Origin of the sequence: Bacteroides sp. B1-V-101, from assembly GCF_023656585.1 — a bacterium.
Classification (GTDB): Bacteria; Bacteroidota; Bacteroidia; order Bacteroidales; family Bacteroidaceae; genus Bacteroides; species Bacteroides thetaiotaomicron.
In genome coordinates this window covers 57,672-108,888 of the sequence record NZ_JAMOKH010000019.1, presented here as the reverse complement: position 1 = coordinate 108,888, position 51,217 = coordinate 57,672, and the positions used below count along the sequence as shown (strand labels likewise).

Genomic DNA, 51,217 nt, shown 5'->3' with positions numbered 1-51,217 from the left:
GTAAACCGGAGGCAGGAATAATAAATAATAAAGTAAACAGCTGCCAGGGTTAGTAATATTTCTAGTCAACACATAGCAGCTATTAGAGATAAACAAGTCAACCATTATTAGGGAAGTACAGTTCCCATTGCTTGAAACTCTAGTTTCTATTACTTGAAACTTTGGTTTCATACGCTCGAAACTTTTAGTTTCAAGCCTTTGGAACTATGGTTTCTTACTGATGAAACTACAGTTTCAAGCAGTGGAAACTAATTAAGCTACAACGAGTGGCAGTAGCGTGACGGCAAATTCTGCCATCACACTGCTGTCACTCGTTGCTGTCACCACATTTATATCTCAAAATCAATCTGTTAACTCTAAGACAGTGACAGGTGACAGATAATATTTGTTTTTATTTATATAGGATGAAGAAAATATAGATGCTACTGATTCGCATTATTCAGTGTTATATTTCATTAAATAGCTTTCCAGAATGACTGGAAATCACGGTATTTACCATAGCATACCAGTTCATCTCCTTCTTCCACCTTCTCATCTCCGGGCAACTCATTCTTGACATGACGCTCCATCAAAGAAATGCCCAGGCAATTAGTGACTTTGTTCGCACGCTTCAGTGCGATCAGTTTCAGATGAAACTCTTCATCCATATTCAGCTCATTCACAAAGTATCCGACAAACTTCTTCGGAACGGTAAACTTCACGACATAATAATCCTGATCGATACGGAACGCTTCCATCGTCGCCCCAAAGTCGAGTAATTGCACCAGGCTACGGGCGGCATCTTCTTCCGGTGTCAGAATCTTCTCCAGGCTGAATGCTTCGAGTACTGCCTTGTGTACCGCATCAATGGCACGGGCAAAGATACGGGGCACCTTTTTCTGCTTCAACAATGCGACAACACGTATCGATGCTCCAAAATTCTCGCCAATCGCCACAATAACGATATCTACGCTATTCAAAGGCAGCACCGACAAGGATTGCTCGTCCGTAGCGTCAATGACAAAAGCGGTGGCAACCTTATCTTTGATTGAATCGACACGGCTTTCGCTGATGTCCGCTCCAATAATTTCATGCCCCAATGCTGATAATTCCTCGGCAAGTACATGCCCGTAATTTCCTAAACCAATAATAATATACTTCATGATGTTAGTTTATGATGATGTTATCACTCGGATAACGGTATTTTGTATTCTTTTTCTGCTTGACGATTCCCAGCATCAGCGTAATCAAACCGACACGTCCGATAAACATCAGCAACGATACCAGCAATTTACTTGCATCGCACAATTGAGGCGTCAGATTCAGGCTCGATCCTACCGTGCTAAGGGCGGAAACACATTCAAAGGTCAGCGCCAGCAAAGAGGCTTTCGGTTCGAGTATGCTCAATATGAAGATAAAGAGAAACAGTACACCCAGTGACATGACGACCGTCGCATTGGAACGCCGGATAGAGTCATGAGACAATTCCCTGCCGAAGACCTCCACCCGTTCACTTCCCCGCAATACGGCTACAAGGTTCAACACTACCACTGCAAAAGCATTCACTTTGACACCGCCTGCCGTAGACTGCGATCCACCGCCGACCCACATCAGGAAGAGATAAACCAACAATGTCTGCACGCTCAATGATGTCAGATCGACACTGCTGAAACCCGCCGTTCGCGGACAGGTCGCATTAAAGAATGCTTGCGTCCATTTATCGGCCACAGGCATTCCGGCAAAGGAGGCATTCCACTCAAAAGCAAGGATGGCCAGTGTACCGATCAGCAACAGCAGGAAAGTCATGATCAATACGATTTTCGTATTCAGATTGTAGAGGTGCTGCATCTTATGCCTTTCCAGTTTGCGGGTACGCACAAACGTCCAGAAATGACGCAAATGGTATAATACGATATCTTTGAAATTAACCAGAATCGGGAAACCGATACCGCCCAAGATAATCAGTAAAGAGACGGAGATGAACAGCCAGTTGTGGTTGGTCATCACCATCGAATTTCCTAAATTGCCTGAAAGTGTGGAGAAACCCGCATTACAGAAAGCCGAAATGGAATGGAAGGCGGCAAAAGCCAGTTCCTCTTCCAGATTCATCCCAAGCGTACCGTGAATGCTGAACCAGATGGACACCATGCCAATGCCTTCGATGACCAACGTAAATCCAAGGATATATAGTAGTGTGGACAGTAACGACCCCAACGAATTGGAACTGACCATATCACGGACAACGAGCTGATTGTAAATGGAAGTATTTCCCATAAAGAACATAGCGAAGAAACTGGTTAATGTCATCACTCCCAGTCCGCCGATCTGAATGAGCAGGATAATGACTACAAGTCCGCTGGTGGTGAAAGTGGTGGATACGTCTACCGGCACCAAGCCCGTCACACAGACGGCACTGGTGGCTGTAAACAGAGAATCGACCCAAGTGATGCCATTGACCGTACATCGCGGAAGCATCAGCAATCCCGTCCCTATCAGAATAATAGCCATAAAGCTGACAGCCAGTATCAAAGATGGATTCGTACGGCGTCCTAAAAGACGCACCAAGCCATTGGACAGGTTCAGCAGAGAAAGAATCAGCAGTAATATTAAATGGTAAAACTTACCGTGAAGGAATTCCCAGACTTGCAGAATCGCTCCTTCTTCTTCAGGACGATGGAAGATGACGGGAACCAAAGTCAGGTAAAGCAATACGCTCAATATCCATGCCAGCCTTCGATATTGCTTTTTCGTATTCCGGTATTCCAGCGAAATATGCAGGGTGACATCAATTAAAAAGATAATCCATACGGCTTTATACAAGATCTGTATCTGCTGTACTTCGACCGGGGACAATGGAAAACCATGTTCGTAAACCACTCCGACAATCAACAACAGAGATGCCAGATAAGTGAGCGCTTCTACCAACCCCAGCAGGATACGTACATAGGGCTTGAGAAGCTTATTCTGATATAACAGAAATTTATGATAAATCTTCATATCACATTTTTTTATTGTCGTATTTGCTATGCCGTGCAAACTTAACTAAAATAACAATCGAATTCGATTCTTTGTTGACAAAATTACACGAATATTAAAAATTTTGCCTACTTTTGGCAGCAGAAAACTAATAAACCACAATAACATGAGTGACAAAAGAAAACGGTATATCCTACCGGAAGAAGAAATTCCACATTACTGGTACAACATTCAGGCTGATATGGTGAACAAGCCAATGCCGCCGTTGCACCCGGGAACAAAACAGCCGCTGAAAGCGGAAGATCTGTATCCAATCTTTGCCAAAGAACTGTGTCATCAGGAGCTTAACCAGACTGACGCATGGATCGAAATACCGGAAGATGTACGCGAAATGTATAAATATTATCGTAGTACGCCGCTTGTACGCGCTTACGGACTGGAAAAAGCGCTCGGAACTCCGGCACATATCTATTTCAAGAACGAAAGTGTCAGCCCGATCGGTTCTCATAAACTGAACTCTGCGCTGGCTCAGGCATATTATTGCAAAGAAGAAGGCGTCACGAACGTTACTACCGAAACCGGTGCGGGCCAATGGGGAGCCGCCCTTTCTTATGCTGCCAAAGTTTTTGGTCTCGAAGCCGCAGTTTATCAGGTAAAGATCAGCTACGAACAAAAGCCTTACCGCCGCAGCATTATGCAGACTTTCGGCGCACAGGTCACTCCTTCTCCGTCTATGTCTACCCGTGCGGGAAAAGATATCCTGACGGCTCACCCCACCTATCAGGGTTCTCTGGGTACAGCCATCTCGGAAGCTATCGAACTTGCACAAATGACTCCCAACTGTAAATACACTCTTGGTTCGGTACTCAGCCACGTTACTCTCCACCAGACCATCATCGGTCTGGAAGCTGAAAAGCAAATGGAAATGGCGGGCGAATATCCGGACGTAGTAATCGGTTGTTTCGGAGGCGGTTCCAACTTCGGAGGTATCTCTTTCCCATTCATGCGTCACAACATCCTGGAAGGAAAGAAAACGCGTTTCGTTGCTGCCGAACCTGCTTCGTGCCCGAAGCTGACCCGCGGTAAATTCCAATATGACTTCGGTGATGAAGCCGGATATACTCCGCTGCTCCCGATGTTTACATTAGGACACAACTTCGCTCCTGCCCATATCCATGCAGGCGGTCTTCGCTATCACGGTGCAGGCGTCATCGTCTCCCAATTACTGAAAGACAATCTGATGGAAGCGGTAGATATCCAGCAACTGGAATCTTTCGAAGCCGGCTGTCTGTTCGCACAGGCGGAAGGTATTATTCCGGCACCGGAATCCAGCCACGCAATTGCTGCCGCTATACGCGAAGCAAAGGCGTGCAAGGAAACAGGAGAAGAGAAAGTGATTCTGTTCAACCTGTCCGGACACGGTCTGATCGATATGGCATCTTATGACAAATATCTGGCAGGCGATTTAGTGAACTACGCACTGACTGACGAAGATATTCAAAAGAATCTGGATGAAATAGGAGACTTATCCAAATAAGCCCCGGTTTCCGAACCGAATTCTGTAAGTATAAAAGCCCGGTATGATGCCGGGCTTATTTATTATCTCTACGAAACTATCCAAAAGAATACAGTCTTTTGTGTTTTATGCATGGGGTATTTAAAGGAAATTACTATCTTTGGTGCCATTATTAATCCCGTGAACTAATAATGAGCAAGCTTAAGAAGATAGTAATCTACTTGTTTTTCCTATGCTTAGGAATGCATTCCGCCTTTTCTGAAACTCCGGAACAAATCACATTTTCCTATATTTCCATCAATGAGGGACTATCACAAAGTACGGTGTTCTCCATCGATCAGGATAAAAGGGGCAATATGTGGTTTGCCACTTATGACGGAGTTAACAAATACGACGGATATGCATTTACGGTTTATCAGCATAATGAGGATGACCCGAACAGTATCGCCAACGACATCTCCCGTATTGTAAAAACAGACAGTCAGGGACGGGTATGGATTGGTACACGTGATGGTTTGTCCCGTTATGATGAGGAAAAAGACATATTCCAGAACTTCTTCTATGAAAAGAATGGGAAACATTTGCAAGTTAACGGTATCGAAGAGATTTCACCAGAACTGTTACTTATCAGTACTCCGGAAGGGCTGATCATGTTCGATATCAAAGAATCCAAATTTAGAGATGATTCTTTCAGCACAGCGATGCATAAGACAATCGCCTCCACTCTTTACAGACAGGACGACCAAATTTATATCGGAACTTCGACCGACGGACTCTATACATACTCTATTACTCAGAAAACTTTTGAAAAAGTGATCCCCATTTTAGGGACTAAACAGATTCAGGCTATTCTTCAGCAATCCCCTACCCGCATCTGGGTGGCAACCGAAGGAGCCGGACTGTTCCTGATTAATCCGAAAACGAAGGAAATAAAGAATTATCTGCATTCTCCTTCCAATCCGAAGAGTATCAGTTCCAATTACATCCGCTCACTGGCAATGGATTCACAAAACCGTTTATGGATCGGAACTTTCAACGACTTGAATATTTATCATGAGGGTACTGATTCTTTTGCCTCGTACAGCAGTAACCCCGTAGAAAACGGCAGTCTGTCACAACGTTCGGTGCGCAGTATCTTTATGGATTCTCAGGGCGGTATGTGGCTGGGAACTTATTTCGGTGGTCTGAACTATTACCACCCTATCCGGAACCGCTTCAAGAATATCCGCAATATTCCTTATAAAAACTCGTTAAGCGACAATGTAGTAAGCTGTATTGTCGAAGATAAAGACAAAAACCTGTGGATAGGAACGAATGACGGAGGATTGAATCTTTATAATCCGATTACACAGCGATTTACATCTTATACACTGCAAGAGGACGAAAGTGCAAGAGGCATCGGTTCCAACAATATCAAGGCGGTATATGTAGACGAAAAGAAATCTTTGGTATATATAGGTACTCATGCCGGCGGATTGAGTATCCTTCACCGCAACAGCGGTCAGGTAGAAAACTTTAACCAACGCAACAGCCAGCTAGTAAATGAGAATGTCTATGCCATACTTCCTGACGGAGAAGGGAATCTCTGGTTGGGGACACTCAGTGCACTGGTTCGTTTTAATCCGGAACAACGGAGTTTTACCACAATTGAAAAAGAGAAAGACGGTACTCCGGTCGTCTCCAAACAAATCACGACACTATTCCGCGACTCCCATAAACGCTTATGGATCGGTGGAGAAGAGGGACTATCAGTCTTTAAGCAAGAAGGTCTGGATATACAAAAAGCATCCATACTTCCGGTTTCCAACGTCACGAAGCTCTTTACGAACTGTATTTACGAGGCTTCCAACGGAGTCATCTGGGTAGGTACACGCGAAGGATTTTATTGTTTCAATGAGAAAGACAAGCAGATCAAACGGTATAACACGACCAACGGTCTGCCGAATAACGTAGTATACGGTATTTTGGAAGATTCCTTCGGAAGACTCTGGTTAAGTACCAACCGGGGGATTTCCTGCTTTAATCCGGAAACTGAAAAATTCCGTAACTTTACAGAGTCGGACGGGTTGCAAAGCAATCAGTTCAATACCGCTTCTTATTGTCGTACGTCTGTGGGACAGATGTATTTTGGCGGTATCAACGGAATCACGACTTTCCGTCCGGAATTATTGCTCGACAATCCTTATACGCCTCCGGTGGTTATCACCAAACTGCAACTGTTTAATAAGGTTGTCCGCCCGGATGATGAGACCGGTATTCTGACCAAGAACATCAGTGAAACGAAAAGTATCACACTGAAATCCTGGCAAACAGCTTTTTCCATTGAGTTCGTGGTATCCAACTATATCTCAGGACAACATAATACTTTCGCCTATAAGCTGGAAGGTTATGATAAGGAATGGTATTATCTGACGGACAGCCGCACCGTCTCCTACTCTAACCTGCCACAGGGAACCTATCAATTCCTTGTCAAAGCAGCCAACAGCGACGGCAAATGGAATCCTATCCCTACAGCATTGGAGATTATCGTTCTGCCGATCTGGTATAAGACTTGGTGGGCACTACTCATCTTCTTCGCAACCTTCGCAGGTTTCATCACTTTTGTTTTCCGCTTCTTCTGGATGCGCAAAAGTATGGAAGCCCAGCTTGAAATAGAACGCAGAGACAAAGAACATCAGGAAGAAATCAATCAGATGAAGATGCGTTTCTTCATCAACATCTCGCATGAACTTCGTACACCTTTGACGCTGATTCTGACTCCCCTGCAAGAGATCATTAACAAAATCAGCGACCGATGGACACGCAACCAACTGGAATATATCCAACGGAATGCAAACCGCCTGCTGCATCTGGTCAACCAATTGATGGACTACCGCCGTGCTGAACTCGGAGTGTTCGAACTAAAAGCGAAAAAAGGAAACGCTCATCAACTGATACAGGACAACTTCCTCTTCTACGATAAACTGGCACGCCACAAAAAGATTACTTATACTCTACACTCTGAACTGGAAGACAAAGAAGTTCTTTTTGATGCCAACTATCTGGAACTGATAGTAAACAACCTCCTTTCCAATGCCTTTAAATATACGGAAAGCGGGCAAAGCATTACCGTAACTCTGAAAGAGGAGAACGGCTGGCTATTGTTGCAAGTCAGCGATACAGGCATAGGTATCCCTATCAACAAACAGGGAAAGATATTCGAACGTTTCTATCAGATAGAAAGTGAGCACGTAGGAAGTGGTATCGGACTTTCGTTAGTACAACGTCTGATAGAACTTCATCATGGACGTATCGAACTGGACAGCGAAGAAAACAAAGGCAGTACATTCTCTGTCTATCTGCCACAGGATCTGTCTGTTTACAAACCTTCCGAGTTAGCTTCCAATGACGAACAGAATGAAGAAGAGCAAGTGTATTCTACCAATTCCAAAGCAATGTATTTCATCGACACGGAGAAAGTGGAAAACGAATCTGTGGAATCCGGTGATAAGAAGCGCGGAACAATTCTGATCGTAGAAGATAATAATGAAATCCGCCGTTACCTGAGTAACGGACTGGCGGATTTGTTCAACACACTGGAAGCCGGGAACGGTGAAGAAGCACTGGAAAAACTGAAAGACAACGAAGTGGATGTGATTGTCACCGACGTCATGATGCCGGTTATGGATGGTATCAAGCTATGCAAGAACGTGAAACAGAATATCCGGACTTGTCATATTCCGGTTATTATTCTCTCCGCAAAGACCGATATCAAAGATCAGATGGAAGGTCTGCAAATGGGTGCGGATGACTATATCCCCAAACCATTCTCTCTTGCCATCCTGACAACCAAGATACAGAACATGATGCGTACACGCAGACGGATGCTCGATAAGTACGCCAAATCATTGGAAGTAGAACCTGAGAAAATCACATTCAATGCAATGGATGAAGCCTTGCTGAAACGTGCCATGGCGATTGTGGAAAAGAATATGGATAACATCGAATTCTCTACCGACGAATTCGCCAGAGAAATGAACATGAGCCGTTCTAATCTGCATCTGAAACTAAAAGCAATTACCGGAGAATCAACCATTGACTTTATCCGTAAGATTCGTTTCAATGAAGCGGCCAAGCTACTGAAAGACGGACGATATACGGTAGCGGAAGTCAGTACTATGGTAGGATTCAATACACCGTCATATTTTGCCACCAGTTTCAAGAAATATTTCGGATGCTTACCTACGGAGTATATCAAGAAATCAAAAGGATAGTAGTTAGACATACAGTATAGAGTCTTTTATAGCAATCGTGTTTTTTGTCTTTTTCCGAAAGAAAAATGCACCTGCCTTGTACCATATACCACATTTGGTATCGCACTATTATACCTCAAAACACGTTTTTTTCTTCTTTTATTGAATGATGACGGACTTTAAAATCATCCATCCAAACAACCTAAATTGTACAGAACCTATTCCATATCATATTACAATCCATAACATTATGACACATAAAAAACTAGAATACAAGAGATAAACAGCTCTTTTAAACAAAAACAACATATGTCTCAACAAATTTGATATCAAAAAAATCATTTTTGAACAAAGTATGAACAACCTAAATTAAAGAATCTAATTAATGAGGCTACATTTGCAACAGTAAAATAACACTTTTAATAATTATAAAACCTAATAAAGTATGAAGAACATCTTCTTTATTTGCTTTTGTGCGCTATTCGCATTTAGTGGATGCGCAGACGATGATGATGATCTATTAACCGGAGGGAATGTAGATATAGATCTGCTTCCTGATGCCAAACCAAACGATGTTGTTGATCCTCAAGTATTCGAGGCTATTAACCTCAACTACCCCGGACTGGAAAAAGTTAAAGAATTCTACGAGGCAGGCGAACATTATTATGCAGCCAATGCTTTATTGGAATACTATAGAACGAGAACCAATGTTACTAATCCGAACTTATCTTTAATTAATGTGACGATCTCAGAAGCAGAGCAGGCAAAAGCTGATTATGCACTGGTAGATTATCGCTTTCATGTTAACAACTTCTATGAAGATAAGGAAACCCTGAAACCCTATTCAGTAAAACAAGACGGAGGTATAAACTGGGAGTATTCACCGAAAGATGCATCTGATGAATATCAGAAACAACTTCATCGCCATCAGTGGTTCATCCCCCAAGCCAAAGCTTACCGTGTAAGTGGAGATGAGAAATACATTCAATCATGGATTGAGGTATATAAGAATTGGATAGAAAACAATCCGAAGCCTACAACAGGACCTAATACTACCTCATGGTGGCAGTTACAGGTATCTACCCGTATCGGTGACCAAGTACAATTGCTTGAATACTTCAAGAACTCTGTTAATTTTACTCCGGAATGGCTTTCTACATTCTTGGTAGAATTTGCAGAACAAGCAGATTTTCTCGTAGGTTATCCGTATGAATCAGGAGGTAACATACTTATATCACAAGCGAATGCATTGGCTACTGCCGGAACGTTAATGCCGGAATTTAAGAATGCGGAGAAATGGATGAATACAGGATATCAGATACTTAGCGAAGAAGTACAAAATCAAATTATGAGTGACGGATGGCACAAGGAAATGTCGCTCCACTATCATATCGGTATCGTTGCGGATTTCTACGAGGCAATGAAATTAGCAGAGGCAAACCAACTCTCCAGTAAATTGCCGTCAGATTTTACAGAACCACTGCGTAAAGCAGCAGAAGTAGTGATGTACTTCACATATCCTAATTACTTTATCAAGGGTTCTGATAATGTGGTCCCAATGTTCAACGACTCATGGAGCCGGACACGTAATGTCCTTAAAAATACGAACTTTAAGCAATATGTGGAAATGTTCCCGGATAGTGAAGAATTGAAATATATGCAAACTGCCGGAAATGGTGGAACAGCACAGGGACGTACCCCCAATAATGATATGAAGCTATTCGACCAGGCAGGATATTATGTATTACGAAATGGTTGGACACCGGCTTCTACAGTCATGATTTTAAGCAATAACAAGAGTAATGATGCTTCTAATTCACTTAGTGCCTATAGTCATAACCAGCCAGATAATGGTACTTTCGAACTATACCATAACGGACGAAATTTTTTCCCTGATTCAGGTGTGTGTACTTATTATACCAGCGGTGGAGACAATGACTTACGTTACTGGTTCCGTGGTATCGATAAACACAATACTTTATCAATCGGAAAACAGAATATCAAAAAAGCAGCAGGCAAACTGTTGAAATCAGAGGAAGGAGCGACTGAATTAGTTGTATTTGAGAATCAAGGATATGATAACTTAAAGCACCGTCGTGCAGTCTTTTACGTAAACAAAAAATTCTTTGTATTAGTAGATGAAGGTATTGGAAATGCAGAAGGTACTATTAATCTAAGTTTCAATCTTTGCGAAGGCACTGCCAGCGAAGTTGTTATGGATACAGATAAAAATGGAGTCCATACAGCATTCAGCAATAATAATAACATTATAGTCCGCACTTTTGCCAATAAAGCAGTAACCTGTTCTCCATTCACGGGACGTATAGCCTATCTCGTAGACGGGGCTTACAACACACGTCAATCTTACACCATCGATATGAATAAGAGTGCTGATGAAACCGCACGTTACATTACAGTTATCCTTCCAGTCAATGGAAGTACTGATACATCCAGTATCTCAGCCAAATTCATAGATAGCGGATATTCCGAAAACAGCGCTTCTGTAGAAGTAAGTGTGAATGGAGAGACACATACATTATCTTATACCTTATAAACTAATAACTCTTAAAATATGAGATCTAAATTACTAAACATTACTTCAAGATTACTAGGAGTCCTCATAGTAATTGCAGTGACAATAGTCAATAGTTCCTGTTCGGATACAGAAACTACTGACTCTACGAAGTTTACCATTTATTATACAGGAATGACTGATATCGGTCCATCTATGACAGGAGTTATCAGTAGCCCGACTTACAAAGGCAGTGCTCCATACGATTTTGCCATTACCAGAATCACTCTTGATGGAGAACCGTTTTCCGATAGCATCTTCGCCATTGATTCGGAAACAGGAAAAATCACTTTAAATAGTACAAGCAATACTCCTGTCGGCCTATACAAACTATCTGTCGCATGTTATTCCAACAATAACAGATATGAATATACCGACATTGTGGAAATCAACATGATGAAACCTGTGCCTGATGGAATCAAAACTGATCCGGAAAAACTGCAGGTAGAATATGCAGATATTATCGACACAGAAAGCAGCAATGAACTGCCCACCTCTCAAATTAGAACTGAAGGAAATCATATTTCTATTTCAAACTACACCATTGCTTCTGCAATGTGGAATGGAGTTGCAGTAGAAAGTCCCGAAGACTACTTTGCCGTATCAGATAAAGGTAAAATTTCCATCATCAAAGGAAATCAAAACATTCAGCCTGGTAAGTACATCCTATCATTCAAACTGACAACTGCCGCAACTGGAGAGGATCCTGAAAAAGGAATTTTCGAGAATGCGCTGGAAATCAATGTAACTTCCCGCCCACTTTCATTAATATACACTCCTGATGAAGGAAAAATAGAGGAAGAAGGAGAGCGTAGTCCTGAGACCACTTTCCAAAGTAATATTCCCGCATTAAAAGGTTCTGCGGAAGGGCTTGTATACAGTATCAGTTCAGTTAGTCCGAATACGGATAAAATCACAATTGATCCGACAACGGGCGTATTGTCTGTAGCGGCTCATCATGAATTCAAGGATGGAGAAAAATATCAAATCAGTGTGAAGGCTATCAATGAATTTTCCCCAGAAGGCGTAGTATTCGAGAATGTATTCACACTAAATACAGTTGAATTTATAGAACCGATAGCTAACTTCGGATACGCTGATGTAAACAATGTACAAGCTGTAGAAATCGACATTAACAAAAATGAGAATTTCAAAGGTGATGAAGTGAAATATGAATTTGTAAATCTGCCAACTGACCTTCAAGGTGAATTAGCTCTTGATCTGAATGGAAACATCGCCATTAAGAAGGGAAACAAAATTCCTGTCGGGCAATATACAGTTCAGGTTATGGCTACCAATACCAAAGGTTCAGAGACTGCTACATTTACATTAACAATCACAGCAAATCCGAACTATTTTACTTATTTCCGCTACGGAAATAACCTCGGATTAACTCCTATTGAAAACTATGCCGATCAATTCAGAATTGAGGCAGGCGGTAAACTTAACTCTGTAAAACCGGTTCCAACAGCAACAGATGCCAAAGATGGTTTGTCTTCACTAAAGTGGGAAGTAGAATTGAAACATAATCCCAATAATACAAAAGCGACTATTAATGAATCTACCGGACAGATTACAATAACCGGATTAAAACAAGGACAATGTGGCATGGTAATGGTTACCGCAACAGCCGGAGAAGGAAAAACGGCAGTTTCTGTAAAACAACCTGTATTTTTCCATTTCTCAATGATTTCAGACAGTAATGTACAATTAGAGTATACTCCGTTTGTCTTCCAGGTAAATCCGGCAAGAGGTGGTGAGTCAATAGCTCCAAGTTTAGGAGCAGGTATAGATAAATCTACATTCAGATTAGACTATCGCCGTGACTTCTTCTACTATAATATAGCAGGTCCGGATTCACATATAAGCGGGGCATTGGCACAAAAAGTAGATAACTTCTTATCGGAAATGTGGAATTCTTATGATGCGACAGCCGGTACATCCAGAAAACCGATGTCTTACTTTGAAAACACTACTAATTTAAGCAAAGCGTTAGGTTACATTGACCAGACAGACTTCAAAGTACACATTAACCCAAATCTGTGGCGCAACAAAGACGGCTACGCTAACGGGGCCATGATTGGTCAGATAACCTATGACGTCACCGGAAAAGATCCACAAGCTGCAACAAGCGGGGCACGGGTTTCTCCGATATTTATTTGGTTTGATACTAAGTTCTAATAAATACATGCAAAAATACACGTTATGTACTATACAAATATAATAAAATCAATTAGCGCAAGAGGGTTGTTCACCCTCTTGGCACTGATCATATCGATCAGCTTACATGCCCAGAACGCTACTGTAAAAGGTGTTATTGTAGATGAAACAGATACTCCTCTCATTGGAGCAACTGTTCAGGTTAAGGGAACCGCAACGGGAAGTATAACCGACTTTGATGGAAATTACACAATCAAAGCTAATAAAGGTGCGGTTATTACATTCTCATATATTGGATATAAGACACAGGAAATTAAATTCACAGGTCAATCGCCGCTTAACGTAAAGATGATTCCTGACAATCAGACACTAGATGAAGTGGTTGTAGTAGGTTATGGTACTATGAAACGCAGTGACCTGACAGGTTCCGTAGCTTCTATCGCCGCCAAAGATGTAGAAGGCTTCAAGACAAGTTCTGTAGCAGGCGCATTAGGAGGTCAGATTGCCGGTGTGCAAATCACTTCAACTGACGGTACTCCAGGCGCTGGCTTCAGCATCAATATTCGTGGTGTCGGCACATTGACAGGAGATTCTTCTCCACTTTATATTGTCGATGGTTTTGAAGTAGACGATATCGACTATTTGTCAAACTCTGATATCGAATCTATTGAAGTTTTAAAAGATGCTTCTTCTTCCGCTATCTATGGTGCGCGTGCCGCTAATGGCGTGGTATTAATCACAACCAAATCCGGTAAAACTGGAAGACCGACAATTACCTACAATGGTTCAGCCAGTTATCGTAAAATATCTAAAAAGCTAGACGTTCTTTCCCCATACGAATTTGTTAAGTTACAAGGAGAAGTTAATTCAAAATATTCAGACTCCTACTTCAAGCCGGGAAATGACGATAATGATATTCCCTACCGTTATCAGTCACTTGATGACTATATGGGTGTTAAAGGTGTTAACTGGCAGGATGAAACATTCAATCCTACCTGGTCACAAGACCATAGTTTGTCAATCATGGGAGGTACAGATGATTCTAAATACAACGCATCATTCTCACGCTATATTGAAAACGGTATTTTCAAGAACAGTGGTTTCGATAAAACTACAGGAAAGTTTCGCCTTGACCAAAAGTTAAGTAAAAGTTTGTCTTTCAATATCACCGTCAATTATGCACTGACTAACCGTAAAGGTGTAGGTACATCCGCAGACTCCGGTCGTTTCAATATGTTAGCGCAGATTTTAAGTGCCCGTCCTACTGGGGGATTAAAGCTGACTGATGATGAGCTTCTTGATTCAGCTATTGACCCTGAAATGCTCGAATCTGGCGAAAGCTTGGCACAAGTGAATCCAGTGAAACAAACTGAATCAGTAACAAATACCAAACGCGCCGAAATGTGGTCTGGTAATGGTTCGATAAGCTGGCAGATTATTAAAGGATTGACATTTAAAACTGCCGGAACCTATAACACCACTAATAACCGTACAAATATTTTCTACAAAGATGGTTCCAAGGAGGCTTATCGTAACGGTCAGAAGCCTTATGGACGTACACAAATGGGACGCGACGTACGTTGGACGAACTTCAATAATCTGACTTGGAAACAGAAGGTTAAGAAACACAACTACGATGTTATGTTAGGGCATGAAGTTTCTTTCAGAAGCACTGAATATTTACTAGGCGAAGCAATGGATTTCCCATTCGATAACTTAGGAAATGATTACCTTGGTCTGGGTGCAACACCTAGTAAAGTAGAAAGCAGCTATAGCGAAAAAATGTTGCTATCATTCTTTGCACGTGGAAATTATAACTACGATAACCGTTATTTACTGACGGCAACAGTTCGTGCTGATGGCTCTACTGTTTTCTCTAACAAAAATAAATGGGGATTCTTCCCTTCATTTTCTGCCGCATGGCGTGTTTCCGAGGAAGCATTCATGAAAGATGTTGATTGGGTATCTAACTTCAAAGTTCGCTTGGGTTGGGGTATTGTAGGCAATGACCGTATCTCCAACTACCTTTCTATGGATCTTTACGAAGCTAGTAAATATGGCGTAGGCAACAATACGGTAACTGTATTGACTCCTAAACAACTGAAAAACGCTAATTTGAAGTGGGAAGGTTCAAGCACTATCAACTTGGGTGTTGACTTAGGTTTTCTTGACAACAGATTAAATGTTACTGCCGACTTCTTTGTCAAAAACACTAAAGACTTATTATTAGCACAGTCACTTGCCCATGTTACCGGATTTGATTCACAGATGCAAAACATCGGTAAGATTCAGAACAAGGGTATTGAACTAAGCTTAAATTCGACTAATATTCAGACACGTGATTTCAGTTGGCAAACCAACTTCAATATTTCATTTATCAAAAACACATTAAAAGGATTAGCTTCAGGCGTTGAATCGATGTACGCCCGCTCCGGATTCGACAGCAACTTTACTGCTTATGATTATATTGCTACTGTAGGCCAATCACTCGGCTTGATTTATGGATATGAATTCGACGGAGTTTATCAAAGTTCTGACTTCTATACTACGCCAGACAATCAACTGATATTGAAAGAAGGTGTTACAAACAATGCACGATATGGCACTGTGAAACCAGGAGTAGTTAAATATAAAGACCAAGATGGCGACGGCATAATCACGACCAATGACCGCACGGTAATTGGTAACGCTATGCCCAAATGGTTTGGTGGTATTACAAATACATTTGACTATAAAGGTATCGACTTCAGCTTCATGCTTCAGTTCAACTATGGCAATGACATATATAATGCAACTCGTCTATATTCTACACAATCCAGAAACGGACGTAGAAATATGCTGGCTGAAGTAGCTGACCGTTGGAGCCCAACAAATACTTCCAACCTGGTTCCTTCACAGGATGGATATATTGTAAATGATGTATATTCCCGCTTTATAGAAGACGGATCATTCTTACGTCTGAAGAATGTAACTTTAGGATACACTTTGCCGCACAAATGGACTCGTAAATTTCATGTATCCAGACTCCGTTTGTATGCAACCGGTCAGAATCTGTTCTGCGTAAGCGGATATAGCGGCTATGACCCGGAAGTAAACAGCGCAAGCAATACCCCGATGACTCCGGGACTGGACTGGGGTGCTTATCCAAAAAGTAGAGTATTTACATTTGGTATCGATCTTCAATTCTAATTCATAAAACATATCACATGAAAAAAATAATATACTATATAGCAATGTCGGTAATGTGTTTGCTTCCTTTTTCTTGTTCACTTGAGGAAGAAACCAGAACTGAAGTAGAAAAGAAAAACTACATGAACAATGCGGAGGAAGCAAAAGACGTATTGCTTGGAGTTTATCGTACAAACACTTTAGATGCCATGTATGGATATTACTTATCCATACTCTTTAACCTGGGAACGGATATTTCACAAGTGGAAGGTAGCGGTAATGAAAATTTCCGTATCATTCCGACAAACTCATTCCCAACCACTCAGTCTGAAGTACAGCAAACATGGGCAGCACTTTATACCGGTATTTACAGAGCAAATGATTTTCTAGAACGTATCTCAAATAAAATAGGATCATATACTACAACTGACAAAAAACTCGCCACCTTATACATTGCGGAAGCGAGAGCTTTAAGAGGTATGTTCTACTTTGAATTAGTACGCCGATTTGGAAATGTTGTCTTAATGACAAGTACTCAGATGTCAAATCAGAATCCGGCTACATATGTACAATCAGCTCCAGAAAAGGTATACGAATACATAGAAGACGACTTGTTGTACGCTTGTGACATTTTACCATACGCGACAGATGACCAATATCGCGAAAGCAACGACTATCGTTTCTCAAAAGGAGCAGCATTAGGCTTATTGACCAAAGTTTATGCTACCTGGGCTGGCTATCCGGTAAAGGATGAATCCAAATGGGAAGCTGCTGCAAAAACCGCACGCATTTTGGTAGAATCCGGCAAACACGGACTGTTGAAAGATTACGAACAACTATGGAAGAATACCTGTAATGGCACTTGGGACCCGACTGAAAGTTTGATTGAAATATCATTTTACTCACCGACAGTATCAGGCAACAGTGATCCGGTAGGACGTATCGGTAAGTGGAACGGAGTTAAAACAACCGCTATTGCAGGTGTACGCGGAAGTTGTGCAGCTAACGTAAAAGTAGTTCATACATTTGTGCTTGACTGGAGAGAAGATGTATCGGATATCCGTCGTGATTTATCTATAGCCAACTACCAATATACTGACACAAAAAAATCTCTTTGGGTAGCCGGCGCCAGTGATACAGATGAAAGTGCAGCAGAGAAAGATGCTGATCCTACTAAAGCTCAGAAAAATAAGCAAAACTATACTCCTGCAAAATGGGATATTCAGAAGTATGTAACAACAAATAGTTTCATCAACAATGATAAATCTAATGTGAACTGGTATTTCTTACGCTATGCAGACGTATTATTGCTTTATGCAGAAGCATTAAACGAATGGAAACATGGTCCCGATGCTGAGGCATATAATGCAATCAATGCCGTACGTCGCCGCGGTTATGGCAATCCAAGTAACACAAACGCATGCGATCTGCCACAAGGACTCGATGAAACAAGTTTTCGTGAAGCAGTCCGCAAAGAACGCAGTTATGAATTATCATTTGAAGGACACCGTCGTCAAGACCTAATCCGTTGGGGTATTTATTATAAAACAGTGCAAGCGACCGCTAAAGAATTAGGTTATTGGTGGGAAGGTACAGGATCACCAAATTATTCAGTAGCCACTTATACAGAAGAAGGCAAACATGAGCTGTTCCCTATTCCACAACGAGACATGGACTTGTGCATCCAATTTAATCAAAATCCCAAATGGTAACTGAATAAAACTCTCTCCAATATGCCCGTGACACGGCATATTGGAGAATATTAAAATCATTTTCGACAAATTCAAAACTAGAAAAGCAGGTATTGAATGCCTTTTAAACAATCCTATCACATAATTTAAACCCATTCATCTACTTTTGCATCAGTTACAAAACTTCTAAAAACAATCACTTAAAATGAATAACATGAAAAAGAAACTTGTTCTCTTTGCTTCGGTTGCCATTGCACTTGCATCGTGCCAGACAACTCCAAAGGAAGACTACAGTTGGATTAAGAAAGGGCTGGATGTAGCTTCTGCCCAGTTACAACTTACAGCAGAAGAAATTGACGGAACCGGTAAGCTTCCACGTTCAATCCGCACCGGATATGACATGGATTTCCTCTGCCGCCAATTAGAAAGAGATCCTTCCACTTTTCAGGATTCACTTCGTCCGCAACCTACTGCCGAACAAATGGGCAAACGTCGTTTATGTGTAGTATACGACTGGACAAGCGGTTTCTTCCCCGGATCACTGTGGTACGCATACGAACTGACCGGAAATGATACACTGAAAGCGGATGCCATTCAATATACAAACCTGCTGAATCCGGTACGCTATTATAAAGGTACACATGATTTGGGATTTATGATCAACTGCAGCTACGGAAACGCTGAGCGTCTGGCTCCTAACGATACCATCAAAGCTGTCATGAAAGAAACTGCCGATAACCTGAGCGGACGTTTCAACGATTCAATCGGAGCCATCCGTTCATGGGACTTTGGCAGCTGGAACTTCCCGGTAATCATCGATAACATGATGAATCTGGACCTTCTGTTCACTGTAAGCAAATGGACAGGCGACAACAAATACAAGGATGTCGCTATCAAGCATGCTATCACTACGATGAAAAATCATTTCCGTCCTGACTATACTTGCTGGCATGTAGTAAGCTATAACAACGACGGCACAGTAGAACGCAAACAGACTCACCAGGGTAAAAACGACGATTCTTCATGGTCGCGCGGACAGGCTTGGGCTGTATACGGATACACTTCCTGCTACCGCGAAACAAATGACACTACCTTCCTGAACTTTGCCGTAAACATAGCCGACATGATCATGGAGCGCGTGAAAACAGACGATGCAATTCCTTACTGGGACTACGATGCTCCTGTCACCGAAGAGACTCCACGCGATGCTTCGGCTGCTGCTGTAACAGCCGCAGGATTCATTGAACTTAGCACAATGGTACCCGACGGAAAGAAATATCTGGATTATGCAGAAAAAATTCTGAAAAGCCTTTCAAGCGACGCATACCTTGCCAAAGTCGGCGAAAACCAGGGATTCATCTTAATGCACTCTGTCGGATCATTGCCTAACGGTTCTGAAATCGATACTCCGCTGAATTATGCTGACTACTACTATTTGGAAGCATTGAAGAGATTCATGGACTTGAAGAAGTTGAGATTGGAGAATGGAGAGGTGAGAGTTATTAAGTAACATAGCTGAGAAAATTCAAATCTAAATTGTAAATTGCAGAATAATAAATGATATCATGAATAAAACCCTGAAATATATCGTCCTGCTGACATTTGCTTGTTTCGTAGGCAAAGGCTATGCCCAAGAGTTGAAAAGCGAGGTATTCTCGCTTCTCAACCTGGACTACCCCGGATTGGAAAAAGTAAAAGCCTTACATCAGGAAGGCAAAGATGAGGATGCCGCAAAAGCATTGCTCGACTACTACCGTGCACGTACGAATGTGAAGACTCCGGATATTAATCTGAAAAAGATCACTATCGGCAAAGAAGAACAGCAATGGGCGGACGACGGATTGAAACATACATTCTTTGTTCACAAAGGTTACCAGCCTTCTTACAACTACGGAGAAGATATCAACTGGCAATACTGGCCGGTGAAAGACAATGAACTCCGCTGGCAGTTGCACCGTCATAAATGGTTTACTCCGATGGGTAAGGCATACCGTGTATCGGGTGACGAGAAATATGCCAAAGAATGGGCATACCAATACATCGACTGGATCAAAAAGAATCCGTTGGTGAAGATGGACAAGAAAGAATACGAACTGGTAAGTGACGGTAAGATTAAAGGCGAAGTGGAAAATGTGCGTTTCGCATGGCGTCCGCTGGAAGTAAGTAATCGTCTGCAGGATCAGACTACACAGTTCCAGTTGTTCCTCCCCTCTCCTTCTTTCACTCCGGGCTTCCTGACTGAATTTCTGGTGAACTATCATAAACATGCCGTACATATTCTGGCTAATTACTCTGATCAGGGTAATCACTTGTTGTTCGAAGCTCAGCGTATGATTTATGCAGGTGCATTCTTCCCGGAATTTAAAGAAGCTCCGGCCTGGAGAAAAAGCGGTATCGACATTCTGAACCGTGAAGTAAACGTACAGGTCTACAACGATGGCGGCCAGTTTGAACTTGACCCGCATTACCACCTCGCTGCTATCAATATCTTCTGCAAGGCACTGGGTATTGCGGATGTTAACGGATTCCGTAATGAATTCCCACAGGAATATCTGGATACTATCGAAAAGATGATCATGTTCTATGCTAATATTTCTTTCCCTGATTACACAAATCCGTGTTTCAGTGATGCTAAAATCACAGAAAAGAAAGAAATGCTGAAGAACTATCGTGAATGGAGCAAACTGTTCCCGAAAAACGAAACTATCAAGTATTTGGCAACAGACGGCAAAGAAGGTGCGTTACCCGATTATATGTCGAAAGGTTTCCTGAAGTCAGGTTTCTTTGTGTTCCGCAATTCCTGGGGAATGGATGCTACACAAATGGTAGTAAAAGCCGGTCCGAAAGGTTTCTGGCACTGTCAGCCGGATAACGGTACTTTCGAAATGTGGTTTAACGGCAAGAACCTGTTCCCAGACTCCGGTTCGTATGTATATGCAGGTGAAGGCGAAGTGATGGAACAACGCAACTGGCATCGTCAGACTTCCGTACACAACACCGTGACTCTGAACAATAAGAATCTGGAAACAACCGAATCTGTTACTAAACTGTGGCAGCCAGAAGGCAATATCCAAACCTTGGTTACAGAAAACCCAAGCTACAAGAACTTCAAGCACCGCCGTTCGGTCTTCTTCGTAGACAACACCTACTTTGTCATTGTAGATGAAGTATCAGGCAGCGCCAAAGGTTTTGTCAACCTGCACTATCAGATGCCGAAGGGAGAGATCGCCAACAGCCGTGAAGACATGACATTCCTGACTCAATTCGAAGATGGAAGCAACATGAAACTTCAATGCTTCGGCCCTGAAGGCATGAGCATGAAAAAAGAGCCGGGATGGTGTTCTACTGCATATCGCAAGCGCTACAAACGTATGAATGTTTCATTCAACGTAAAGAAAGACAATGAGAATGCGGTACGTTACATCACAATTATTTACCCAGTCAAGAAGAGCGCAGATGCCCCTAAATTTGACGCTAAGTTCAAGAACAAAACGTTCGATGAAAACGGACTGGAAGTCGAAGTGAAAGTAAACGGCAAGAAACAGTCATTAAAATATAAATTATAATCCAGTGACCAGCGAGGCACTGAGGCCAGACTTCCATGCGGATATATGCCCGCTACGGAAAAGGCCTCGGCTCCTCACTGGTCATTTTTATCATCAGATGTTATTTCTATCATGAAAAGCAACCCCTCTACCCTATTGCTTCCATTGGCAGCACTAAGCCTTGCTTCCTGTGCCAACCCCAAAAAAGAAGAAACCAAACGTCCGAACATCATCTTCATGATGACCGACGACCATACCACCCAAGCCATGTCCTGCTATGGTGGCAACCTCATCCAGACTCCCAATATGGACCGCATAGCCAATGAGGGTATCCGTTTTGACAATTGTTATGCAGTCAATGCCCTTTCCGGTCCTTCACGTGCCTGCATCCTCACCGGAAAATTCAGCCATGAGAACGGCTTTACCGATAATGCAAGCACCTTCAACGGCGATCAGCAGACATTCCCGAAACTACTTCAACAAGCCGGTTATCAGACTGCCATGATCGGTAAATGGCACCTTATCAGCGAACCGCAGGGATTTGACCACTGGAGCATACTCAGCGGCCAGCATGAGCAGGGCGACTACTACGACCCTGACTTTTGGGAAGACGGAAAGCACATCGTAGAGAAAGGATATGCAACAGATATTATCACCGACAAGGCAATCGATTTCCTCGAAAACCGCGACAAGAACAAACCTTTCTGCATGATGTATCATCAGAAAGCCCCCCACCGTAACTGGATGCCCGCCCCCCGCCATCTGGGTATATTCAACCATACTATTTTCCCCGAACCCGCAAACCTATTCGATGACTACGAAGGACGCGGAAAAGCGGCACGTGAACAAGATATGTCGATCGAGCATACGTTGACGAATGACTGGGACTTGAAACTGCTCACTCGCGAAGAAATGCTGAAAGATACGACAAACCGCCTGTATAGCGTTTATAAGCGCATGCCTGTAGAAGTACAGGACAAATGGGATTCCGCCTATGCACAGCGCATTGCCGAATACCGCAAAGGCGACCTGAAAGGCAAGGCATTAATCAGCTGGAAATACCAGCAATATATGCGCGATTATCTGGCTACCGTTTTGGCTGTAGACGAGAATATCGGTCGTCTGCTGAATTATCTCGAAAAGATCGGCGAACTGGACAATACCATTATTGTCTATACTTCCGACCAAGGATTCTTTCTGGGTGAACACGGCTGGTTTGACAAACGATTCATGTACGAAGAATGTCAGCGTATGCCGCTTATCATCCGTTATCCGAAGGCCATTAAAGCCGGAAGCACCAGCAGCGCCATCAGCATGAACGTAGACTTCGCCCCTACCTTCCTTGACTTTGCCGGTGTAGAAGTGCCATCTGATATTCAGGGAGCATCACTGAAACCTGTATTGGAAAACGAAGGCAAAACTCCTGCCGACTGGCGTAAAGCAGCCTACTATCATTATTATGAATATCCGGCAGAACACTCCGTAAAACGTCATTATGGCATTCGCACGCAGGACTTCAAACTGATTCATTTCTACAACGACATTGACGAATGGGAAATGTATGACATGAAAGCCGACCCAAGAGAAATGAACAATATCTTCGGGAAAGCGGAATATGCTGAGAAACAAAAAGAGTTGATGCAACTACTTGAAGAGACTCAAAAACAATATAAAGACAATGATCCCGATGAAAAAGAGACAGTGCTTTTCAAAGGAGACAGAAGAATGATGGAAAATCGATAAATAACCCAAAACAATGATATCATGGACAGAAGAAATTTTATAAAGAACACAGGCTGGTCCTTTTTAGGACTGGCAGCCTCCGGCAGCCTGCTCGGCTCTTGTGCAGCAGGAAGTAAAGAAGCCAAAAAGAAAATGCCATCGGCAAGTGACCTCAAAATGTACTGGGGAGACCTGCACAACCATTGTAACATCACATACGGACACGGCGATATGCGTGACGCTTTTGAAGCTGCGAAAGGACAGTTGGACTTTGTCAGTGTAACTCCCCACGCTATGTGGCCGGATATCCCCGGAGCAGACGACCCGCGTCTGAAGTGGGTAATCGACTACCATACCGGTGCTTTCAAACGTTTGCGCGAAGGCGGCTATGAGAAGTACGTAGCCATGACAAACGAATATAATAAAGAAGGAGAATTCCTCACTTTCGTAGGATATGAAGCACACAGTATGGAACATGGCGATCATGTTGCCTTGAACTACGATCTCGATGCACCGCTTGTAGAATGCACTTCCATCGAAGACTGGAAACAGAAAGCCAAAGGACACAAAGTATTTATCACTCCTCACCATATGGGCTATCAGGGTGGTTATCGCGGCTATAACTGGAAATGCTTTACCGAAGGAGACCAGACCCCGTTCGTAGAAATGTATTCCCGTCACGGTCTGGCCGAAAGCGATCAGGGTGACTATCCATACTTGCACGATATGGGCCCCCGCCAATGGGAAGGAACCATTCAATATGGTCTAGAACTGGGTAATAAATTCGGTATTATGGCTTCTACCGACCAACATTCGGGTTATCCGGGCAGTTATGGTGACGGCCGTATCGGTGTACTGGCTCCGTCATTAACCCGCGACGCTATATGGGAAGCACTTCGGACCCGCCACGTATGCGCCGCAACCGGCGATAAGATTTTGATTGACTTCCGCCTCAACGATGCTTTCATGGGTGACGTAGTGCGTGGCAACAGCCGCCGCATTTATCTGAATGTTACCGGAGAAAGTTGCATCGACTATGTGGATATCGTCAAGAACGGTCAGATTCTGGCCCGCATGAATGGTCCGTTGACTCCGGTTGCCCCCGAAGGTGATACTGTCCGCTGCAAAGTGAAAGTAGATTTCGGATGGAACCGTGAAGAGCAGTATGTACACTGGCAAGGTAAATTGTCTGTAGACAAAGGACGCATTCTGAGCGTCACTCCATGTTTCCGCGGTGCGGCCTTCACTTCTCCGCAAGAAGGAGAAACAGAATTCCACACTCACGTAAACCGCATTGTATCCGCAAGCGAAAAAGAAACCGAACTGGATATGTACAGCAGCAAGAATCCGAATACGACTACCGCTGCCATGCAGGCTGTCATCCTCGAAGTAGAGATGCCAAAAGACGGAAAAGTGATTGCTGATTTCAACGGCAAGAAGTTTGAACACACATTGGGCGAATTGCTCGAAGGCTCACGTTCGCACTTCATGATCGGCTGGCTGAGCGAAGCGATTCTCTTCAATCGTGCTATGCCCGAAAGCTGTTTCACTGTGGAACACTATATGGAAGATAAAGAGCCTCAGCGTGATACAGATTACTACTACGTGCGTGTTCGCCAGCGTGACGGGCAATGGGCATGGAGTTCACCTATCTGGGCAGAAAGAGTATAAACTGGTATATGAAAGAAAACAGTTGCTTTGCTTGTGCCAAGCCGTTGGCACAGTTGTGTCAAGCTGTTGGCACTGCTATGCCAAGCCTTTGGCACAAGCGTGCCAATACGGTGGCACAAGCATGGCACAGTATAAACGAATTTAAAACATACCTAGTTATATGGAAAAAGAATACGCTATAGGAATTGATCTTGGCGGGACTTCTGTGAAATACGCTCTTATTGATAATAATGGCGTATTTCACTTTCAAGGGAAGCTACCGTCGAATGCCGACGTATCAGCCGAAGCTGTCATCGGGCAATTAGTCAAGGCAGTCAATGAAGTGAAAACCTTTGCCGAAGCAAAGGAATATACGATAGCCGGTATCGGGATAGGGACACCGGGAATTGTCGATTGTACGAATCGTATCGTATTGGGAGGTGCGGAGAATATTCAAGGCTGGGAAAATCTGAAACTGGCAGACCGGATGGAAAAAGAGACCGGACTTCCTACCCAACTGGGAAATGACGCTAATCTGATGGGACTCGGCGAAACGATGTACGGAGCCGGAAACGGAGCCACTCATGTGGTCTTTCTGACTGTAGGAACCGGTATCGGTGGCGCAGTCATAATTGACGGCAAACTGTTTAACGGATACGCCAATAGAGGTACTGAATTGGGACATGTCCCCTTGATAGCTAATGGTGAACCTTGCGCCTGCGGTTCAATAGGATGCCTTGAACATTATGCTTCCACTGCCGCACTGGTCCGTCGTTTCAGCAAACGGATAGCCGAAGCCGGCATCTCTTATCCGAATGAAGAAATAAACGGAGAATTGATCGTCCGTCTCTATAAACAAGGAGATAAGATTGCGGCTGAGTCGCTGAACGAACATTGTGATTTCCTCGGTCACGGCATTGCCGGATTTATTAATATCTTCAGCCCTCAAAGAGTCGTTATCGGCGGAGGACTGTCCGAAGCCGGAGACTTTTATATTCAGAAAGTAAGTGAGAAAGCCCTTCGCTATGCCATCCCCGACTGTGCCGTGAACACGGAAATCATGGCGGCCTCTTTAGGCAACAAAGCCGGAAGTATCGGTGCCGCCTCCCTCTTTTTAAATAGAAAACCGAATTAAATGAAGAGCAGAAAACCTTCTCAACTTATTTAAGATTATGAAGAAAAATCTAGGAATGCTGGCGCTGATTATGGCGTTCTGGTTCACTATCTCGTTTATTACCAATATTCTGGGACCGCTTATTCCGGACATTATCCACAATTTCAATCTGAGCGATCTTGCGATGGCGGGGTTTATCCCGACTTCCTTCTTTCTGGCTTACGCCATTATGTCCATCCCTGCCGGACTACTGATCGACCGTTTCGGTGAAAAGCCTGTCTTGTTCTGTGGATTCCTGATGCCGTTTATCGGAACCATCCTGTTCGCCTGTATGCATACTTATCCGATGTTGCTAGCTTCATCTTTCATCATCGGTCTGGGAATGGCAATGCTGCAAACCGTGCTGAATCCGCTCCAACGTACTGTAGGAGGAGAAGAAAACTATGCTTTCATCGCTGAACTGGCACAATTTATGTTCGGTATCGCCTCCTTCCTAAGCCCGTTGGCATATACTTATCTGATTCGGGAACTTGATCCTGCCACTTATACAGCAGGAAAAAGCCTTATCCTTGACTTGCTGGCGGATATGACGCCACAAGATATGCCTTGGGTATCTCTCTACTGGGTATTTACCTTATTGTTGCTGGTGATGCTGATTGCCGTCGGCGTTTCGCATTTCCCGAAGATTGAACTGAAAGAAGATGAGAAAAGCGGATCGAAAGATTCCTACCTCGCCCTGTTCAAGCAGAAATATGTATGGTTGTTCTTTCTGGGAATCTTCTGCTATGTCAGTACGGAACAAGGAACCTCTATCTTCATGAGTACCTTCCTCGAACAATATCACGGTGTAAACCCGCAGACGGAAGGTGCGCAGGCAGTCAGCTACTTCTGGGGACTGATGACGGCAGGCTGTCTGGTCGGAATGATTCTTCTGAAACTGATTGACAGCAAACGCCTGCTACAGGTTTCGGGGGTATTGACGATAGTGCTGTTACTAGCCGCTTTATTCGGAAGCAAGGATGTTTCGCTAATCGCCTTTCCTGCTATCGGATTCAGTATTTCCATGATGTACTCTATCGTCTTCTCATTGGCGCTGAACTCGGCTTCACAGCATCACGGCTCATTTGCCGGAATTTTATGTTCGGCTATCGTGGGTGGAGCAGGCGGGCCGATGATTGTGAGTACATTGGCAGATGCTACGTCCTTGCGTACAGGTATGCTGTCTATCCTGCTCTTTGTGGGATATATCACCTTCATCGGTTTCTGGGCACGTCCGCTGATCAACAACAAGACAATCAGTCTAAAAGAACTCTTAAAAAAATAAGATGATGAAACAACGATATTATATTTTCCTGTTATTTGTAGCTATGCTTTCCTATAGTGGATATGCGCAGAAAAGCATCCTGCGTCTGAGTCAGCAGACGCTGATGCATGAAGTCCGCGAAACACCTTCTCCACTAGACGGTCAGCACATAGCAGTCAATCCGCCGCGTTTCATGTGGCCGGATAAGTTCCCCCACCTCGGACCTGTGCTTGACGGAGTGGAAGAAGAAAATCACAAACCGGAAGTGACATACCGCATCCGTATCGCACGTGATCCTGAGTTTAAATCGGAAGTAATGACCGCCGAAAGAAACTGGGCTTTCTTCAATCCTTTCAAACTCTTTGAAAAAGGGAAATGGTATTGGCAGCACGCCTACCTTGATAAGGACGGCAAAGAAGAATGGTCGCCCGTCTATCATTTCTATGTGGACGAGCAGACACGTACGTTCAATCCTCCCTCCTTGCAAGAAGTGCTGGCGAAGTTCTCTCAAAGCCATCCCCGTATCCTGCTCGCTGCCAAAGACTGGGATCAGATCATCGAGCGGAACAAGAATAATCCGGAAGCGCAGCTCTATATTCAGAAAGCAAGGAAATGCCTCAATCATCCATTGAAACATCTGGAAGAGGAAATCGATACCACCCAAGTAGTCAAATTGACGAACATCGTACAATATCGCTCGGCATTGATTCGGGAAAGCCGCAAGATAGTAGACCGCGAAGAAGCGAACATAGAAGCTATGGTACGCGCTTATCTGCTGACGAAAGACGAAGTGTACTACAAAGAAGGTATCAAACGTCTTTCCGAAATTCTTTCGTGGAAAGACAGTAAGTACTTCGCAGGAGATTTCAACCGCTCCACGATTCTGTCCATGAGTACTTCCGCTTATGATGCATGGTACAATCTGTTAACGCCTGCCGAGAAACAGTTGCTTCTCGAAACGATCAGCGAAAACGCCCATAAGTTTTATCATGAATATGTGAATCATCTGGAAAACCGTATTGCCGACAATCATGTATGGCAGATGACTTTCCGTATTCTGAATATGGCAGCTTTTGCTACATACGGTGAATTGCCGATGGCTTCCACTTGGGTAGATTATTGCTATAACGAATGGGTATCCCGTCTGCCGGGACTCAACACCGACGGAGGATGGCACAACGGTGACTCTTATTTCCATGTCAACCTTCGTACATTGATCGAAGTTCCCGCTTTCTATTCACGTATCAGCGGTTTCGATTTCTTTGCCGATCCCTGGTATAACAACAATGCGCTCTATGTAATCTATCATCAGCCTCCGTTCTCCAAATCTGCGGGACACGGTAACTCCCATGAAACGAAAATGAAACCGAACGGGACACGGGTCGGCTATGCGGATGCTTTAGCACGTGAATGCAATAATCCGTGGGCAGCCGCCTACGCACGTACCATTCTAGAGAAAGAACCGGATATCATGAAAAAGTCTTTTCTTGGAAAAGCAGGTGATCTGACCTGGTATCGCTGCATTACTGACAAGGCACTCCCGAAAGAAGAACACTCATTGGCAGAGTTGCCGATGACGAAAGTATTTAATGAAACGGGAATTGCTACGATGCATACTTCGTTGGGGGATATAGAAAAGAACGCAATGTTGTCATTCCGTTCCAGTCCATACGGTTCAACTTCGCACGCATTGGCCAATCAGAATGCATTTAATACCTTCTATGGCGGCAAGGCGATCTTCTATAGCAGCGGACATCGTACCGGTTTTACCGATGACCATTGTATGTATTCCTATCGAAACACCCGTGCACACAACAGTATTCTGGTCAATGGAATGACTCAGACTATCGGGACGGAAGGTTACGGATGGATTCCCCGTTGGTATGAAGGAGAAAAGATTTCGTATATGGTGGGAGACGCTTCCAATGCTTACGGAAAGATCACAGCTCCTATCTGGTTGAAACGTGGTGAACTTTCCGGCACGCAGTACACTCCCGAAAAGGGATGGGATGAGAACAAACTGAAGATGTTCCGTCGGCACATCATTCAATTAGGCAATACGGGAGTGTATGTGATTTATGATGAACTGGAAGGAAAAGAAGCGGTCACATGGAGCTATCTGCTGCATACGGTAGAACTTCCGATGGAAATGCAGGAACTTCCTGATGAAGTGAAAGTTACGGGAAAGAATAAGGATGGAGGCATCTCTGTTGCTCATCTTTTCAGTTCGGCAAAGACGGAACAGGCCATCGTAGATACCTTCTTCTGCGCTCCAACCAACTGGAAGAATGTAACCAATGCCCTGGGAAAAGCTGTGAAGTATCCCAATCACTGGCATTTTTCGTCTACTACCATTCCATGTAAAACTGCCCGTTTCCTCACCGTTATGGATACACATGGAAATAACCGTGCGGATATGAAAGTGGTTCGCCAAGGCAATACCGTACAAGTAGGCGACTGGATTATTACCTGCAATCTGACGGAGAAAGGGAAAGCGGCAATCAGCGTCACCCATCAAGCGGAAAAGGTTTCTTTGAAATACGATGCCGGCAAGAAGGAAGGTGCGACTATCATCACAGATCAAGTACAAGGGAAACAGGTCAATAAGGTTCTGACTGACTATTTACCGGATTTTGAGATATAATTTCTCAATTCTGGCACACAATATGGAGCTATTCAATGGTTATTATAAACTTACGAATAGCTCCTTTCTTTTATTGTCTTTTATTGAAGGTGACAATGCTTATTATGCCACATTTCAAGCATTAATAATGTCCATGACAGGTATTAATATCTGACTTTTCAGGTATTAACAGTTGACATCTCAGATATTAACATCTGACAACTCAACCATTAATACCTGAGATGTGGGATATAAAAAGACAGTAGATCACTGTACCTTTATCATAATGAGCATTGAGTTTACTACTAAAAAATTGTATCTTTGCCTATGTTGGTACTCTACGCAAACATTGAAACCTGCATAAATGTTATATCAACAGATAAAATTTAAATAGAATAAAAGATGAAATACATTGGAGCACATGTAAGCGCATCCGGCGGCGTAGAATTCGCCCCTGTCAATGCACATGAGATTGGAGCAAATGCCTTTGCCCTGTTTACTAAAAATCAACGTCAATGGGTGAGTAAACCATTGACAGAAGAAAACATCCGTCTTTTCAAAGAAAATTGCACTAAGTACAATTTCCAAACAGACTATATTTTACCGCATGACAGTTACCTTATTAATTTGGGACACCCCGAAGAAGAAGGATTGGAGAAAAGTCGAGCTGCCTTTTTAGATGAGATGCAACGCTGCGAACAATTAGGACTGAAACTTCTCAATTTCCATCCCGGCAGCCATCTGAATAAAATCTCCATAGAGGATTGTCTCGCACTCATTGCAGAAAGTATCAACCTGACTTTGGAGAAGACTAAAGGAGTAACGGCCGTTATTGAAAATACTGCGGGGCAAGGCAGTAATTTAGGAAGTGAATTCTGGCAATTAAGATATATCATCGACCGGGTGAATGATAAAAGCCGTGTAGGTATTTGCCTGGATACTTGCCATACATATACAGCGGGATATGACATAGTGAATGATTACGATAAAGTCTTTGACGAATTTGAAAAAGAAGTAGGTTTCGAGTATCTGCGTGGTATGCACCTGAATGATTCTAAAAAAGAATTAGGCAGTCATGTTGACCGTCACGATAACATAGGCCAGGGACTGATCGGGAGTGCATTCTTTGAAAGATTAATGAAAGATTCAAGATTCGATAATATGCCACTTATTCTTGAAACACCCGATGAAAGCAAGTGGGCAGAAGAAATTGCATGGTTGAGAAGCGTTGAATAAACGCTTCACTTCTTTTTTAATAAATATTCGCCATACTGACTAACGGCTCATAGAGTTTCTCGATATCCTGCGAGTCCATTTCTATCTGCACCTGATCCCCCGGCATCAGTTTCTGCCCTTTGGGAGGCCAGTTTTTCCGGTCACGATGAACATTAATAATAATACAACGTTCCGGCAGGCGAAGTTCATCCACGATTTTACCATCCAGGTAAGAACCGCTCATGACCTCTACCGATAAAGTGTAGCGGGCCTCTTCTTTAAACGCAGGAGAATTAATCATATCATCATATAAAATCACATTGAAAGGTTTTATCTGAAGCATTTCCGTGAAATAGTAAGTCAGTCCTCCCACTACAATAGAAGGATAAAAGACTTCCAGATGTCCCGTAATCTCAGTAATCAGCACAATAGCGGTGAGAGGTGTACGTATGACCGCAACCAGAAAAGCAGACATACAGATCAACATGATATAACTGATATTTTCATAAGCAATCACTCCTTGCTGAACCAGAATCAATGCAACTATTTGCCCTAAAAGCCCTCCTGTCACTAATGTAGGAATGAAACTTCCTCCCGGCAGTCCTGACGAAAAAGAAAAGGTACTGAATACAAAATGCAACAACATCATACCGACAATCCAAAGAATATGGGTATCGGGATGCATGGCCTGTGCCAACAGAAACTGTTCCCCACCTCCTGTCAGATTGACTTCTGCCATAGAGATGAGATAAGCAATAAAGAGCAGATATAGCATTTTTACGTATTCCGGATGCTTGATGGCCGGATAGATACGTTTGACCTGAAGCGTAGTGACAGAAAAGAACTTTCCGAAAACAGAAACCACAGCCGCCAAAAGAAGAAACAACTTTACCTGTGACCAGAAAGTCATTCCCGGTACAATCGCATCAATCTGAAAATACGGATTGATAGGAAAAAGCCAACTGGCGACTCCTCCGGCAACGACTCCTGCCAGCAAGGTAGTAATCGCCGTCTTTGGCGCATCAAACCGTTCAATAGATTCTATAACCAGCAATGAGGAAGCCAACGGAGCAGCAAAAGCAGCCGCCAACCCGGCACCGGCACCCGCCGCCAACAATTGTTTCCGCTCGCCGGCAAGCACTCTCCCCCATTTAGAAACCAGACATCCTACATACGAACCGATCTGCACCGAAGGTCCTTCACGTCCCAAAGACAAACCGGTGCTTAGCGCAAGTATTCCTCCCACAAACTTGGCAATCACCTCAATGAAAGGATGTTTATACGCAACTCTTCCATTGATAACTCCACGTGTTTGTGGAATACCTCCTCCTGTGATCAACGGCATCTTTTTCACCAGCCAGGAGACAAATATAAGAATCCCCCACATTAACAGAAAAAGAGGAAGGTACCAATACCATTTAGGATGAGAATCAAAGAAGTCATGGCGAAGATTGAAGAAGAACTGAAGCAGGTAATGATAAGGCACAGCAATAAGCCCCGTCAGTAACCCGACGAAGATACTGACAAAGTAAAGCCGCGCATCAATCAATTTGAGTTTGAAGATACGCCAACGTCCTCTGTCCTTTAATTTTTTAATCAGTCGAAACTCCATTCAGCAAGGTTTTCATTGTTTTCGCATGGATACAACAATTAATACCCCGCAGAGGTTTCAGACTGATAAATATTTAATCAGCTTTATCCTTCCAGCAGATTCAGACGCAGAATACCATGTATCATGAGTCAGCATCAACTACACGTCCGGCAAAGCTCTCTTTGCCGGACTGTGCATAGGCTGCCAAAACTTATCAGTAACAAGACACAATGAATAATCAACGATACTGAAAAGAATAGATATATCTGCCTATGCCCAATTTGTGTTGACTTTAGTAAAATAAAACACTATAATAAATAATACCTAATCCATTATCTACTTTTGAGTTTGATGAGGGGTATGCTGTCTTTGTCTCTGGCGGTCTTGTCCGGGTTTGTGACCTTGTCCCGGTTTCTGTCCTTTTCTACGGTCAAACTCTTTTCTGAATTTATTCATATTGCTCTTTTCCTGCTGATAAATCTTCATGATCTGCTTTTGAGACAGAATCTTGCTGAACTCATTATAATACTTCTCACGGATGTCCAGCATCTTACGACTCTGCGCAAACTGATCTTTCAACATTTTAGCGATTTCCGCATCTGTCATAACCGGTTTTGGAGTTTCTTTGGCAGTATTGGCTTCCGTACCTTGAGCTGCATCTTTTCTCGCTCTGGGTTTGAAGTTCATCATACGACACTCACGAAGTTCTTTCAGATACTTCTCGTATATCGGAGTAAACTTGGCTGCCGTTGCATCATCCAGCATGAGCGCTCTCACCATCTGATTGGTCTGCATCTGCATCATCTGCTCCGGTGTAGGATGCTGTTTTCTTTCTTTGTTTTCTTTATTCTGTGCAGAAAGGGTCATCTGGCTTCCCAAAAATAAAGCCATCAACACTACATAAATAAACTTAGTCTTCATAATCTTCACGTTTTAATAATTAATTGAGTTATTCAGTTTAAAAATATATCGTTTTCAGAGAAGCTGACGAGCTCTTCCAACTCCTCATCTGACAATTCCTTAATCCATTTATCTACCGGATCTGTAGTTACATTATTTTTATCGACAGCCAATATATTTGAAGTAGATGGTGTGTCGGTATTCATATAGCGGAGAGACGGCGTAAACAAAATCCCGGCCAATACTGCTGCTACAGCAATCACAGTAGGAATAATCCTTTTCAGCCGACGCTTCTTGCGTTGCTCGTCAACCGTACGTTCCAATATCTTACGCTGTGTCTCCTCAAAAAAGTTATCGGGAGTGCGATAAGGTGTCCGCTTACCAATATTGTCAAAATCAAAATCCTTATCCATGATGTTACCTGTTTAATATATATTCCTTTATCTTATCTTTCGCATAGTGATAATTCACTTTCAGTGTCTCAACCTTACTATCCAGAACACGAGCGATATCTTCATATTCCAGTTCATCGTAATAGCGCAAGTTGAAAACGATCCGCTGCTTTTCCGGCAAAGTCAATATAGCTTCCTGAAACTTTACAGCCAGTTCATCTTCGTAGTCGACATAGTCAGAAGCTTTCAGTTTACTCATCAGTTCTTCCTGAACATCTTCCGCTGATATTACTTCTTCTTTACGGCTATTCAATAACCGAAGACACTCATTCGTTGCAATTCTGTAGATCCATGTACTCAGCGAACTTTCATTCCGGAACTGATCCAAATGGCGGAATACACGAATGAAGACTTCTTGCAGCACATCTTCCGCATCTTCGTGAGACACTACCATTCTCCGGATATAATTATATATCGGTTCCTGAAAACTGTCCACCAGCAACCTGAATCCCCGCTCGCGATCTGAGGAGCAAGCTTTTCGGATTTTATCTTCGTTTATCATCTATTATTTCTGAGCTTTGGTTATTAGAACGCCGAAAAGGAACGAAGTTAAATGCACAAGAGCCGATTTTACATTTATTAATAGAAAAGAGGAAATATGACATTGGCATACAAGGAATAAAAAAACGCCTCCATAATCTTTTTCAAGACCATGGAGGCGCTGTTAACTCTTTATATACAAGCCGAAGTTGACTGAAAATCACCAGAACTTATTATGTTCCGCACTATATTCAAAACCTGCAGCTTTCAACTGACTGACAATATCTTCTCTGCTTACATCCATATCTTCGCAAAGCTCATCTAGCGAAGAATAACAGTCACGCAACTTCATATTGATGACACTGAACAGCACCATCGGATCTTTAGGCAATTCCATATTCTACAATCTTTTAAACCGCCGCAAAGTTACAGCAATCCCGGTGAATGGCAAAACAAATCAAGGGCCGATTTCTTCTATTTTCAAAGAGATTCTTTCAATCAGCTTACCAAGCTCCTCTTCCAGAGGTATCACATTAAAATCCCTCCAGAAGTCTTCATCATATTTGAAATTCAGATCAGAGAAGATAGTACGCGTCGGTAATCTTTCTGCCCGCGGGAATGCAGTCACTTGTTCCGTATCCACTTTGCAAGTGATCATTTCAAACCAGATCTGCATCTGCGGACTAGCAGACAGCAACCGTCGCCGTTTCACCTTGAAAGAAAGGTCTCCACGGATATGATGAATATAATAGATACCTTGCCATGGTTTGTAGGAAATAGTATAAACCACCTTTTGCGGTATTATCTGAATGCCATGCGTGCGCCTTTCTACAAACATTTCCGACGCTTTCTTTACACGCTGGGGATCTACCTCAAAACGAGCTTGTAACAAGGCATTCGTCTCGGCATCAATATACAAATCTCCGCAATAGAGAGGCTCGATAATCTCCTTCTTTTGTGCAAAGTGTATGACATTCACACATCGGTCGTCTATGAATGTCACTCCCTGCAAAGTATACAGATAACCGTTATCACCTGCGTCAGGTATCAGGAATGAAGGCATATCCTTCATTATATCCATCTGAAAACACGCCTGAATGCCGGACTTCACCTTTACAAGCAGACTGTCTTTAGCTTCGACATTACTCAGCCGGCTCATCTTCAACAGCTTCGCCTGATCGGAAACGGGAGAATGCGAAGCGATCTTATAAACTTTGAAAACTGCTTCAGTAAGATTCTGAACCTTATTTTTCAATAAAACCCCTTCACGGTAAAATGTGGTCAGGTAGGCAGGAGAATGAGAATAGTTCTGCTCTCTTTGCCTTCCCATTTCTTTCAGCAGCTTATAAGGATCAACCCATTGAACCACTACTTCCTGCAAAGGAACAACCTTTGGTTCCAAGCTCAGAATATGATGGCCACCTGCCAAAACTGAAACTTCCAGAGTTTGTGATACATATCCTATATGAGAAAAAACAACCGAATCGTTTTGCAAAGAATCCGGTAAGGAAAGTCTGAACTCTCCTTCCTGATTAGTAACAATCCCCACAGATGTCCTCCGGACTCCAACGGATGCAGAAGCGACAGGCATTCCGGTTTCCTTATCCAGTAAAGTTCCGGTAAGCATGAGATTTACAGGGCGAACGGATGAAGTTTTCACCTGTTGCTGTTTGATTGGCGAAGAAGAAGTTATCAGAATATGAGTCCCTATTACTTTAAATTCCAGGCTGGTATCTCCTGTTATCTCATAAATAGCCTGACGAATGGTTCGCTCTCCTTTCCGTACCTTCACCGTTACATCATTGTCTACAACTTTACTGTCATAGATAAACAGATAACCTGACTGCTGAGAAATATTGCCTAACAATGAATAGACCGTTCCTTTCATCTTCGGCAGACTGATCATACGCTCCAGCACATCTTCTCCGTCAGCTCTCAACGTATCCGGTACGATAAAGAACAAACACAGAATCACCATATAGCGATAAACCAGCCTCATCTCACTCTTTTTTTATTTATTCTGTCAGCATGAATGTATCCCCCTGCCGTGTACACTTCAAATTAAGCGCATAGGCTATCAGTGTAGCCACAGTCTCTGGAGATTCATTGGAAAATTCAACTGTCAGCTTTCTTTTTTCCAGCGCAGGAGAAGCTACACGTATCTGTGAACTGCCTGCATTCATATTCATTACTTTCAGAATATGGCCCAAAGATTCATCTTTAAAACAGACATGCTTCAGATAGCGGTTCAACTCTCCTGCATTTTCAGTCGAACTGAGCAAAAGTTGCTGTGATTGCAATATCACTGTCTCACCGACTTTGACATAACATTCTTTATTCCCCTTTTTAAGGGTTACTCTGACGGTTCCCCGTTGCACCGAGAGACGAAACGGAGTATCTTCGACGCTCTTTACACTAAAAGCAGTACCCAATACTTCAATCTTTACTTCCTTTGTATCAATCCAAAAAGGTTGCTTCTGTTTCTTTGCCACATCAAAAAAGGCATCTCCCTGCAAACTGACTTCCCGTTTATCAGAAACAAAATGTTCCGGATATCGGATAGAAGTCTCCTTTGCCAAGAACACGACAGAACCATCTTCCAGAGTCGTGACCAATGTAGGAACATCCTGATTCTCCTGTGTTATAAAGTCAGGTACTTCCTCTTTTTGACCGAATCCCCAATACAAGGTACTAAAAACCAAACCGACCACCATCGCCGCTACAGTGCCATAGCGTACCCACATCGGGATTTTAGGCATCCGATGGTCTTCTACAAGCAGATGATCTTTATCCAATCGGTCGTACAACCGATTCCAAGCCTGCTCCGTCTTTATTTTATGAATATCCGTTTTCATCATTTCATTTGAATATAATTTTCTATTTCTTTTCGCAAAGTTCGTAAAGTCTTCGTCATTTCCGCTTCCACCGTTTTGACGGAGAGAGAAAGCTGGACTGCAATTTCCGCATATTTCTTTCCCTCCGTCCGGTGCATTTTAAATATTTGCATTCTGCGTTCCGGCAATTTCTCAAGGGTATTATTTATCAGCTTCTGAAGTTCTTCATATTCCATCTGCTGATGAGGATCTGTCGCCTGTTCCGAAGAGGATGCAGTCAGCACAGACTCTCTATACCGCTCCTTGACCTCTTCATGCTCACAGTATTGAATTGACTGATTACGTGTCGCCCTGTAGAGATAACTTTTTACAGACTGGAAAATCTGTAACTGTTCCCTATCCTTCCAAAGCACGTAAAACAGTTCTTCAACAATTTCCTCAGCTACCTCCATCCGCCCGGTAATGCTTGCCGCATACCAACACAGGGGAGAATAATAACAGCGAAATAGTTCCTCAAACGCTTTTATGTCACCTGCCTTTATTTTTGTCAGTATGAGCAGTTCATTCAGCATACTTCTATCATTTTACGATTGTTCCCAAATATAAGAAAACAATTCTGATTTTAATTAGATTGCTTTTTCAATTTATCGACAGCATGTTCCAGAGACTCTGTAGGTTCAATGATATTATAATTTCCCCAGAAGTCTTCACTCCAGTAATTTCCGACTTTATCATAGAAGATCTGATTGGAGATAAATACTTTATTCCGCGGAATCACCTCGGACGGGTTCTCCCTCCGGTCTGTCACCACCATTTCTGAGGTTACTGCATAACTCGTAGAGAAAAGCCTCCGTTTCCAGTCGCATTTGAAACGAATATCATTGCGGATATAATTCAGATAGGTCCTTCCATCTATCGTTTTATAGGTAATCAGAAAAGATAACTCTTGCGGTTTGAATCTCAGTCCAAATGGTTTCTGATGAAGAATAGCAGCAATTGCTTTCGATTTATTCTGCATATCCAAATTCATCTCGATACGTGTAAACGACAGGTTATCACAATCTACATACAATTTCCCATGAAACAGCGCATATGGTAAAAGAGCTCTCGGACGGAAATTAATAACGTATTGTATCCGGTTATCGATTAATGCCGATTCAGCCATCCAAAACTCATAGTTGTTCAATTCTTCCGGTTCCAACAGTGCTTCTTTATTCTTTACGATATCCAAAACTACAGATATATTAGGACCACCCATAACCTTTACTGCCAATGTATCACTAACTTTCTGACTTAGCAGACGGCGTCCTTTCAGAACTTGTAGTTTATCATAATCCGTAGTGCGATTGGTGTATGCTGTTTTCGACACATCAAGTACAGCTTCCGATACACTGATATAACGGCGCCCTTTCTGCACAGTCTCCCGATAGAAACTGGTAAGCATATTCCGGTTTGCACTATAATTTACCGGAATCTTTTCAATCGCCTTTTCTATAATTGTACGCGGATTATTGGCATAAACGACCACTTCATTCAACTGGTTAGTATGGGGTATCATCCAGACCGTCAATTTAGAAGAATTATCCTTATCTAAAGATACATGACTATTGATATAGCCTATGTGAGAGATTTCCAACTCTCGCGGCACTTCTTCTTTCCTGACTTTCAGAGCAAATTCTCCCTCCGCATTTGTCACCGTACCGATATTACTTCCTTGCACAGATACATTCACGTTTTCAAGTGTTCTCTTATTTTGCTTATCCTTCACCATTCCGACAATCGTGAAATAATCTCCTGCATCCTGCGCCCATATATCAGCATTCCCCATCCATAGAAAAGCTAATAACCATCCAACCAAAAGTATAACTGACTTTTTCATCTTAATAGAGTTTTAAAGTAAATAATTCCTGCTTCTACTAATAAGATCGTTCAATCTGCAAATACCCTATTGTCTGAAATAAAAAAAATCAGTATCTTGCCCGACAGACAAAATTATATTCTCAACAAATGATTAATTATGATACGCAAATTAGATAAAGCAGAATTGCAGCAGGCGACAACTTTAGCATTAGAAGTATACCTGCAATGTGGTCAGGATGATTTCGAAGACGAAGGTCTTGAGAGTTTCAAAAGTTTTATATTCAACGATAAATTGATGAATGAACTCTGCATTTATGGAGCTTTCGAAGAGAATAAACTAATAGGTATTATGGGAACCAAGAATGAAGGCAAACACATTTCTTTGTTTTTCATCAAAAAGGAATTCCATAGAAAAGGGATAGGCAAGCAACTGTTTGACTATTCCCAATGTGATTGTCCGGCAAATGAAATAACGGTAAACTCATCTACATACGCTATCAGGTTCTACGAATCTCTGGGATTTGAGAAAACAAACGACAGGCAACAAACCAACGGAATCTGTTACACTCCGATGAAATTCATATCGAACAAATAAAGAAGATATTACCATTAGATTCCAGTTCCCCGGAAGCCAAATCTAATTGTTAATTATACTTTCGAATATGTATTCCTTATAAAAATAGTTTCTACATTTGCGACTGTTATGGCGAAATACATTTTCTGTATATTATTTGGTATATTTCTGATATGGGGATGCAATTTAGTTCCCGATAAAGAATTACAGGAGTTCCGGACAGAGGCCGGTACTACCACTATACAATCCCATAACAAGTCACAGAGTTACCGATCCAAAGCTGTCGTCAAACAATCCGACAAAGAAAGCAACTCCTTCCAAGAAGGGAAATATGATGGAAAATATGATTGCAACATTACCGATGGTATTTTAGGAAACTCACTTTTATCCCGTACCACTTCTCTTTCCAAAATTCTAAGATTCAACGTTTCTGCCGTTACAATTCGGATACTAAGTTCATTAAAATATCAATTTCCGAAAGAAAAGTGGACCGGTCTCCCCTACTACACAAATCTCACCAAATTCTCCTATCGATATTACGTCTATACACTAGGACGAATACTTATTTAAATATCTCTTTTCCTTCTATGGGATGAGATGAGTGCATCCTCATGCCCATTTTATCTCTTTATATTCAAGGCAAGAAAGCAAGAAGAGTCTTTTTCATTGCCGGGAATATGCATACGATTTCTCTTTAACATATTAATAACTTGATATATAATGGAATTTATATTAGACTTTATTCTCCACATTGATCAATACATGATTAGTATAGTGCAGGATTACCATACTTGGGCATACGCTATCTTATTCATCATTATATTTTGCGAAACCGGGCTTGTAGTCACCCCTTTTCTTCCTGGTGATTCTTTACTTTTCGTTGCAGGAGCCATTTCCGCATTACCCGGTATGCCGATCGATATCCATATTCTTGTTTTAATCTTATTTGCAGCAGCCGTATTAGGTGACTCCTGCAACTACATGATCGGACATTTTTTCGGATGCAAACTTTTTCATAATCCCAACTCCAGGATATTCAAACAAAGTTATCTTGATAAAACGCATGAATTTTATAAAAAATATGGTGGGAAAACGATTATTCTCGCCCGCTTTGTGCCTATCGTCCGCACTTTTGCTCCATTTGTAGCCGGGATGGGAAAAATGCATTACTATTACTTTATGATCTACAATCTGATAGGTGGGGCCATATGGGTGGGGTTATTTTGCTATGCAGGCTACTTCTTTGGCGATCTGCCGTTCGTACAGGAAAATCTTAAACTATTGATTATCGCTATTATATTTATTTCAATATTGCCTGCAATAATAGAAATATTACGAGCGAAGTTAGGATCGAAGCAATAAAAAACTTTATTCATTTGTTTATTAATAACAACGGCCATCAAATTAAACATCTCAAAAACAATTTAATGTACTCGTATTTATGAAAAATTCTTTTTTTAGTAAATTCACGCCCAAAGAACCAAAGTTCTTTCCTCTGCTGAAGCAGTTATCAGATGTTTTATCTGCCTCATCCGTTCTACTTGTTGAAAGTATGGAACATGATCTGCCCACAGAAAGAGCAGATTACTACAAACAAATTAAAGACATGGAACGTGAAGGTGACAGATTGACTCATTTAATCTTTGACGAGTTAAGTACGACATTTATCACCCCCTTCGACCGTGAAGATATTCACGACTTGGCTTCCTGCATGGATGATGTTATCGACGGAATCAACAGTAGCGCCAAGCGTATTGTAATCTATAATCCTCGCCCTATTTCCGAAAGTGGCAAAGAACTGAGCCGTCTGATTCACGAGGAGGCTATCAATATAGGTAAAGCCATGGATGAACTGGAGACTTTCCGCAAAAATCCAAAGCAATTACGCGACTATTGCACCCAATTACACGATATAGAAAATCAGGCAGATGACGTATACGAGCTTTTTATCACCAAACTCTTTGAAGAAGAAAAAGACTGTATCGAACTGATTAAAATAAAAGAAATCATGCATGAACTGGAAAAGACAACCGATGCAGCAGAACATGTAGGGAAAATATTAAAAAACCTGATCGTAAAGTATTCATAAAAGCAGAGCAAGACACATGGAATTATTAGTGACTATCATTATACTAGCTCTGATATTCGATTATATCAATGGCTTTCATGACGCAGCAAACTCGATCGCTACCATCGTATCGACTAAAGTACTGACTCCTTTTCAAGCGGTATTGTGGGCAGCATTCTTTAACTTCGTTGCGTTCTTCATAGCCAAATACATTATAGGGGGCTTTGGCATAGCAAACACTGTGTCAAAGACAGTTGTTGAACAATACATCACGCTGCCTATTATCCTGGCGGGCATTATTGCCGCTATTTCCTGGAATCTGATTACCTGGTGGAAGGGTATCCCGTCTTCTTCCTCCCATACGCTTATAGGTGGTTTCGCAGGAGCTGCTATCATGGCAAACGGCTTTGAAGCTATTCAGCTCAATATCATTCTTAAGATTGCCGCTTTTATCTTCCTGGCTCCATTTATCGGTATGATTATCGCTTTCGGATTTACTCTACTTGTGCTCTATATCTGCCGACGTACAAATCCGCATACCGCTGAAATGTGGTTCAAGAGATTACAGTTGGTTTCTTCCGCCATGTTCAGTGTAGGACATGGTCTGAATGACTCGCAGAAGGTAATGGGTATTATCGCCGCCGCAATGATAGCTGCCCACTCTATGGGTCTGGGAATGGGAATAAACAGTATTTCTGATCTGCCGGACTGGGTAGCGTTCTCCTGTTTTACTGCTATCTCACTGGGAACGATGTCCGGAGGATGGAAAATCGTAAAAACGATGGGAACCAGAATCACTAAAGTTACTCCATTGGAAGGTATGGTTGCCGAAACCGCAGGTGCTTTTACTCTTTATATCACCGAAATGCTGAAAATACCTGTTAGTACGACTCATACAATTACCGGAGCAATCATTGGTGTCGGAGCAACCAAACGTTTATCCGCTGTTCGCTGGGGGGTGACTAAAAGCCTCATGACTGCGTGGGTACTTACTATCCCTGTCAGTGGACTCCTAGCTGCATGTATTTATTGTGTAGTTTCTCTGCTTTTAAATTAAATTCATTTAGTTATCAGCGCTGTATCAAAAACATACAATAAAGTTCCGATACAGCACTGAATATTAATCCGTCTAATTCGCTACCATGTACCAATAAATAGCATTCTCAGATGGTGCTTACTGATGAATTTTTATGGAATTGTTTTTAGTGTGAAAGAGAATTATCTTGCTTATTTTTGATACTCTTTGAAATAAGTTTAATACATTTGCGTCTAACATTGACTAATCAGCTCTATTTAAATGAGAGAAGCCAACCAAATGAAGCCTGTATTAGCAAAAAACCGCTACACAGAGAAAGGTTGATGAAAGAAAACCAGAAAGAAAAATTGTATGACAGCAAATATTAATTATTCTCAGGGACAACGTATAACAGTAAGGGGGGAAGACTTTCTCATCACCAATACTGTTCGCAATAAAGATGGACAGCACCTTCTTTATACCAAGGGTATTAGTGAACTGGTAAAGAACCATAATTTCATTTTCGATACTAGCATTGATAAGAATATTGAGATTGTTAATCCTATTCACACAAAATTGGTAGCCGACCAAGACCCGCGTTGGCGCAAAACTCGTCTTCTTATTGAGACCGCAATTCGCAACAACGCATATTTCTCACAAAAGATTACAGTAGCACAAGGTGGAGCCTTTGATGTGACGGACTACCAGATGGAACCGACACTTAAGGCGCTGGAATTACCCCGTCCCCGATTACTGATTGCTGATGGCGTGGGATTAGGTAAGACTATAGAAGTTGGTATTTTTTTGAGTGAAATGATTCGTCGCGGTCGTGGAAAACGAATATTAGTCTGTACACTGAGAAGTATTCTAGCTCAATTTCAGGAAGAGATATGGAATCGTTTTGCTATTCCTTTAGTTCGTCTCGATAGCATGGGCGTTGCCAAAATTCAGAGTGAGATACCACTCAACAAGAATCCATTTGATTATTACGATAAAACAATTATTTCTATTGATACGCTGAAGAACAATGGTCGTTTCCGGGCCTGGCTGGAAAAGACCCATTGGGATATTATCGTCATTGATGAATGCCACAAAGTAGCCAATGACAGTAGTCTACGTGGTGACTTGGCGCAATTTCTTTCGCAGAAATGTGATGCCATGATTCTGACTTCTGCTACCCCACACAATGGAAATGCCGAATCATTTGCCAATTTGATGCGTATGCTTGATCCAATTTCCATCCCGCGCAGCGGCAAGTATACACAAGAAGATATCCAGCCTTATTATGTACGTCGCTTTAAAAAAGATATAGAGGACGAACGCATTCGTGGACAGTTTCAAGATCGACGAGTTGTCAGTATCCCTGTTCCATTGAAAGCTGAAGAAGAAGCTTTCCTCAGTTTACAACACACTCGTTTTCAATCTATCAACAATGCGGATGAAACCGATCCGCTATTCGCCCTCACCTTGTTCAAAAGTTATCTTTCATCGCCTATGGCTGCCTTACGGTCATTAGAAGAACGTTCTACAAAAGATAATAGTGAAGAAGTGAACGAATTGACAAAACAAATAAAGTCAATCGTTTCCAATGATATAGACAGCCGTTATATGGCTCTCCGTGCTAAGTTACAAGAACTATGGCAAAAAAACAAGAAAGAGCGAGTCGTCATTTTTACAGAACGCATCGCTACTATGAAGTATCTACAACTGCGTATTTGTAAAGAGTTTAACCTTACCGAAGATCAAGTGAAACGATTTGACGGCTCGTTATCAGATACAGAACAAGAGGAAATGGTTAGTGATTTTGCAAAGGAAGACAGTAAAATTCGGGTGTTTATTTCCAGTGATTCGGGTTCGCAAGGTGTCAATCTGCACTATTTCTGCCACATAATGTTCAACTATGACATTCCGTGGAGCCTCATCACACTAGAACAACGCAATGGACGTATTGACCGTTATGGCCAAAAGCAAATTCCTGTCATCTATTATCTTGTGGCTCAAAGTGAACAACAAGACCTAAAGACTGATTTCGCTATTGTAGATAAACTGCGAGCAAAGGAGGAAGAGGTACACAACACATTGGGAGATGCCATGAGTGTAATGGAATTGTATAGTGCAAAAAAAGAAGAAGAAGAAGTTGCCAATGCCTTAAAAACTGGTGATACGGAATTTCTGCAGCCTACGCGTCGTCGCCAGCGTAATGGCTTCCGTCGGTCTGAAGTTGTAAATACCACTCCGGCTAAAGAACATCTTTCCGACCGAATATTTGAAAAGAAACTGTCACTTTATCCTGACGACCTGAGTTTCTATACAGACCTTTTCAATGAATTGAAAGCTATCGGTTCCATTCAGCATGATGAAGTTATAGTGAAAAATGGTACAGTGCCTTATGTAGAAATACGCAACAGTGAGGAGATGCGAGACGTGCTCTATGATATTCCCCGTGAAGCTATTCCAAGTGATAATATTTTCCGTTTATGCACAGACAAAAGCTGGTTGAATCGTTCTATTGCAGATTCTCGTAAGAGCCTGAATGGAGAATGGAGTCAGTTCCTTCCACTTTACGATATTCATCCTATCATGCAATATCTACTCACTAAATTCACTGCCTCCATTCCTAAAAATCAGGCAATGGTAGCTAAAAGTGACCAGCTTCCCAACGGATTCAGCTATTACCTCTTCTATGGAAGTCACGGTAATGGATTGGGGCAAAACCTTATCAGCAAGTTCTTTGTTGTTCCGCTCGATAAAGAGGGAGGGATGCGAAGTCATATTGTTTCCTTCTCCGATTTTTTGCAACAACACCCATTGACTGATTCTTTCCTTCAAGGGTCAAGTGACAATGCTATCCAATTGCTACAAGATAATCTACAGAGTGCTATCGACTATGGAATAGAAAATTATATGAGACCAAAGCAGAGCGAAGTGAGCGCTCGCATGGATAAACAACTAGATATCTATACACAGAAGCTAAAAAAATGGGCTGAAGATGCCAAAGGGCAGTTGTCTCTTGATTTGGACTCCAATATTATCCTTACTCGTATGACCTACAATAAGGACAATAAAAAGGAACTGGCAGAAATACAGAAAATCAGTGACGAATCCAGCCAATTCATCCAAGACCTTTTCTCTCTCGATCATACAGAACCCTATATGCGGTTATTAGCCGTATTCTATAATTTTGATTAAATATGGCAGACAATATCAAATATCGTTTTATTCAAAACGTGGGAGATTACTTCCCATCAGGTTATTTTGGAGAAGACTTTCTTGAAAAAGTACGAAAGTGCGCAGATGTTTCAACCGACGAAATGAAAGCTCTATGCAGTCCCTATGCACAGCTGCAACGTGACTATAATGAGTTCAAGAACTTCATTATCAACCAAAATCCTCGTGTGAAGGATGCGATCAAAAAGACACACGATTTCCATACTCGTTTACTTCGAATTCTAGGATATGAAACAGACAACGCTTATACCGAACCATTTGTAGTCAATGCCGAGGCAGAACCAATCGAGATGATCCCCGTGCGCCATATTCTAAGACGAGGTTCACAAGTTAAGATGCTCATCATGGAGATGCAGCACTTGATACCCGTGGGAGAACAGGAACCTGCCGGACTCTTTGAACAGCAATATGAGTCGGAGCCGGATCGAAATACCGGAGTACAGCGTTATAACGCCGGTCAATGGGAATTTGTATTTAAACTTGACCGCAATCAGTATAAGATTTCTCCTGCTATTATCAATAAAGCTATTACGCAACTGTTTTTGATGCCGGATGAACACCGCCCGCATTTCATACTAATGCTGGCTGGTAACACAGTGTTCCTTTTCGATCAGGACAAGTGGTCACATGGTAGCTATTTGCAGTTCTCACTCGACGAACTGTTTACACAAGCTCGCGTTCCGGCTTTTCGCCTTTATTTTGCTTTGTTCCATCTGCTATTATCCAAACAGACCTTGGCAGCCGATAGCGAGCAATTACTCATGGACACCATCATTGAGGAAAGTTACAAGAATGCCTATGAGGTAACAAAAGACCTGAAGGAAGGCGTCATCTTAGCGGTGGAAACTCTTGCCAACGAAGCACTCTATTATATGAAGAACGTAGCGCATAAGCCTTTTGGGAAATTAAATCCCCGGACAGGTGAATACGATGAGACGGATGATTCATTTGAATCGGAGGTAAAAGATGACTGTCTTACCATTGTTTATCGATTACTTTTCGTTTTCTATGCAGAAAGCCGTACCGAACTGGGAATCTTACCGGTCAATGATGAAGTATATAATCGGGGATATTCACTTGAGAGCCTGCGCGACTTAGAGCAGGTACGTCTGATTTCACAAGAAAGTCGAGATGGTTACTTCTTTGACGATAGTATCCGCCACATGTTTCGCCTCTTGTCGTCAGGTCATAAGAAGAACCAAGATATGACGGGAGACAAGAGTTTTTCCGTTCGCCCCATCGACTCACCACTCTTCAATGATAACCGCTTGAAGCAATTAAAGGACGTACGTATCCGCAACGTGAAGTGGCAAGAAATCATCAAAGCACTTTCCTTATCTCGAAAGAAACGTTTCTGCGGTCGCATCTCTTATGCCAACCTGGGTGTGAATCAGTTGGGATCAGTCTATGAATCCTTGTTGGCCTTCCGAGGGTTCTATGCCGAAGAAGACTATATAGAAGTACACAAAGCGGGTGATCCATCCGATGGTACTTTCCTTGTTCCCTATAGTCGTATGGGAAGTTTCGATATAAAAGAGGTACTCTGTGATGCGGAAACAGGTGAACCTAAGCGACTGCCAAAAGGAACATTTGTTTACCGCTTAAATGGTCGAGACCGGCAAAAGTCAGCATCTTATTATACTCCCGAAGTACTTACACGTAGTACAGTAAAATATACGTTGAAGGCATTTATTGATGAGGTAGCTGAGGGTAAGCGAAAACCACAAGAATTGCTCGACTTGAAAATACTAGAACCCGCTATGGGTGCTGCTGCTTTCCAGAATGAGGTCATCAATCAGTTAGCCAAAGCTTACATGACCTATGTGGAAAAGAAGCCCGCACCGGATAAATACCGTGACGAGTTGCAAAAGGTGAAAGCCTATATCGCTACACACAATGTCTATGGCGTCGACTTAAATCCTACAGCTATCGAATTAGGAAAACTTTCTTTGTGGCTGAATGTCATCCACAGAGATATGGAGCCACCATTCTTTGCCAATCGTCTGGCGGCAGGCAACGCAGTTATCGGTGCCTGGTTGAAAGTCTACAGTAAGAGTGATGTAGTAGCAAAACCATCGGGACGCAGACTTATCCCTACTGAATGGTGGACACGAGCTCCACATAAAATTAAGTTCTATCAAGCACGTGTCAATCGCTCAGTCAACGATATATACCATTTCCTTTTACCCGATAAAGCCATGTTGGCAGTATTGGGTATTAAAGAAATGAAGCAGAAGTATCAGGCTGAAGCTACGTTGATGTCCGCTCGATTGAAAGATTGGACAGCAGCTATTGGTGAAGCAGATTTTCAGAAACTGCAACGCATCTCCGCCAAGATAGACCTGCTATTGCATGATTGCTTTGAAACACAGGTCAATATTGAACGGCTTACCGACAATAAACGTAATATCTGGGGAGTACCGGGTGAAAATACACTAAACCTGGAACTTTATGCCGAAAAAGAACGTATCTTCGATACACGCTATCGCCGCGATAATGCTTATTACAAGCTGAAAATGGTGATGGACTATTGGTGTTCTCTATGGTTCTGGGAATACAATGATGCCTACAGTCTGCCTACTCGTTCGGAATACTGGGATGAAATAGAGCAGTTACTTGATGTGAGCGATGACAAATTAGATAAAAACACACTACGAGCCCTCGCACGCAACACTGAAGATGAACCATCAATGATTGACCTCGGCAACGAACGAATGACCGAGGAACAGGCTCAGATTGTTATGAAGAGCAAAGATGAAATTTTGCAAAGCACACGTGCTACCCAGCAATCTCTCTTTGCTGATGAAGAACCTACTCGCTTCCTGATTGTAAAACGTATGGCGGAACGCTATCGTTTCTTCCATCCGATGCTGGAGTTCATCGAGGTGTTCTGGCTCAAAGGAGGATTTGATATTATTTGCGGTAATCCGCCATGGCTGAAACTAGAGTTCGACGAGGTGGGTATTATGAGCGAGAAATTCCCGGAGGTAGTTATTCGTAAAACGATAGCTCCGGACGTGCGGGCAAAGAAGGAACAATTCTTGAGCAATGATTTGTTACGGGAGATTTATGTATCGGAACAGAATGAGCAGGCTTGTTCTACTGCTTTTTTAAATGCGTATTGCAATTATCCTTTATTAGTTGGACAGCAAACTAATCTTTATAAATGTGTTCTTACCAATGGTTTTGAATTGGTTAATGAGCAAGGTTATATAGGATTACTACATCCCGAAACTGTATATGATGATCCTAATGGTCAACCTCTACGAAAAGAAATGTATCATCGCCTACATTATCATTTCCAATATCAAAATGAATTATTATTATTCTCAGAAGTTGGTGATCGGCGCCAATATGGCTCTCATATTTATTCATCTAAAAACATTGTTGATTTTCTTTCTATTCACAACCTCTTCCATCCCAATACGGTGGATGCATGCTTCGCCCACGATGGACACGGCATTTGTGGTGGAATAAAAAAGGATGGTAAGTGGAACATAGAAGGACATCATGATAGAATTGTACACTTCAGCGAAATCGAACTTAGAGTGTTATCAGAAACTTTTGAAGGAGATGCTGAGAAATGGGAAAACTGTAAGCTAGTAAGCATTCACAATAAAGATATTATTGATGTATTACGTAAACTTTCTCTATTTTCCAAACATGTAGAAGATTATAATCAAATAATTACAGTAGCATTGGATGAAACGAATGCAGTGAATGCAGGTATCATAAGGCGTAATACTACTTATCCAGATATGGATAAATACGAAATGATTTACAATGGACCTCAATTTTTTGTAGGGAATCCTTATTATAAAACACCATGCATTGGCTGTAAAAGCAAAGCGGATTATGATAATATAAACTTATTATCTATGCCTGAAAACTATATTGCTCGTACTAATTATACTCCATCATTATCACTTACTGATTATAAAGCACAAATAAAAGGATTCCTTGCTGGACAAAATACAGAAGGAAATAATGTATATGAAAGCTGGATGGACTATTATAAAGTAGGGTTTCGTAAAATGTTGAATCAAGCAGGCGAACGAACGTTGATATGCGCGCTCTTGCGCGGCAAGAGCGCGCATATCAACGGAGTGATCTCGACCGCGGAACGCGGTCGAGATCACTCCGTGGATATGGCTGCGCTTTGCTCTTCCTTAGTGTTAGACTTTTACGTAAAAACAATCGGAACGCAAAATCTTACACCAAGTAGAATGACCTCCTTTCCTCTTGGCGTAGCCAAAAAATATGAATTTCCTCTCCGGGTTCGCACATTAATACTCAATTGCCTTTCAATCTATTATAAAGACCTTTGGGAAGAGTGCTATCATCCAGAATATTCACAAGAGCAATGGAGTCAAGTAGACAATCGGCTTAAACCATTCAATATACTCACCTCCGAATGGACTTGGAACACTCCACTACGTAATTACTACGAACGCCGTATGGCGCTAGTAGAAATAGATGTTATCTCCGCGATGGCACTCGGACTCACACTTGAAGAACTAATTATGATGTACGAAATACAGTTTCCTGTTCTCCAACAAAACGAGAATGACACCTGGTATGACCAAAAAGGAAACATCGTATTCACCTGTTCCGTAGGTTTAAAGGGTGTAGGCGTAGAACGTTCTATATGGAACAGCATTAAAGACTTAGCTCCCGGTGCAACCTACGAGCATACCATCGATCCACAGAAGAGCGAACTCTATGGAGGCCAGCAAACCACCTACTACG

Annotated in this window: 32 protein-coding genes (1 of these 32 running past the window's edge); 21 read left to right on the top strand and 11 right to left on the bottom strand. The window is 42.3% G+C overall.

Annotation, left to right across the window (positions count from 1 at the left end):
• Nucleotides 1-455: 455 nt before the first annotated feature.
• Nucleotides 456-1,142 (bottom strand): potassium channel family protein, encoded by a 687-nt coding sequence (locus tag NBH01_RS15385; protein ID WP_250700174.1) that lies wholly within the window; start codon nt 1,140-1,142, stop codon nt 456-458.
• Nucleotides 1,143-1,146: 4 nt separating this feature from the next.
• Nucleotides 1,147-2,976, bottom strand: a complete 1,830-nt coding sequence (locus tag NBH01_RS15380; RefSeq protein ID WP_225679138.1) for a TrkH family potassium uptake protein — start codon at nt 2,974-2,976, stop codon at nt 1,147-1,149.
• A 145-nt stretch (nt 2,977-3,121) separates the two neighbouring features.
• Here NBH01_RS15380 and NBH01_RS15375 point away from each other — a divergent pair, with 145 nt between their 5' ends.
• The 14 genes from NBH01_RS15375 to nfo all read left to right on the top strand — a co-directional run bounded on the left by NBH01_RS15375 (nt 3,122) and on the right by nfo (nt 31,487).
• A complete protein-coding gene (locus tag NBH01_RS15375; RefSeq protein WP_008760379.1) occupies nt 3,122-4,492 on the top strand; it encodes a TrpB-like pyridoxal phosphate-dependent enzyme in 1,371 nt (456 codons plus the stop codon).
• A gap of 170 nt (nt 4,493-4,662) precedes the next feature.
• Nucleotides 4,663-8,724: a hybrid sensor histidine kinase/response regulator transcription factor gene (locus NBH01_RS15370; protein WP_225679140.1), complete on the top strand. Its 4,062-nt coding sequence runs from the start codon at nt 4,663-4,665 to the stop codon at nt 8,722-8,724.
• Between the two features lie 424 nt (nt 8,725-9,148).
• Nucleotides 9,149-11,257: a heparin-sulfate lyase HepC gene (gene hepC / locus NBH01_RS15365; RefSeq protein WP_250700173.1), complete on the top strand. Its 2,109-nt coding sequence runs from the start codon at nt 9,149-9,151 to the stop codon at nt 11,255-11,257.
• 18 nt (nt 11,258-11,275) lie between these two features.
• A complete protein-coding gene (locus tag NBH01_RS15360; protein WP_250700172.1) occupies nt 11,276-13,456 on the top strand; it encodes a surface glycan-binding family protein in 2,181 nt (726 codons plus the stop codon).
• Between the two features lie 24 nt (nt 13,457-13,480).
• The gene (locus tag NBH01_RS15355; protein ID WP_055229009.1) at nt 13,481-16,624 is read left to right on the top strand and encodes a SusC/RagA family TonB-linked outer membrane protein; all 3,144 of its coding nucleotides are present in this window, start codon (nt 13,481-13,483) and stop codon (nt 16,622-16,624) included.
• Between the two features lie 17 nt (nt 16,625-16,641).
• A complete protein-coding gene (locus tag NBH01_RS15350; RefSeq protein WP_250700171.1) occupies nt 16,642-18,315 on the top strand; it encodes a RagB/SusD family nutrient uptake outer membrane protein in 1,674 nt (557 codons plus the stop codon).
• 184 nt (nt 18,316-18,499) lie between these two features.
• Nucleotides 18,500-19,804 carry a DUF4995 domain-containing protein gene (locus NBH01_RS15345; RefSeq protein WP_250700170.1) on the top strand — a complete coding sequence of 435 codons (1,305 nt, stop codon included), beginning with the start codon at nt 18,500-18,502 and terminating at the stop codon, nt 19,802-19,804.
• A gap of 55 nt (nt 19,805-19,859) precedes the next feature.
• Complete coding sequence (hepC, locus tag NBH01_RS15340; protein WP_118337309.1) at nt 19,860-21,860, top strand: heparin-sulfate lyase HepC; 2,001 nt, start codon at nt 19,860-19,862, stop codon at nt 21,858-21,860.
• Between the two features lie 111 nt (nt 21,861-21,971).
• Entirely contained in the window at nt 21,972-23,582 is a 1,611-nt protein-coding gene (locus NBH01_RS15335) for a sulfatase family protein (protein ID WP_234133338.1), read from the top strand.
• Nucleotides 23,583-23,603: 21 nt separating this feature from the next.
• Complete coding sequence (locus NBH01_RS15330) at nt 23,604-25,232, top strand: PHP domain-containing protein (protein ID WP_250700169.1); 1,629 nt, start codon at nt 23,604-23,606, stop codon at nt 25,230-25,232.
• 160 nt (nt 25,233-25,392) lie between these two features.
• A complete protein-coding gene (locus tag NBH01_RS15325) occupies nt 25,393-26,346 on the top strand; it encodes an ROK family protein (protein ID WP_008766878.1) in 954 nt (317 codons plus the stop codon).
• A gap of 37 nt (nt 26,347-26,383) precedes the next feature.
• Nucleotides 26,384-27,649, top strand: coding sequence for a sugar MFS transporter (locus NBH01_RS15320; protein ID WP_008766879.1), 1,266 nt, complete (start codon nt 26,384-26,386; stop codon nt 27,647-27,649).
• A 1-nt stretch (nt 27,650) separates the two neighbouring features.
• A complete protein-coding gene (locus NBH01_RS15315) occupies nt 27,651-30,272 on the top strand; it encodes a DUF4962 domain-containing protein (protein WP_170848636.1) in 2,622 nt (873 codons plus the stop codon).
• A 381-nt stretch (nt 30,273-30,653) separates the two neighbouring features.
• Entirely contained in the window at nt 30,654-31,487 is an 834-nt protein-coding gene (gene nfo, locus NBH01_RS15310) for a deoxyribonuclease IV (protein ID WP_008766881.1), read from the top strand.
• Between the two features lie 16 nt (nt 31,488-31,503).
• On the opposite strand, the gene NBH01_RS15305 is transcribed toward nfo, so the two are convergent.
• The 9 genes from NBH01_RS15305 to NBH01_RS15265 form a co-directional block, all read right to left on the bottom strand.
• Nucleotides 31,504-33,078: a ClC family H(+)/Cl(-) exchange transporter gene (locus tag NBH01_RS15305; protein ID WP_008760366.1), complete on the bottom strand. Its 1,575-nt coding sequence runs from the start codon at nt 33,076-33,078 to the stop codon at nt 31,504-31,506.
• Nucleotides 33,079-33,393: 315 nt separating this feature from the next.
• Nucleotides 33,394-33,978 carry a DUF4890 domain-containing protein gene (locus NBH01_RS15300; RefSeq protein WP_008760365.1) on the bottom strand — a complete coding sequence of 195 codons (585 nt, stop codon included), beginning with the start codon at nt 33,976-33,978 and terminating at the stop codon, nt 33,394-33,396.
• Between the two features lie 32 nt (nt 33,979-34,010).
• Nucleotides 34,011-34,370, bottom strand: a complete 360-nt coding sequence (locus tag NBH01_RS15295; RefSeq protein WP_008760364.1) for a hypothetical protein — start codon at nt 34,368-34,370, stop codon at nt 34,011-34,013.
• Between the two features lie 4 nt (nt 34,371-34,374).
• Nucleotides 34,375-34,911 carry an RNA polymerase sigma factor gene (locus tag NBH01_RS15290; protein ID WP_008760363.1) on the bottom strand — a complete coding sequence of 179 codons (537 nt, stop codon included), beginning with the start codon at nt 34,909-34,911 and terminating at the stop codon, nt 34,375-34,377.
• 198 nt (nt 34,912-35,109) lie between these two features.
• Nucleotides 35,110-35,286 (bottom strand): DUF4250 domain-containing protein, encoded by a 177-nt coding sequence (locus tag NBH01_RS15285; protein ID WP_008766883.1) that lies wholly within the window; start codon nt 35,284-35,286, stop codon nt 35,110-35,112.
• Between the two features lie 60 nt (nt 35,287-35,346).
• The gene (locus tag NBH01_RS15280) at nt 35,347-36,888 is read right to left on the bottom strand and encodes a carboxypeptidase-like regulatory domain-containing protein (protein WP_225679156.1); all 1,542 of its coding nucleotides are present in this window, start codon (nt 36,886-36,888) and stop codon (nt 35,347-35,349) included.
• A gap of 16 nt (nt 36,889-36,904) precedes the next feature.
• Nucleotides 36,905-37,747 (bottom strand): FecR family protein, encoded by an 843-nt coding sequence (locus NBH01_RS15275; RefSeq protein ID WP_225679158.1) that lies wholly within the window; start codon nt 37,745-37,747, stop codon nt 36,905-36,907.
• Nucleotides 37,744-38,295, bottom strand: coding sequence for an RNA polymerase sigma-70 factor (locus NBH01_RS15270; protein ID WP_118417525.1), 552 nt, complete (start codon nt 38,293-38,295; stop codon nt 37,744-37,746). The genes NBH01_RS15275 and NBH01_RS15270 overlap by 4 nt, the downstream gene beginning before the upstream one ends.
• 50 nt (nt 38,296-38,345) lie before the next feature.
• Nucleotides 38,346-39,602 (bottom strand): carboxypeptidase-like regulatory domain-containing protein, encoded by a 1,257-nt coding sequence (locus tag NBH01_RS15265; RefSeq protein WP_225679160.1) that lies wholly within the window; start codon nt 39,600-39,602, stop codon nt 38,346-38,348.
• 138 nt (nt 39,603-39,740) lie between these two features.
• On the opposite strand from NBH01_RS15265, the gene NBH01_RS15260 reads away from it, so the two are divergent.
• From NBH01_RS15260 to NBH01_RS15230, 7 genes are all read left to right on the top strand, one after another.
• Entirely contained in the window at nt 39,741-40,178 is a 438-nt protein-coding gene (locus NBH01_RS15260; RefSeq protein WP_215709788.1) for a GNAT family N-acetyltransferase, read from the top strand.
• Nucleotides 40,179-40,286: 108 nt separating this feature from the next.
• Complete coding sequence (locus NBH01_RS15255) at nt 40,287-40,727, top strand: DUF8440 family protein (RefSeq protein WP_234141256.1); 441 nt, start codon at nt 40,287-40,289, stop codon at nt 40,725-40,727.
• A 150-nt stretch (nt 40,728-40,877) separates the two neighbouring features.
• Nucleotides 40,878-41,519, top strand: a complete 642-nt coding sequence (locus tag NBH01_RS15250; RefSeq protein ID WP_225679163.1) for a DedA family protein — start codon at nt 40,878-40,880, stop codon at nt 41,517-41,519.
• A 79-nt stretch (nt 41,520-41,598) separates the two neighbouring features.
• A complete protein-coding gene (locus NBH01_RS15245; RefSeq protein ID WP_225679165.1) occupies nt 41,599-42,246 on the top strand; it encodes a DUF47 domain-containing protein in 648 nt (215 codons plus the stop codon).
• A 16-nt stretch (nt 42,247-42,262) separates the two neighbouring features.
• Entirely contained in the window at nt 42,263-43,282 is a 1,020-nt protein-coding gene (locus tag NBH01_RS15240; protein WP_055217158.1) for an inorganic phosphate transporter, read from the top strand.
• Nucleotides 43,283-43,612: 330 nt separating this feature from the next.
• On the top strand, nt 43,613-46,429 hold the full coding sequence (locus NBH01_RS15235) for a helicase-related protein (protein WP_225693533.1): 2,817 nt from the start codon (nt 43,613-43,615) through the stop codon (nt 46,427-46,429).
• A 2-nt stretch (nt 46,430-46,431) separates the two neighbouring features.
• On the top strand, nt 46,432-51,217 hold the 5' portion of the coding sequence (locus NBH01_RS15230) for an Eco57I restriction-modification methylase domain-containing protein (RefSeq protein WP_250700168.1). The gene runs 86 nt beyond the window's last position; only the first 4,786 of its 4,872 coding nucleotides appear in the window; the start codon lies at nt 46,432-46,434; the stop codon falls past the right edge of the window.

Excerpts from the sequence above, each read along its gene's own strand:
- NBH01_RS15285 (WP_008766883.1), bottom strand. The coding sequence starts at position 35,286 with ATGGAATTGCCTAAAGATCCGATGGTGCTGTTCAGTGTCATCAATATG.
- NBH01_RS15375 (WP_008760379.1), top strand. The coding sequence starts at position 3,122 with ATGAGTGACAAAAGAAAACGGTATATCCTACCGGAAGAAGAAATTCCA.
- NBH01_RS15255 (WP_234141256.1), top strand. The coding sequence starts at position 40,287 with ATGGCGAAATACATTTTCTGTATATTATTTGGTATATTTCTGATATGG.
- NBH01_RS15380 (WP_225679138.1), bottom strand. The coding sequence starts at position 2,976 with ATGAAGATTTATCATAAATTTCTGTTATATCAGAATAAGCTTCTCAAG.
- nfo (WP_008766881.1), top strand. The coding sequence starts at position 30,654 with ATGAAATACATTGGAGCACATGTAAGCGCATCCGGCGGCGTAGAATTC.
- NBH01_RS15280 (WP_225679156.1), bottom strand. The coding sequence starts at position 36,888 with ATGAGGCTGGTTTATCGCTATATGGTGATTCTGTGTTTGTTCTTTATC.
- NBH01_RS15265 (WP_225679160.1), bottom strand. The coding sequence starts at position 39,602 with ATGAAAAAGTCAGTTATACTTTTGGTTGGATGGTTATTAGCTTTTCTA.
- NBH01_RS15330 (WP_250700169.1), top strand. The coding sequence starts at position 23,604 with ATGGACAGAAGAAATTTTATAAAGAACACAGGCTGGTCCTTTTTAGGA.
- NBH01_RS15360 (WP_250700172.1), top strand. The coding sequence starts at position 11,276 with ATGAGATCTAAATTACTAAACATTACTTCAAGATTACTAGGAGTCCTC.
- NBH01_RS15320 (WP_008766879.1), top strand. The coding sequence starts at position 26,384 with ATGAAGAAAAATCTAGGAATGCTGGCGCTGATTATGGCGTTCTGGTTC.
- NBH01_RS15260 (WP_215709788.1), top strand. The coding sequence starts at position 39,741 with ATGATACGCAAATTAGATAAAGCAGAATTGCAGCAGGCGACAACTTTA.
- NBH01_RS15295 (WP_008760364.1), bottom strand. The coding sequence starts at position 34,370 with ATGGATAAGGATTTTGATTTTGACAATATTGGTAAGCGGACACCTTAT.
- NBH01_RS15250 (WP_225679163.1), top strand. The coding sequence starts at position 40,878 with ATGGAATTTATATTAGACTTTATTCTCCACATTGATCAATACATGATT.
- NBH01_RS15345 (WP_250700170.1), top strand. The coding sequence starts at position 18,500 with ATGAATAACATGAAAAAGAAACTTGTTCTCTTTGCTTCGGTTGCCATT.
- NBH01_RS15355 (WP_055229009.1), top strand. The coding sequence starts at position 13,481 with ATGTACTATACAAATATAATAAAATCAATTAGCGCAAGAGGGTTGTTC.
- NBH01_RS15315 (WP_170848636.1), top strand. The coding sequence starts at position 27,651 with ATGATGAAACAACGATATTATATTTTCCTGTTATTTGTAGCTATGCTT.
- hepC (WP_118337309.1), top strand. The coding sequence starts at position 19,860 with ATGAATAAAACCCTGAAATATATCGTCCTGCTGACATTTGCTTGTTTC.
- NBH01_RS15300 (WP_008760365.1), bottom strand. The coding sequence starts at position 33,978 with ATGAAGACTAAGTTTATTTATGTAGTGTTGATGGCTTTATTTTTGGGA.
- NBH01_RS15350 (WP_250700171.1), top strand. The coding sequence starts at position 16,642 with ATGAAAAAAATAATATACTATATAGCAATGTCGGTAATGTGTTTGCTT.
- NBH01_RS15325 (WP_008766878.1), top strand. The coding sequence starts at position 25,393 with ATGGAAAAAGAATACGCTATAGGAATTGATCTTGGCGGGACTTCTGTG.
- NBH01_RS15235 (WP_225693533.1), top strand. The coding sequence starts at position 43,613 with ATGACAGCAAATATTAATTATTCTCAGGGACAACGTATAACAGTAAGG.
- NBH01_RS15270 (WP_118417525.1), bottom strand. The coding sequence starts at position 38,295 with ATGCTGAATGAACTGCTCATACTGACAAAAATAAAGGCAGGTGACATA.
- NBH01_RS15305 (WP_008760366.1), bottom strand. The coding sequence starts at position 33,078 with ATGGAGTTTCGACTGATTAAAAAATTAAAGGACAGAGGACGTTGGCGT.
- hepC (WP_250700173.1), top strand. The coding sequence starts at position 9,149 with ATGAAGAACATCTTCTTTATTTGCTTTTGTGCGCTATTCGCATTTAGT.
- NBH01_RS15240 (WP_055217158.1), top strand. The coding sequence starts at position 42,263 with ATGGAATTATTAGTGACTATCATTATACTAGCTCTGATATTCGATTAT.
- NBH01_RS15370 (WP_225679140.1), top strand. The coding sequence starts at position 4,663 with ATGAGCAAGCTTAAGAAGATAGTAATCTACTTGTTTTTCCTATGCTTA.
- NBH01_RS15275 (WP_225679158.1), bottom strand. The coding sequence starts at position 37,747 with ATGATGAAAACGGATATTCATAAAATAAAGACGGAGCAGGCTTGGAAT.
- NBH01_RS15290 (WP_008760363.1), bottom strand. The coding sequence starts at position 34,911 with ATGATAAACGAAGATAAAATCCGAAAAGCTTGCTCCTCAGATCGCGAG.
- NBH01_RS15385 (WP_250700174.1), bottom strand. The coding sequence starts at position 1,142 with ATGAAGTATATTATTATTGGTTTAGGAAATTACGGGCATGTACTTGCC.
- NBH01_RS15245 (WP_225679165.1), top strand. The coding sequence starts at position 41,599 with ATGAAAAATTCTTTTTTTAGTAAATTCACGCCCAAAGAACCAAAGTTC.
- NBH01_RS15335 (WP_234133338.1), top strand. The coding sequence starts at position 21,972 with ATGAAAAGCAACCCCTCTACCCTATTGCTTCCATTGGCAGCACTAAGC.